83 protein-coding genes (1 of these 83 only partly in view) are annotated in these 49,266 nt (G+C 69.0%); 53 read left to right on the top strand and 30 right to left on the bottom strand.

Going from position 1 to position 49,266, the window contains the following annotated elements:
- The 14 genes from K1T35_RS47790 to K1T35_RS47725 all read left to right on the top strand — a co-directional run.
- A protein-coding gene (locus tag K1T35_RS47790; RefSeq protein ID WP_220263422.1) for a hypothetical protein crosses the window boundary here: on the top strand, positions 1-94 show its 3' end. Its footprint begins 359 nt before the window's first position; only the last 94 of its 453 coding nucleotides appear in the window; its start codon lies off the left edge, out of view; the stop codon is at positions 92-94.
- Between the two features lie 481 nt (positions 95-575).
- Positions 576-1,022, top strand: coding sequence for a hypothetical protein (locus tag K1T35_RS47785; protein ID WP_220263421.1), 447 nt, complete (start codon positions 576-578; stop codon positions 1,020-1,022).
- A gap of 147 nt (positions 1,023-1,169) precedes the next feature.
- Positions 1,170-1,334 (top strand): hypothetical protein, encoded by a 165-nt coding sequence (locus K1T35_RS47780; RefSeq protein WP_220263420.1) that lies wholly within the window; start codon positions 1,170-1,172, stop codon positions 1,332-1,334.
- Between the two features lie 181 nt (positions 1,335-1,515).
- Positions 1,516-1,722: a hypothetical protein gene (locus K1T35_RS47775; protein WP_220263419.1), complete on the top strand. Its 207-nt coding sequence runs from the start codon at positions 1,516-1,518 to the stop codon at positions 1,720-1,722.
- Between the two features lie 68 nt (positions 1,723-1,790).
- Positions 1,791-1,964, top strand: coding sequence for a hypothetical protein (locus tag K1T35_RS47770; protein WP_220263418.1), 174 nt, complete (start codon positions 1,791-1,793; stop codon positions 1,962-1,964).
- Positions 1,964-2,233, top strand: coding sequence for a hypothetical protein (locus K1T35_RS47765; protein WP_220263417.1), 270 nt, complete (start codon positions 1,964-1,966; stop codon positions 2,231-2,233). Before K1T35_RS47770 ends, K1T35_RS47765 begins: the two co-directional genes overlap by 1 nt.
- A complete protein-coding gene (locus K1T35_RS47760; protein WP_220263416.1) occupies positions 2,230-2,541 on the top strand; it encodes a hypothetical protein in 312 nt (103 codons plus the stop codon). The genes K1T35_RS47765 and K1T35_RS47760 overlap by 4 nt, the downstream gene beginning before the upstream one ends.
- Positions 2,541-2,726: a hypothetical protein gene (locus K1T35_RS47755; RefSeq protein WP_220263415.1), complete on the top strand. Its 186-nt coding sequence runs from the start codon at positions 2,541-2,543 to the stop codon at positions 2,724-2,726. Before K1T35_RS47760 ends, K1T35_RS47755 begins: the two co-directional genes overlap by 1 nt.
- Positions 2,727-2,793: 67 nt before the next feature.
- Entirely contained in the window at positions 2,794-2,952 is a 159-nt protein-coding gene (locus K1T35_RS47750) for a hypothetical protein (RefSeq protein WP_220263414.1), read from the top strand.
- Between the two features lie 42 nt (positions 2,953-2,994).
- Entirely contained in the window at positions 2,995-3,228 is a 234-nt protein-coding gene (locus K1T35_RS47745; protein WP_220263413.1) for a hypothetical protein, read from the top strand.
- 31 nt (positions 3,229-3,259) lie between these two features.
- Positions 3,260-3,529, top strand: coding sequence for a hypothetical protein (locus K1T35_RS47740; RefSeq protein ID WP_220263412.1), 270 nt, complete (start codon positions 3,260-3,262; stop codon positions 3,527-3,529).
- An 11-nt stretch (positions 3,530-3,540) separates the two neighbouring features.
- Positions 3,541-3,876, top strand: coding sequence for a hypothetical protein (locus tag K1T35_RS47735; RefSeq protein ID WP_220263411.1), 336 nt, complete (start codon positions 3,541-3,543; stop codon positions 3,874-3,876).
- 329 nt (positions 3,877-4,205) lie between these two features.
- The gene (locus tag K1T35_RS47730) at positions 4,206-4,373 is read left to right on the top strand and encodes a hypothetical protein (RefSeq protein WP_220263410.1); all 168 of its coding nucleotides are present in this window, start codon (positions 4,206-4,208) and stop codon (positions 4,371-4,373) included.
- Between the two features lie 563 nt (positions 4,374-4,936).
- On the top strand, positions 4,937-5,233 hold the full coding sequence (locus K1T35_RS47725; protein ID WP_220263409.1) for a hypothetical protein: 297 nt from the start codon (positions 4,937-4,939) through the stop codon (positions 5,231-5,233).
- Positions 5,234-5,359: 126 nt separating this feature from the next.
- Here the strand turns inward: K1T35_RS47725 and K1T35_RS47720 are convergent, their stop codons facing one another.
- Entirely contained in the window at positions 5,360-5,959 is a 600-nt protein-coding gene (locus K1T35_RS47720; protein ID WP_220263408.1) for a hypothetical protein, read from the bottom strand.
- Positions 5,960-6,505: 546 nt separating this feature from the next.
- Between K1T35_RS47720 and K1T35_RS47715 the strand changes: the two genes are divergently transcribed.
- The 3 genes from K1T35_RS47715 to K1T35_RS47705 all read left to right on the top strand — a co-directional run bounded on the left by K1T35_RS47715 (position 6,506) and on the right by K1T35_RS47705 (position 8,615).
- The gene (locus K1T35_RS47715) at positions 6,506-7,069 is read left to right on the top strand and encodes a helix-turn-helix domain-containing protein (RefSeq protein ID WP_220263407.1); all 564 of its coding nucleotides are present in this window, start codon (positions 6,506-6,508) and stop codon (positions 7,067-7,069) included.
- A 161-nt stretch (positions 7,070-7,230) separates the two neighbouring features.
- On the top strand, positions 7,231-8,001 hold the full coding sequence (locus K1T35_RS47710) for a ParA family protein (protein WP_255622855.1): 771 nt from the start codon (positions 7,231-7,233) through the stop codon (positions 7,999-8,001).
- Positions 8,001-8,615, top strand: a complete 615-nt coding sequence (locus K1T35_RS47705; protein ID WP_220263405.1) for a hypothetical protein — start codon at positions 8,001-8,003, stop codon at positions 8,613-8,615. The genes K1T35_RS47710 and K1T35_RS47705 overlap by 1 nt, the downstream gene beginning before the upstream one ends.
- Before the next feature lie 69 nt (positions 8,616-8,684).
- On the opposite strand, the gene K1T35_RS47700 is transcribed toward K1T35_RS47705, so the two are convergent.
- The 16 genes from K1T35_RS47700 to K1T35_RS47625 all read right to left on the bottom strand — a co-directional run bounded on the left by K1T35_RS47700 (position 8,685) and on the right by K1T35_RS47625 (position 18,869).
- Positions 8,685-9,302, bottom strand: a complete 618-nt coding sequence (locus tag K1T35_RS47700) for a hypothetical protein (protein ID WP_220263404.1) — start codon at positions 9,300-9,302, stop codon at positions 8,685-8,687.
- 59 nt (positions 9,303-9,361) lie between these two features.
- Positions 9,362-9,736, bottom strand: a complete 375-nt coding sequence (locus K1T35_RS47695; RefSeq protein WP_220263403.1) for a hypothetical protein — start codon at positions 9,734-9,736, stop codon at positions 9,362-9,364.
- A 231-nt stretch (positions 9,737-9,967) separates the two neighbouring features.
- Complete coding sequence (locus K1T35_RS47690; RefSeq protein WP_220263402.1) at positions 9,968-10,834, bottom strand: hypothetical protein; 867 nt, start codon at positions 10,832-10,834, stop codon at positions 9,968-9,970.
- A 62-nt stretch (positions 10,835-10,896) separates the two neighbouring features.
- Entirely contained in the window at positions 10,897-11,856 is a 960-nt protein-coding gene (locus K1T35_RS47685; protein WP_220263401.1) for a hypothetical protein, read from the bottom strand.
- A gap of 64 nt (positions 11,857-11,920) precedes the next feature.
- Positions 11,921-12,298 (bottom strand): hypothetical protein, encoded by a 378-nt coding sequence (locus K1T35_RS47680; RefSeq protein ID WP_220263400.1) that lies wholly within the window; start codon positions 12,296-12,298, stop codon positions 11,921-11,923.
- Entirely contained in the window at positions 12,291-12,473 is a 183-nt protein-coding gene (locus K1T35_RS47675; protein WP_220263399.1) for a hypothetical protein, read from the bottom strand. The genes K1T35_RS47680 and K1T35_RS47675 overlap by 8 nt, the downstream gene beginning before the upstream one ends.
- Positions 12,470-12,643, bottom strand: coding sequence for a hypothetical protein (locus K1T35_RS47670; protein WP_220263398.1), 174 nt, complete (start codon positions 12,641-12,643; stop codon positions 12,470-12,472). Before K1T35_RS47670 ends, K1T35_RS47675 begins: the two co-directional genes overlap by 4 nt.
- Positions 12,643-12,984: a hypothetical protein gene (locus tag K1T35_RS47665; RefSeq protein ID WP_220263397.1), complete on the bottom strand. Its 342-nt coding sequence runs from the start codon at positions 12,982-12,984 to the stop codon at positions 12,643-12,645. The genes K1T35_RS47670 and K1T35_RS47665 overlap by 1 nt, the downstream gene beginning before the upstream one ends.
- A 74-nt stretch (positions 12,985-13,058) precedes the next feature.
- On the bottom strand, positions 13,059-13,325 hold the full coding sequence (locus tag K1T35_RS47660) for a hypothetical protein (protein ID WP_220263396.1): 267 nt from the start codon (positions 13,323-13,325) through the stop codon (positions 13,059-13,061).
- On the bottom strand, positions 13,318-13,599 hold the full coding sequence (locus K1T35_RS47655) for a hypothetical protein (protein WP_220263395.1): 282 nt from the start codon (positions 13,597-13,599) through the stop codon (positions 13,318-13,320). Before K1T35_RS47655 ends, K1T35_RS47660 begins: the two co-directional genes overlap by 8 nt.
- On the bottom strand, positions 13,592-14,068 hold the full coding sequence (locus tag K1T35_RS47650) for a hypothetical protein (protein ID WP_220263394.1): 477 nt from the start codon (positions 14,066-14,068) through the stop codon (positions 13,592-13,594). Before K1T35_RS47650 ends, K1T35_RS47655 begins: the two co-directional genes overlap by 8 nt.
- Complete coding sequence (locus K1T35_RS47645) at positions 14,068-14,319, bottom strand: hypothetical protein (RefSeq protein WP_220263393.1); 252 nt, start codon at positions 14,317-14,319, stop codon at positions 14,068-14,070. The genes K1T35_RS47650 and K1T35_RS47645 overlap by 1 nt, the downstream gene beginning before the upstream one ends.
- A 394-nt stretch (positions 14,320-14,713) precedes the next feature.
- Positions 14,714-16,531, bottom strand: coding sequence for a VWA domain-containing protein (locus K1T35_RS47640; RefSeq protein WP_220263392.1), 1,818 nt, complete (start codon positions 16,529-16,531; stop codon positions 14,714-14,716).
- Positions 16,528-17,508: an AAA family ATPase gene (locus K1T35_RS47635; protein WP_220263391.1), complete on the bottom strand. Its 981-nt coding sequence runs from the start codon at positions 17,506-17,508 to the stop codon at positions 16,528-16,530. The genes K1T35_RS47640 and K1T35_RS47635 overlap by 4 nt, the downstream gene beginning before the upstream one ends.
- Positions 17,505-17,873 (bottom strand): WGR domain-containing protein, encoded by a 369-nt coding sequence (locus K1T35_RS47630; RefSeq protein ID WP_220263390.1) that lies wholly within the window; start codon positions 17,871-17,873, stop codon positions 17,505-17,507. Before K1T35_RS47630 ends, K1T35_RS47635 begins: the two co-directional genes overlap by 4 nt.
- Before the next feature lie 654 nt (positions 17,874-18,527).
- Entirely contained in the window at positions 18,528-18,869 is a 342-nt protein-coding gene (locus K1T35_RS47625; protein WP_220263389.1) for a DUF3846 domain-containing protein, read from the bottom strand.
- 286 nt (positions 18,870-19,155) lie between these two features.
- Between K1T35_RS47625 and K1T35_RS47620 the strand changes: the two genes are divergently transcribed.
- The 3 genes from K1T35_RS47620 to K1T35_RS47610 all read left to right on the top strand — a co-directional run bounded on the left by K1T35_RS47620 (position 19,156) and on the right by K1T35_RS47610 (position 20,091).
- On the top strand, positions 19,156-19,431 hold the full coding sequence (locus K1T35_RS47620; protein WP_220263388.1) for a hypothetical protein: 276 nt from the start codon (positions 19,156-19,158) through the stop codon (positions 19,429-19,431).
- 119 nt (positions 19,432-19,550) lie between these two features.
- Positions 19,551-19,766: a hypothetical protein gene (locus K1T35_RS47615; RefSeq protein WP_220263387.1), complete on the top strand. Its 216-nt coding sequence runs from the start codon at positions 19,551-19,553 to the stop codon at positions 19,764-19,766.
- A 13-nt stretch (positions 19,767-19,779) separates the two neighbouring features.
- Positions 19,780-20,091, top strand: coding sequence for a type II toxin-antitoxin system PemK/MazF family toxin (locus K1T35_RS47610; RefSeq protein WP_220263386.1), 312 nt, complete (start codon positions 19,780-19,782; stop codon positions 20,089-20,091).
- Between the two features lie 56 nt (positions 20,092-20,147).
- Here the strand turns inward: K1T35_RS47610 and K1T35_RS49570 are convergent, their stop codons facing one another.
- Entirely contained in the window at positions 20,148-20,276 is a 129-nt protein-coding gene (locus K1T35_RS49570; protein ID WP_255622844.1) for a hypothetical protein, read from the bottom strand.
- Between the two features lie 543 nt (positions 20,277-20,819).
- Between K1T35_RS49570 and K1T35_RS47605 the strand changes: the two genes are divergently transcribed.
- A complete protein-coding gene (locus K1T35_RS47605) occupies positions 20,820-21,260 on the top strand; it encodes a hypothetical protein (protein ID WP_220263385.1) in 441 nt (146 codons plus the stop codon).
- A 107-nt stretch (positions 21,261-21,367) separates the two neighbouring features.
- Here the strand turns inward: K1T35_RS47605 and K1T35_RS47600 are convergent, their stop codons facing one another.
- From K1T35_RS47600 to K1T35_RS47585, 4 genes are all read right to left on the bottom strand, one after another.
- Complete coding sequence (locus tag K1T35_RS47600; protein ID WP_220263384.1) at positions 21,368-21,928, bottom strand: hypothetical protein; 561 nt, start codon at positions 21,926-21,928, stop codon at positions 21,368-21,370.
- Between the two features lie 471 nt (positions 21,929-22,399).
- On the bottom strand, positions 22,400-22,780 hold the full coding sequence (locus K1T35_RS47595; protein ID WP_220263383.1) for a hypothetical protein: 381 nt from the start codon (positions 22,778-22,780) through the stop codon (positions 22,400-22,402).
- 137 nt (positions 22,781-22,917) lie between these two features.
- On the bottom strand, positions 22,918-23,124 hold the full coding sequence (locus K1T35_RS47590) for a hypothetical protein (RefSeq protein WP_220263382.1): 207 nt from the start codon (positions 23,122-23,124) through the stop codon (positions 22,918-22,920).
- A 200-nt stretch (positions 23,125-23,324) separates the two neighbouring features.
- A complete protein-coding gene (locus tag K1T35_RS47585; protein ID WP_220263381.1) occupies positions 23,325-24,254 on the bottom strand; it encodes an ArdC family protein in 930 nt (309 codons plus the stop codon).
- Between the two features lie 296 nt (positions 24,255-24,550).
- On the opposite strand from K1T35_RS47585, the gene K1T35_RS47580 reads away from it, so the two are divergent.
- The 5 genes from K1T35_RS47580 to K1T35_RS47560 all read left to right on the top strand — a co-directional run bounded on the left by K1T35_RS47580 (position 24,551) and on the right by K1T35_RS47560 (position 27,592).
- Positions 24,551-25,420 (top strand): hypothetical protein, encoded by an 870-nt coding sequence (locus K1T35_RS47580; protein WP_220263380.1) that lies wholly within the window; start codon positions 24,551-24,553, stop codon positions 25,418-25,420.
- A 109-nt stretch (positions 25,421-25,529) separates the two neighbouring features.
- Positions 25,530-25,778 carry a hypothetical protein gene (locus K1T35_RS47575; RefSeq protein WP_220263379.1) on the top strand — a complete coding sequence of 83 codons (249 nt, stop codon included), beginning with the start codon at positions 25,530-25,532 and terminating at the stop codon, positions 25,776-25,778.
- 576 nt (positions 25,779-26,354) lie between these two features.
- The gene (locus K1T35_RS47570; protein WP_220263378.1) at positions 26,355-26,588 is read left to right on the top strand and encodes a hypothetical protein; all 234 of its coding nucleotides are present in this window, start codon (positions 26,355-26,357) and stop codon (positions 26,586-26,588) included.
- A 133-nt stretch (positions 26,589-26,721) separates the two neighbouring features.
- The gene (locus K1T35_RS47565; protein WP_220263377.1) at positions 26,722-27,039 is read left to right on the top strand and encodes a hypothetical protein; all 318 of its coding nucleotides are present in this window, start codon (positions 26,722-26,724) and stop codon (positions 27,037-27,039) included.
- Between the two features lie 88 nt (positions 27,040-27,127).
- Positions 27,128-27,592: a hypothetical protein gene (locus K1T35_RS47560; protein ID WP_220263376.1), complete on the top strand. Its 465-nt coding sequence runs from the start codon at positions 27,128-27,130 to the stop codon at positions 27,590-27,592.
- A gap of 237 nt (positions 27,593-27,829) precedes the next feature.
- Here the strand turns inward: K1T35_RS47560 and K1T35_RS47555 are convergent, their stop codons facing one another.
- Both K1T35_RS47555 and K1T35_RS47550 read right to left on the bottom strand, forming a co-directional pair.
- Complete coding sequence (locus K1T35_RS47555) at positions 27,830-28,915, bottom strand: ParB/RepB/Spo0J family partition protein (protein ID WP_220263375.1); 1,086 nt, start codon at positions 28,913-28,915, stop codon at positions 27,830-27,832.
- Positions 28,912-30,183: a ParA family protein gene (locus K1T35_RS47550; RefSeq protein WP_220263374.1), complete on the bottom strand. Its 1,272-nt coding sequence runs from the start codon at positions 30,181-30,183 to the stop codon at positions 28,912-28,914. Before K1T35_RS47550 ends, K1T35_RS47555 begins: the two co-directional genes overlap by 4 nt.
- A gap of 661 nt (positions 30,184-30,844) precedes the next feature.
- Between K1T35_RS47550 and K1T35_RS47545 the strand changes: the two genes are divergently transcribed.
- The 5 genes from K1T35_RS47545 to K1T35_RS47530 all read left to right on the top strand — a co-directional run bounded on the left by K1T35_RS47545 (position 30,845) and on the right by K1T35_RS47530 (position 33,764).
- Complete coding sequence (locus K1T35_RS47545; RefSeq protein WP_220263373.1) at positions 30,845-31,591, top strand: hypothetical protein; 747 nt, start codon at positions 30,845-30,847, stop codon at positions 31,589-31,591.
- 226 nt (positions 31,592-31,817) lie between these two features.
- On the top strand, positions 31,818-32,204 hold the full coding sequence (locus K1T35_RS47540) for a hypothetical protein (RefSeq protein ID WP_220263372.1): 387 nt from the start codon (positions 31,818-31,820) through the stop codon (positions 32,202-32,204).
- 72 nt (positions 32,205-32,276) lie between these two features.
- Positions 32,277-32,717, top strand: a complete 441-nt coding sequence (locus K1T35_RS47535) for a hypothetical protein (protein ID WP_220263371.1) — start codon at positions 32,277-32,279, stop codon at positions 32,715-32,717.
- Between the two features lie 254 nt (positions 32,718-32,971).
- Positions 32,972-33,097 carry a hypothetical protein gene (locus K1T35_RS49565; RefSeq protein WP_255622843.1) on the top strand — a complete coding sequence of 42 codons (126 nt, stop codon included), beginning with the start codon at positions 32,972-32,974 and terminating at the stop codon, positions 33,095-33,097.
- 334 nt (positions 33,098-33,431) lie between these two features.
- Complete coding sequence (locus K1T35_RS47530; RefSeq protein ID WP_220263370.1) at positions 33,432-33,764, top strand: hypothetical protein; 333 nt, start codon at positions 33,432-33,434, stop codon at positions 33,762-33,764.
- Positions 33,765-33,987: 223 nt separating this feature from the next.
- On the opposite strand, the gene K1T35_RS47525 is transcribed toward K1T35_RS47530, so the two are convergent.
- A complete protein-coding gene (locus K1T35_RS47525) occupies positions 33,988-34,281 on the bottom strand; it encodes a hypothetical protein (protein WP_220263369.1) in 294 nt (97 codons plus the stop codon).
- A gap of 154 nt (positions 34,282-34,435) precedes the next feature.
- Positions 34,436-34,675: a hypothetical protein gene (locus tag K1T35_RS47520; RefSeq protein WP_220263368.1), complete on the bottom strand. Its 240-nt coding sequence runs from the start codon at positions 34,673-34,675 to the stop codon at positions 34,436-34,438.
- 143 nt (positions 34,676-34,818) lie between these two features.
- Here K1T35_RS47520 and K1T35_RS47515 point away from each other — a divergent pair, with 143 nt between their 5' ends.
- The 5 genes from K1T35_RS47515 to K1T35_RS47495 all read left to right on the top strand — a co-directional run bounded on the left by K1T35_RS47515 (position 34,819) and on the right by K1T35_RS47495 (position 36,315).
- Complete coding sequence (locus tag K1T35_RS47515) at positions 34,819-35,010, top strand: hypothetical protein (protein ID WP_220263367.1); 192 nt, start codon at positions 34,819-34,821, stop codon at positions 35,008-35,010.
- 103 nt (positions 35,011-35,113) lie between these two features.
- Positions 35,114-35,389, top strand: coding sequence for a hypothetical protein (locus tag K1T35_RS47510; RefSeq protein WP_220263366.1), 276 nt, complete (start codon positions 35,114-35,116; stop codon positions 35,387-35,389).
- Positions 35,386-35,655 carry a hypothetical protein gene (locus K1T35_RS47505; protein ID WP_220263365.1) on the top strand — a complete coding sequence of 90 codons (270 nt, stop codon included), beginning with the start codon at positions 35,386-35,388 and terminating at the stop codon, positions 35,653-35,655. The genes K1T35_RS47510 and K1T35_RS47505 overlap by 4 nt, the downstream gene beginning before the upstream one ends.
- A gap of 76 nt (positions 35,656-35,731) precedes the next feature.
- On the top strand, positions 35,732-36,034 hold the full coding sequence (locus tag K1T35_RS47500; RefSeq protein ID WP_220263364.1) for a hypothetical protein: 303 nt from the start codon (positions 35,732-35,734) through the stop codon (positions 36,032-36,034).
- Between the two features lie 5 nt (positions 36,035-36,039).
- Positions 36,040-36,315 (top strand): hypothetical protein, encoded by a 276-nt coding sequence (locus K1T35_RS47495; RefSeq protein ID WP_220263363.1) that lies wholly within the window; start codon positions 36,040-36,042, stop codon positions 36,313-36,315.
- Between the two features lie 314 nt (positions 36,316-36,629).
- On the opposite strand, the gene K1T35_RS47490 is transcribed toward K1T35_RS47495, so the two are convergent.
- Positions 36,630-37,343: a hypothetical protein gene (locus K1T35_RS47490; protein ID WP_370645553.1), complete on the bottom strand. Its 714-nt coding sequence runs from the start codon at positions 37,341-37,343 to the stop codon at positions 36,630-36,632.
- A 301-nt stretch (positions 37,344-37,644) separates the two neighbouring features.
- Here K1T35_RS47490 and K1T35_RS47485 point away from each other — a divergent pair, with 301 nt between their 5' ends.
- The 3 genes from K1T35_RS47485 to K1T35_RS47475 all read left to right on the top strand — a co-directional run bounded on the left by K1T35_RS47485 (position 37,645) and on the right by K1T35_RS47475 (position 38,386).
- Entirely contained in the window at positions 37,645-37,803 is a 159-nt protein-coding gene (locus K1T35_RS47485; RefSeq protein WP_220263361.1) for a hypothetical protein, read from the top strand.
- Positions 37,804-37,871: 68 nt separating this feature from the next.
- Positions 37,872-38,048 (top strand): hypothetical protein, encoded by a 177-nt coding sequence (locus tag K1T35_RS47480; protein WP_220263360.1) that lies wholly within the window; start codon positions 37,872-37,874, stop codon positions 38,046-38,048.
- 119 nt (positions 38,049-38,167) lie between these two features.
- Positions 38,168-38,386, top strand: a complete 219-nt coding sequence (locus tag K1T35_RS47475) for a hypothetical protein (RefSeq protein ID WP_220263359.1) — start codon at positions 38,168-38,170, stop codon at positions 38,384-38,386.
- Positions 38,387-38,608: 222 nt separating this feature from the next.
- Here the strand turns inward: K1T35_RS47475 and K1T35_RS47470 are convergent, their stop codons facing one another.
- A complete protein-coding gene (locus K1T35_RS47470) occupies positions 38,609-38,827 on the bottom strand; it encodes a hypothetical protein (protein WP_220263358.1) in 219 nt (72 codons plus the stop codon).
- A 411-nt stretch (positions 38,828-39,238) separates the two neighbouring features.
- Here K1T35_RS47470 and K1T35_RS47465 point away from each other — a divergent pair, with 411 nt between their 5' ends.
- The 5 genes from K1T35_RS47465 (at position 39,239) to K1T35_RS47445 (ending at position 41,689) form a co-directional block, all read left to right on the top strand.
- Positions 39,239-39,727: a hypothetical protein gene (locus K1T35_RS47465; RefSeq protein WP_220263357.1), complete on the top strand. Its 489-nt coding sequence runs from the start codon at positions 39,239-39,241 to the stop codon at positions 39,725-39,727.
- Positions 39,728-40,427: 700 nt separating this feature from the next.
- The gene (locus K1T35_RS47460; RefSeq protein WP_220263356.1) at positions 40,428-40,673 is read left to right on the top strand and encodes a hypothetical protein; all 246 of its coding nucleotides are present in this window, start codon (positions 40,428-40,430) and stop codon (positions 40,671-40,673) included.
- 40 nt (positions 40,674-40,713) lie between these two features.
- On the top strand, positions 40,714-40,941 hold the full coding sequence (locus K1T35_RS47455) for a hypothetical protein (RefSeq protein WP_220263355.1): 228 nt from the start codon (positions 40,714-40,716) through the stop codon (positions 40,939-40,941).
- The gene (locus tag K1T35_RS47450) at positions 40,938-41,396 is read left to right on the top strand and encodes a hypothetical protein (RefSeq protein WP_220263354.1); all 459 of its coding nucleotides are present in this window, start codon (positions 40,938-40,940) and stop codon (positions 41,394-41,396) included. Before K1T35_RS47455 ends, K1T35_RS47450 begins: the two co-directional genes overlap by 4 nt.
- The gene (locus K1T35_RS47445) at positions 41,393-41,689 is read left to right on the top strand and encodes a hypothetical protein (RefSeq protein WP_220263353.1); all 297 of its coding nucleotides are present in this window, start codon (positions 41,393-41,395) and stop codon (positions 41,687-41,689) included. The genes K1T35_RS47450 and K1T35_RS47445 overlap by 4 nt, the downstream gene beginning before the upstream one ends.
- Before the next feature lie 431 nt (positions 41,690-42,120).
- On the opposite strand, the gene K1T35_RS47440 is transcribed toward K1T35_RS47445, so the two are convergent.
- Positions 42,121-42,606, bottom strand: coding sequence for a hypothetical protein (locus tag K1T35_RS47440; RefSeq protein WP_220263352.1), 486 nt, complete (start codon positions 42,604-42,606; stop codon positions 42,121-42,123).
- 226 nt (positions 42,607-42,832) lie between these two features.
- Here K1T35_RS47440 and K1T35_RS47435 point away from each other — a divergent pair, with 226 nt between their 5' ends.
- The 8 genes from K1T35_RS47435 (at position 42,833) to K1T35_RS47400 (ending at position 46,477) form a co-directional block, all read left to right on the top strand.
- Positions 42,833-43,213: a hypothetical protein gene (locus tag K1T35_RS47435; RefSeq protein WP_220263351.1), complete on the top strand. Its 381-nt coding sequence runs from the start codon at positions 42,833-42,835 to the stop codon at positions 43,211-43,213.
- A gap of 30 nt (positions 43,214-43,243) precedes the next feature.
- Positions 43,244-43,666 carry a hypothetical protein gene (locus K1T35_RS47430; RefSeq protein WP_220263350.1) on the top strand — a complete coding sequence of 141 codons (423 nt, stop codon included), beginning with the start codon at positions 43,244-43,246 and terminating at the stop codon, positions 43,664-43,666.
- Positions 43,667-44,091: 425 nt separating this feature from the next.
- On the top strand, positions 44,092-44,349 hold the full coding sequence (locus K1T35_RS47425; protein WP_220263349.1) for a hypothetical protein: 258 nt from the start codon (positions 44,092-44,094) through the stop codon (positions 44,347-44,349).
- A gap of 103 nt (positions 44,350-44,452) precedes the next feature.
- Positions 44,453-44,740, top strand: a complete 288-nt coding sequence (locus K1T35_RS47420) for a hypothetical protein (protein ID WP_220263348.1) — start codon at positions 44,453-44,455, stop codon at positions 44,738-44,740.
- Between the two features lie 64 nt (positions 44,741-44,804).
- Positions 44,805-45,080 (top strand): hypothetical protein, encoded by a 276-nt coding sequence (locus K1T35_RS47415; protein ID WP_220263347.1) that lies wholly within the window; start codon positions 44,805-44,807, stop codon positions 45,078-45,080.
- Entirely contained in the window at positions 45,077-45,322 is a 246-nt protein-coding gene (locus tag K1T35_RS47410) for a hypothetical protein (RefSeq protein ID WP_220263346.1), read from the top strand. Before K1T35_RS47415 ends, K1T35_RS47410 begins: the two co-directional genes overlap by 4 nt.
- Before the next feature lie 20 nt (positions 45,323-45,342).
- Positions 45,343-45,582 (top strand): hypothetical protein, encoded by a 240-nt coding sequence (locus K1T35_RS47405; RefSeq protein WP_220263345.1) that lies wholly within the window; start codon positions 45,343-45,345, stop codon positions 45,580-45,582.
- A 592-nt stretch (positions 45,583-46,174) separates the two neighbouring features.
- Positions 46,175-46,477, top strand: a complete 303-nt coding sequence (locus tag K1T35_RS47400) for a hypothetical protein (protein WP_220263344.1) — start codon at positions 46,175-46,177, stop codon at positions 46,475-46,477.
- 749 nt (positions 46,478-47,226) lie between these two features.
- On the opposite strand, the gene K1T35_RS47395 is transcribed toward K1T35_RS47400, so the two are convergent.
- Positions 47,227-47,421 (bottom strand): hypothetical protein, encoded by a 195-nt coding sequence (locus K1T35_RS47395; protein ID WP_220263343.1) that lies wholly within the window; start codon positions 47,419-47,421, stop codon positions 47,227-47,229.
- Between the two features lie 233 nt (positions 47,422-47,654).
- Here K1T35_RS47395 and K1T35_RS47390 point away from each other — a divergent pair, with 233 nt between their 5' ends.
- A complete protein-coding gene (locus K1T35_RS47390) occupies positions 47,655-47,936 on the top strand; it encodes a hypothetical protein (RefSeq protein ID WP_220263342.1) in 282 nt (93 codons plus the stop codon).
- Positions 47,937-49,266: the final 1,330 nt, after the last annotated feature.

Below are 49,266 nucleotides of genomic sequence, written 5' to 3'. Positions count from 1 at the left end.
GCAGCTCGTCCGTCGCTCGACCGCGGCCGCCAACGTCCGCAGCTGGGGCCGAGAGTGGGCCACCATCGGCCCGCGCTGGACCACACAGCAGTAGCGCACGAACCCAAGCCGGAGCCACGCCCACTGCGTGCTGTCGCGGAGCGCGGAGCCGAGGTCGGACTGGTGGCGAGGCGGCAGGAACCAGGTGGACGTCAACCGTGCCCTGAGACGGCCTTGGGATGGCGAACGGGGCCCGCGCTCGGGGAAGTTCTGTTCGAGTCCCGATGCCGCGCTGCACTGATGACGTCGATGACCGCTGCGTCGTCGCTCCTCAGCCGACCGCAGCGCGTCCTCGCCGAGCCTCACGTGGGTGAGGCTGTGTTATGACAGCACGCGCACAGCTTGCGAAGGTTTCGGGAGGCGGCCCGCCGAGCCGCCGTTCGTCGTCATGCGTCCAACTTCAAGGACTCCGCCGGCGTTCGGTCGCCGATGTTCGGCCCGGCGGGCCACGAGCCCGACGACGCGCCGGCTCTTCCCGGCAACGATCCCGAATGGAGGACCGAGCCGTGATGCACCCCCACCGCACCGCCCGACCCGTGCTCGCCATCCCGGTGCTGGCAGCGCTCGTCCTGCTCACAGCGTGTGGCCAGGGTTCGGCGTCCGCCCCGGAGCTGAAGCTCACCAGCGACGACGCTTTCGAAACGGCCGTCGGCTCGGTGTGGGACAACGGCGGCAGCCGCTGTATCGCCGACCTGACGGACTTCGAGTGGGACGGGCTGCGGATCTTCGCCGAGGGCACGCCCGCCGCGATGATCAACAGTTATGTCGGCGGAGAGGTCATCCGCCGCAACTACTACGAGAGCTCGGCCAACCTGCTCGTGTTCACCCACGGTGGCGAGCCGGCGCGGCTGCTCATGATGTCAGGTGACTTCCTCACCCGGGACCGCCCGGACATCACCTACGGCCCCGCGGTTCGACTGACCGTCGATCCCCCAGGGGGAGGACTGGCCCACCTGGAGGATTCCCGTCACTGTATAGCGTGAAAACGCTGCTTGTGGCCTGCGACAATAAGGTGTTAGAGTTCCAAACATGAAGAACCGGGCTGGCGCCCGGACCTCCGACATCTTGCACCGAGCGCGAGGGTGCGTGCCTGCGCTGCGAGAAGGTCAACACGGGAAGGCTGCGCTGACATGAAGATCGCAATGACGATCACGGTCGACGTCGATCCGGCCGAGTGGGACGGCGGGGGCCGCTCGGCCGCCGAGCTGCGCCAGGACGTCAAGGAATACGTGAGCGCCTCGGTGGCGGAACTGGCGCTCGTCACCGAGGCGGGCGCCGCGATCACGGTCCGCTGAGAGCACGCCCAAACAATCCCCGCGAGGAGGAGCGCGCCTACCGAGTGGGCGGCGAGCGGGTCCAGGGCTGATCACCGACGCGCTCGCTCGGGGTGCGGGTCGCTGACGCCCTATCGGCGGATCAGCCGGATCGCGTCCCGCCGGGTGGGCCGATTTCGGTGGCTCGACAGGAGGTAGAAGCATGACGAAGACCGAGGCCGCGGACATCATCGGCACCGACGTGCTCGTGTGGAGCCGCCAGACCGGCGCGCCGATCACGCGGTCGCTGGTCGAGGCCCGGATGTGGGAGATGGGCGGCGGCCACCTCGGCGGCCGGAAGAAGGAAGCCGTCGACACCGGCGTGTCCGGCCGCACCGTCCTCGTCTACGCGAAGCGGAACGCCCTGTGAACACCCCGACTCCGGCGCAGCTCACCGCCGTGAGGTGGGCTCACACACTGCGAGCCGGGCATAGCCACTTGCCGCCCACTCCGCGGCGCGATGTGCTCGCCCGGGTGAAGGCGCTCGGATTGGTCGCCTACGACCTGCGGTGGAGCGTGGACCGGGGCGCCACCGGCAGGGGCTGGCGGCAAGTCTGCGAGCGGATCAACGTCCGCGTCACCGACGCCGGACTTCGAGCGCTGGAGGCGTGATGAGCAAGCGTGGACAGAGCAGCCGTGAGCGGTTCGACGCGGTCGCCGTCGAGCACGGTTGGACCATCAGCCCAGACGACTACGGGCAGGATGTCGTCTACACGAAGGGGCGACGCCGCGTCTCCGTGAGGTTCACTGCGGGCGCTGGTGCCGCCCCGCGCCCGTACGCCGCGGCGTGGAACAACTCCTGCCGGGCGCGGGGCTGGTCGTGTCGCGAGTACTCCGGCCCGCTCGTTGACTGGATCATCGAGCGGTTGGAAACGCTGTGACCGCCACCCCGACGATCACACTGCACCCGGAGGCGCGCGCCGTCGAGGGCAAGCGCTACGCCGTGCACGTCGACGGCGCCCGGGTCGGATCGGTCTATCAGGGCATCGTGTCCCACGACCGCGGCCCCCGGAACGCCCGCTTCGCCACCGTCCGCACCCGCTCGTTGCGCTGGTTCTCCAGCCCTGGCCGCGGCTGGTGCGACACCCGGTACGAGGCCATCGCCGTCGTGCTCGGCCTCCACCTCGGCGGGCCGCCCGCCCAGCACTTCAACTTGGCCCGCACCGCGCACGTCGTCGGGGAGGCGTGATGGAGCTGGAGCAGCGCTGCATACGCCCCGGCCTGTGGGAGATCGAGGGGTGCACCGTCGAGCGGATCGGCCGCACCTGGCGGACCACGACGGTAGACGGCACCGTGCACGTCACCCGCACCTGGCGCGATGCGCGCGAGTGGATCGAGTGGACGTGGTCCGAGCTGCGCCGTGCGTCGTCCTGAGATCCCCCAACAAACTGCTACGCCGGGCGCTGAGCCGATAACACCCATCTACGACAGGAGTCCCGCAATGCCGTACGACCCGAACCGCTCGGAAGACGACAACTACGAGAACCCGACGCCGGACCGGTGGGACCCGTATGCCGACGCCGACCAGCGCGCGGAGGAGCACTTCCAGGACCGCATCCGGAGCGAGGTGCGCCAGAAGGGCGCGTTTCCGCGTCGGTGACCGCTAACGCCTCGAATGACAGCAAATGGAGGGAGGTAAGACATGAGTCAGCCACCCGGACCGCGCCCACGCCGATTCCCGACCCGCGCCGCCGGTATGCAGGACAGCGCTGACCGGTCGGCGCACCAACTGCGCCTCGCCGCCGCCGCGAGGGACGCCGGCTGGGACGACACGATCGTCGAGCGGCACGTCGCGAACGCCCGCACGTACGACCAGGAGGCCGACGGCTTCCTCGCCGGCCGCCACGACGGCCGCGTGGAAGACCCGACCGCCTGACCGAAAGCACCCAGAATGTCAGGAGACGGAGATGTACGCGCGTGACCGTGCTGCAGCCGAGCTGGCCGCCGTGAACCCGGACCTGACCGCCGTCGTCGCGGCGAAGCGGTGGCGCTGCGTGTGTGGGCTCGACGTCACTCCTGGTGAGGTGATGGCGGTGCTCGGCCGGCCACCGAAGCGGCCGCGCGGACGGATGCACATCGACTGCGCGAAAGCAATCGTGCCGTTGCTTCCGTGGCCGAACGACACCGACCGGCCCGCCGATCCGACTCCGATCGACCTCGATGCCCTAACGGAGTGAGGAGTTGCACGATGATCGTCCAGTTCCGCGAACCGTGCTGGGTGCTCGCCGTCCCTGAGTCCTCGTCGGATCCGCACTGCCCGACCCGCGAGGAGGCTGTGGCTGCCTGCGGTGACAGCGGCGGCGCCGTCTACCGCCGTCCGGAGCTGTGCTGGTACGTCGTCTGTGACCGGTGCGGCGAGGTGCGCGCGACGTTCGACGTCGAGGGCTACGAGTGCGAGCACCACGGCTCGCTCGGTGACGCCGAAGCTGCGCAGCGCGAGCTGGGCGCTTTGTGCGAGGACTGCGAGACCGCCGTTGTGCTCGGCTCTGTGTCTACTCGAACCGGCGCGGTGGTTGTCCGCTAACGCCTCAAGGACAGCAGGCCCACCCACACCGCTCCACCAGGAGGGCGTCCAATGCCCAAGCCGATCATCAAGGGCCATGGCGTCGGCTACCACCTCGCCGGCCGCCCCAACGAGTCCATCCCCCTCACCGGCCCAGGCGCCGAGCGGCTGCGCGCCGCCCGAGGCCGAGGGCGCCACCGACATCAAGGCCGTCGAGATCCGCTGACCTCGACAGCACGCCCCCGTCCCCCCACCCAAGCGCCCGATCGTCTCGCCGCCCCCGTGGCGACCGCACTGTGCAACGGCTGCCGCACCCGGACTCGTCGGGATCCACTCCTACCCTGCCGGCCATGGACGCATCGCAGCGCTGCAAGCTATGCCAGGTCAGGCCGGTGGCCGTCTCCGGTGAGTTGAGCATCCGAGGCGCCTTCTGTCAGGACTGCATCAGCCGCTGCCACGACGATGACCATCTCGGGCACTGGTGCGCAATCGATCGCTACGCCGAGGCGGTCGAATGAATGGATGCCCCGGCGTCCCGCGTCCGGGCGCCGTGCACGTTGACGTTTTAGCGTGAAAAGGCTAGCCTGACTGCGGGTTCCTGCCCTGGCTTGTCGCATCAGGCGGCCGGGCGTCTGATTCGCACTGAGGAGGCCGCTGTGCCTAGGAAGAGTCGGCCGGAGCACAACGTTGGCCTGCGTACCAATGACCCGGTGAATCGCGGCGGCCGCAATGGTCGCGTCTCGGCCCCCATCCCAGGGTCGAATCCCGACGCCTGCTGGATCCAGTTCGAGGACGGCGGCTATGAGCGCCACATCTCGGACACCTTGAACGACGGCCACGTCGGCAAGCCATCGACCGGATGGTGCTGAAGCATGTTGACGCCGCAGGAGTTCCTCCAGATCGCGGACGGGTACTAGGCGACGTCCGACTACTCGCACGTTCATCGGCAGGACGGCAACAGGTGCCGCCTGTTCGACGCCGATGGTGAGCGCGCCGAGGCCGACAGACTGGACGGGGCGATCGAGATCGCGGGCTGGGACCACGACGACTGACCCACCAGGCCACCAAGAGGAAGCGCCCGATGAGCACCAACTACTACCTCGACAGCCCGGACAACGACGCCGGACACCTCGGACTGTGGGCGGCCGGCCACTTCATGGCCAAGGCGCCCACCGGCGTGAACAGCTTCGAGGACTGGGCTGCCCAGATGCGAGCTCGGCGGGTGGTCACCGAGAGCGGCTCCGAAATCACGCCCGAGGAGATGATCGCGACGGCGCTGCGGCGCTGGCGCCACGCCTCGGGGCACCGGCGCGCTCGGTACGACGAGGGCGAGTTTGTCGACCGCGGGGTGCTGTTCGTTCGCCGCGAGTTCTGCTGACCTGGCTCCCTCACGGTCCACCGTGTCCCGGAGGCCAGCCACGCACCTTCCGTGCGCAAGCAACGCGGGTGCGCAAGCAACGCGGGTGCGCAGAAAACGCGGGTGCGCAGACAATCGGGGTTGTGGTCACCAGGGCAGCCGCCAGGCCCGATCCTGCTGTGCCGCGTCGTTGATGGCCTTGATCACCTCAGTGGCCAGCGGCAGGGTGAGGTCACGGGCGTCCGGCAGTGGCCTGTCGCGCGTGTCCTGGGCTGCGCTCTGCAGCAGCACCAGCTCCTCGTACTTGGCGTCGCGGCGGGTGGCGACGGCGTCTCGCTGCTCACGCAGCGACCGCAGGGAGGCCTCGTGGGCCGCACTGGGCGGCTGCGGGACTACGCCTGTGAGCTGCTGGTCGAGATCGGCGAGCTGCTGGTCGTAGTCGGCGAGGTCCGCCGCGGCCGGGGCGATCGCCCCCCAGGTCACCATCTCCGACTCCAGGACCGTGCGTTGCTGCATCAGCAGCGTCTTGCGCCCGAGCAGGAGCTCGAGCGCGGCCGGCCGCGGGGTGTCACCATCGCGTCGTGCCGCGAAGGCACCCCAAGCCTGTTCGGTCTGCGCGACGATCTCGAGCTGGCGGCTCAGCGAGGCGATGGTGGCTTGCGCCCGCGCCGGCCAGTCGCTGTTGTCGTCCACCACGGGGGCTGGCGCGGCCGTCAGGGTGACCACCGGCGGCGGCTGGTTCAGCATGGCGGTGCCTGCGATCGCGAGCACGGCGACGGCGGCCGCGGCTGAGACCGCGCGCCGGTGGCGCAGAGGCCGTGCTGATTGTGCTGCCGGCAGATCGTGAGCTGGGACGTGCTGGCCGACCTCGGGCTGCGTCGCCTCCGGCTGCGTCGCCTCGGGCCACGGGTCGGGCGCTGGCGGGCTGGTCGCTGGCGGGTCGGGCACTGGCGGGCCCGGGTGGGACTGAGGGCCGGCGGGCTCGCTGCGCGCGGCGCGACGCAGCTGCATCCGGTGGTGGCGGCGGTGCTCGGCGCTGCAGTACCCGCGTTGCGCGCGCCCTGGCCCTCCGGATGCGAGGCCGATCGAGCAGCCTGGAAGGGCGCAGTGGGCCTGCTCGGCTGCGGATCCTTCGCCAGGAGCCAGCACAGGTACCTCCGACCGAGAAGACTCGCTGTCGTGGCCAGGGTTGCTAGAGTGGATCCCTGACTCAGCCACAGTAGAGGATGAGTTTGATCACCTCATCAACTCGCCTGCGTCTGTCGGCGAGCTACCGAGAGGGAGCGGATGGCCATGGCGGCGGCCTCAACCCGTGACGACGACGTTCCGGGCGGCGACACACGCGAACCGAGCGCACCGGTCTACCGCACCCTGCAGGAGAAGCTGAACCACCTGTTCGCGAGCGTCTGCCCACCCGGCGAGGAGCGCGAGTACACCCACCAAGAGATCGCCGAGCTCGCGAAGGCGGCCGGGCACTCGATCTCCGCCTCCTACGTGAACGCGCTGCGGATCCATCCCAACAAGAAGCCCACGATCGAGCCGCTCAAGGCCATCGCGGCTGCCTTCCGGATCCCCGTCGCCTACTTCTTCGACGATGCCGTCGCCGCGGACATCGAGGAGAACCTGGCCCTCGTCGCAGCCATGGACCGACCCGAGGTCCGCACGTTCGTCACCGCCGTGGCCGAGTTGTCCCCGGAGACCCTCCACGAGATCGGCCGGATGATCCGACAGGCCAGGGAGTCCGAGATCCGGGCCTTCGCCTCCGCCATGGCGGAACTCTCCCCCGAGTCCCTCGACGCGATCGGTCAGATGATGGAGCAGGCCCGCAAGCTCCAACGCCTGCCCCACGACACCTGACCGGGCCAACTCGGGCGGTTCATCGACCGTGCGAACGACCTGCTGGCGAGCCGCTCGCCGACCGTCTTCGCTGGTCACCGGGTGCCGATCCTGACTAGCTGTGATCACTCTTCAGGGGATTGACGTTTTCGCGTGACAGCGTGCGATGTACGCTGCCCGGCATGACGCGCACCCGCCGGACGAGAGGCCGGCCCCGAGTGCTCGGGGTCGGCTCTCCGAAGGGTGGCGTCGGGAAGACGACGTGCGCGGTCACTCTGGCCCAAATGGCCGCCGAGGCCGGCTACCACGTTCTGCTCTACGACGCGGACGAGAACCGCTCCGCCTTCGACTGGGTGACCCGGTCCGGTGACCTGATGTCATTCGACGTCCGGGTGGACAAAGGCGATGGCAGGCTCGCGCGGCTGCACGAACTGACCGAGTACGACGTCATCATCGTCGATCTCCCCGGAGAGAGGGCTTCGGCCGCCTGGTCATTGCTGATCTACGGCACGGTGAAGCCGCCGCGCGATCGAAGCCAGGCCGAGCCCGCCGTGGACGCACTGCTGGTGCCCTCCGCAGTGCGGGTGATGGACCTGCGCGTCGTGGTGAGGATGCTGCGTGAGGTCGTGCAGCCCTCCGGCATCCCCTACCTATTGGTCGGCAACCTGGTGAAGACGCCGAGCGTGCCGATCGCGCTAAGCGACCTCACCGAGCTCGCGGGCGCCGGGGTCGATGTCGCACGCACCATCCTGCGTGACCTGTCGGTCCACGCCGAGGCCGTGACCACAGACCGACCGATTACTCGCATGCCGGGAGGCAAGCGATCCACTGCCCGGGCCGCCGAGCGGGAGTTCCGCTCGCTGGCCCGCGAGACGTTCGCGGGGCTACTCGGAATGAAGTGGTCCAAGACCGACCCGCTGAGCGACAGCGCCACCACGGAAGGAATGAACTGATGGCACCACGAACGCGACGGCGGTCGATCCTCAACTCAGTCAGCGATGCGCCGGAGCAGGCCGCCGACGACGAGGCTGCTCCCGCGCAGGCGGCCGAGGATGCGCCTGCCGAGTCGCCCGCCCCGGAGGAGGCCGCGGCCTCGTCGTCGACTCGCAAGACCGGCACGCGTGCATCCCGGAGCAGCCGTTCGAGCACCAGCGGCAAGACCAGCGGGAAGACCACCAGCGGCAGGGCAGGCGCCAAGCAGCGCGACGAGAAGAGCGAGGAGAAGGGCGAAGAGAAGGGCGAAGAGAAGGGCACCGCCTCTCGGTCCGGAAGCACGAGTACCCGCTCAAGCGCCACCGAGGAGCAGGAGAGCAGCGGGGACGTGCCCTTGAGCCAGATTCGGCCACTCTGGACCGGCACAAAAGACGCGCAGCGGATGAGCCTCTACCTCCACCCCGACGACGCGTACGCGCTCGGGCTGGAGAAGCTCCGTGACCACGTCGACTACAACGCCCGAATCCGCGCCATGATCGCAGTCTGGCGTCGCAACGCTCGCTATCGCAACGCCGTCAACCGGATCGCCCGCACCACCCCGCGGGGCCCCCAGCGGGGTCCGAGCCCGCAATAGGCGGCGGGTGGCGAACGACGAGGGCCGAGCGGCAATCCCGCTCGGCCCTCGTCGCGTTTCACGAGCCGGTCAGGCGGCCACGGCCGTCCACAGATGCGCCGTTTCCCCTCGCCAGGCGAGGTACGCCTCCCGGGCAGCCACCTGCTGCTGCGGCCCGCAGCAGAGGAACGGCTGAAGCTGTGCTTCGGTCATCTCCCCCCGGTCGGCCAGCGCATAGGCCAGGGAGAGCACCGCTCGCCAGCGGCGGCTGAGGATCGCGTACGCCCCCGGGACCGTGTGCTGCTGCATCGGTGACCGGCCCATGACGGTGCGGGAGAAGTCGGTGCACCAGTTGAGGTCGCCGGCCGCGAGGGTGTTGAGCGCCTGGAGGTACGGCTCCCTGTTGCCGTCGATCCCTCGCCCGTCGAGCCACATGAACGACGCCTGGAACCCGGCGGCACGCATCGCCAGAATGTCGGGTGCGGGCACGAACTGACCAGCAGCGATGCTGATGCTGATGTGGTCACCGCCCAGCCCGATCGTGTCGAAGCTGGCCACCGCGGCGGCGGTGACCTTCAGATCGACGGTGTGCGCCACGATCGCGTGGCCTGCCTCATGCACGGCGCTGAGCAGGCGCAGCAGCCGCGGTGGCAGGCCCAGCCACTCGGTGACCGATTGGGCCAGCACCTGCTTCTCTTCGACGTCCATCTCCCCCGCTTCCTCAAGTCGCGGCATGGCCGAGTCGGCGTGCGGTCACGAGCCGGTGGTCACTCGCCCCTGGCGCTGACGTAGGCGACACCCTCGTCGAGGGCGATGAACACGTCGCTCACCCAGCCGGAGGGCCCGAATCCCGCCTCGAGCTCGGTGCTGGTCCACCAGCGGCCGCGTTCCTCAAGGCCACGGCCCTCGAGGAACGAGGTCAGCGAGGCAGGAGATCGCGGAGGGCTGGCTGCGGGGGTGAGCTCGAAGCTGCTTGCCAGCCGTGCGACGTCGTCCGGGCTGAGCGTGACCACGGCCTCGATGAAGTAGGTCGACGGGCCCGGCACTCGCTCGTCGCCGGCGCGGCCGCCCACCCATCGCACCTCGACGAACGAGCCGAGCCGCGGGAAGCGCTCGGCGATCGGCGTGCGATCGGTGCGCACATCAGCGGTCTCGATCGCGCTAGTTAACTCGGATCCCGTCATGCCGCTGGCTTGGCACCCGGCCGCCGTCGCAGCGACTGCCAGCGCGGTCCCGAGCCTGATGAGCTTCTGCCATGCCCTCACCGATGCGCTTTCCTTCCCGGCAACCCGAGGCTCGCCTGCCAACTCGGAGCGCCTCACCGAGAGATGACCGAGGACGGATCGCGCGGGCGCCGTCGCATCACTCATCACTCACCCGTGCGGCGTGGATCCCTGCGCGGGCCCGGCGCTCGTTGACCTCGAGCCGGCGCTCTCGACGGTCTCGGCGTCGGGTTCCGGGGCAGGGTCATCCGCGTTCGGCGCGGCCGCATCGGTGCTCGACAGCAGTGACGCCCGGATCTTGGTGGCCTTCATCGGTGAGACCTCGAGCAGGCGGCCGAGCTCGCGAATCCCCAGGGTGCGCCCCTGTCGGACGGCCTCCTCGTGGAACTTCACCGCTCGCTCCATCAGCTCGGTGTCCGACAGTCCGTTCGCGTTGGGGCGGCCACCGCCGGCACCGGGTCCGGGACGGTTGGGCAGCCACTCCTCGATGGTTTGCCGACGCCAGTGCGGCTGCCCATGGATCGTCGTGTCCGGCGCAGGGATGATCGTCCCGAGCGGGATGTACCGCAGCACCGTCTTCGTGGCGATGCCAGCCCGCTCGCCCACCTCGTCCGCGTCGAGGAGATCGTCCGGGGCGTCCTCATCCGGGAGTGGTGGGATCGGCTCGCCGGCGACGTGCGCGCGCACCTGCGCGGCGTCCCACAAGGCGCCCTTGCGCCCGCCCGGCTGGTTGACCGGGGCAGGATGCCCTGGCTCTGCCCATGGGCGCTGGCGGGTTGCCTGTGCAGGGGTCAGGCCGTGCACCTGACCGACTTCGAACCGGTCGAGCACCGGTCGCCCGTTCCTGATCATCGATTGCCTCACTTCCGACGGCCGGAGCTGTCCGCTGCTGCTATCACGCAAACGTGTTATCACGTGATCTTGTAATCGGCGACGGGCTCGGTCCACCCGCCGCGGCGCCGCCCAATCCGCCCCAAGATCCGATGCGCCGCCGTGCGGTATCGCCGGGCCGATCATCGGCCCGCCCGGCTGCCTCGAGGGACATCGTTCCTCCCCACCCCGCACACGCGTACACAACACTAGCGCGTTCGCCTCGCATGGCCGTGGGTTCGGCGCGTGGGCGCGCCTTGCGGCAGGTTGTCGACCCGCACCGCGTCGGGCCCGCACAGCGCGCCCACCTCGGCGCACTGCATCCCGCAGCGCCGCTCCCAGGGGCTGCCGTGCGCGAGATCGTGCAGCAGGGACCCGGCGGTGACCTCCGGCGGGTAGCCGAGCGTCAGGCCGTTGACCGGGAACGGGTTGCTGTTGAGCTCCTCGAGCAGCTGCGAAAGCGGCACATCCTGGTGCTCAAGGATCGGATCGACCAAGCCGGCTACCCAAGCCGGCGAGGCACCATGATCCGCCAGCACACGCCGGTATTCGCCGACCAGGTCCTCGAGCGCAGCCTGGCCGTAGACCTGAGCGAGCGTCCCGGCGCGGGCGGCTCGGGCTCGTATACGCCGGAAGCCGGTCCGGCTCAACCGCACCTCGATCCCCGCATCCTCGGCCCGGGCAGCCCACGTTGCGTCAACCCCGGCGAAGTATCCGGCCGGCTTCCGCCCGGCGACGATCGCCTCACCGATCCAGGCGTCCTCGTCCGGCCAGACCCAGTGGCCGACCAGGTGATCGAACGTGAGGTGCTGAGCGAGGATCGGGTTCCACGGACTGATCAGCGGGTGCGACCAGCCCAGGCGCGGGCCGGCCCAGCGGAACGCGGCGCGGCCGTCGGCGACGGCCACCCACTCGCACAAGGCTGTCACCTCCGCCGCGGTGCCAGGGATGCGGTAGCCGGCCCGCCGGTAGATCCCATGCGCCAGCTGCGGCGGCATCTGCTCGTCGCGGGCTGGCTCGCGCGGGTCACCGCGCTCCTGCACCCAACCCTGCTCGAGGTAAGCCTCGTGGCTGGCCCGGTCACGGCCGAGGAGCCGGTCCCATCTCGCACGGAGCGCACCGTGCAGGGCGCCGGCCCGCCAGGGCGGCACGGCGGTTGGGGCAGCCATCGCGCTCCTCGAGCCGGTCGTAGGCGCCTGCAGCGCCGTGTGGTTCTCCCCGAAGACGGCCATCTCAGCGGCTCCCCTGCTCGTCGAGCGGCGCGACGGCGGACGGGCCGTACTCGGACTGGCGCGCGGTCCAGCGCTCGAGCTCGGCGGCGAGCCTGGCCCGCCGGCGCCGGCCGCCGTAGTGCCGCTCGCTGCGCAGCCATGTACGGATCGCGACCGTCCCGACGTAGGCGCGCGCCCAGTCGCCGGCGGCGACCAGCTTGTCCACCTGACGGCAGGCGTCCCGGTAGTCCCGGTACCCGCCGATGGCTACCGGGCGGCGGATGTCACGGTGCGGGGCGCGCAGCCGATCCCAGACGACCACGACCGCGAAGATCAGCCCCATCCCGGCCGGACCGGCCAGGGCGTAGACCAGCATGCTCACGAAGTCGGGCTCACCCATCTTGACTCATCCTCCGTCGCAGTGCGTCACCAATGAGCGAGGCCAGCAAGTCCGCCTGATCGTGGAAGCTGAGCAGCTCGCTGGTCAGGAGGTCGTCGAGCAGGTTCGCTGCCCGATCGATCTCCCCGCCCATCACGGCGACGAGCACTGCGGTCGCTGCGTAGGTTTCGCTCATCGGAGGTGCCGCCGTTCGATCTCGCGGCGCGCCTCCGACGAGAACGCCGCGTCGAGCTCGACGAGTCGGTTGGTGCTCGCGCGATCGAGCTTCCCGACCCGCTGCTGGCGGCGCAGGCTTACGTACTCCCGAATGGCGCCCGGGTTGTACCTGTCCAGCACGTCGGCCATCACGACCGCCCCTTCCAGCAGTCGCATTTGTCGGCGGGCTGGCCGTTCCCGCAGGTGCAGTTGCCGAACTCGATATCGAAGGCGCGCCGCCGCTCCTGCCGCTTCTCGTAGTTGGGGGTGACCTCGGCGGCCAGGTTGCGCAGGGCGCGGTGCAGCTTCGTCCCGGTCAGATCGACCTGCAACCGAACCCAGATGTTCTCGAGCGGGTCTACGCGGTTCTCGGCCTCGGCCACACGGCGGTTCTGCTCGTGGAACTCGTCGGTCTCCTCGCGGTCACGCTTGCCGATCTCGACGAGCTTCGTCAGCTCGGCCTTGAACTCCTGTCGTTCGCGCCTGCCCATCACTTGCCTCCTGTGGTGTTGATGGCCGCCGCGAAACTCGGCGGCCAGATGCTGTGCTCGGGCGCGGTTGAGCGTCAGATCCTCGCTCTCCGAGGGCGGCTGCGCGATGTGCTGGTGCCGCGGATGACGGCCGCGGCCGCGCGAGGCCGGTCCGCGGCGTCGCGCCGGTCGAGACCGGCGGGTAGCTGCATGGCGGCCGCGGCGTCGCGGCCATCACCGGGGGCGAGCGTGGCGCCGCCGAGGGCCGCGTCGACCAGGTCACCGAGCGCGGCCAGCAGATCCACGGGGATGCCGGGCGGGATCAGCGCGAGTCGCTCCACCCGGGCGATCGGCTCAGCCACGGTGGGCCTCCTCGAGGTCGGCGATCTGAAGCTGGGGCGCCGACAACCGGTAGAGCGGGTTGCCGAGCGCGGAGAACGCATCGACCGCCTCGCCCTCGGTGGCGTACACGGCGCCGCGGGCTGGATCGGTGGACCAGGCCGCGGCGTTTGGGTGGCGCGGATCCGGGCCGGTCCACCACATGGTGTGCCAGCCGCCGCCGTGCTTCGGGCTGAGCGCCTGGTGAGTGATGGCGACGCCGTCGGGGCGCTGATGCAGGGCGACATCCTCAGGCACGGCGTTCCGCCTCGGTCTCGGCGTCGCGTCGTCCTGCCGGCGGGACATCCGTGTCGCTGCCCAGCGCGCCGGGCGGCACGAGATGGATGTTGTGGTGGGTTTGCAGGTGCTCGACGGCCGCGTCGACGAGCTGCTCCCAGGAGCCGACGGTCCGGTCGTACCTGCAGTGCTCGTCGCGGGTGGAGGCGGACACGCCGCACCGCCACGACCAACGCCGGCCGAACTGGTGGATGTTGTGGATCAGCTGGCGGAACGGGGCGAGGAACGGGCCCGGGTCGGCGGCGGGCCGAGCCGGCTCGTCGGTGCGGGCGATCGGGTTGACTGCCGTCCGGTAGTCGTACCCAGTGACCTGCCGGTCGTGGGCCATGCCGCGCGGGCAGGTGGCCATGTGCCCAGACCATGTGCCATCGGGGAGGTCGCGGTAGACGAAGCAGCGCTGGTCGCAGTAGGCGCAGTACCCGCCGGCCATCAGGCTTCCCCGAGGATGACCAGGGCGCTGAGCGCGACGTCGCTCGAGCTGGAGCTCGCCTGCTCGCGGGCCCGCTTGTCCAGCTCAAACACGCGCGTTGCGAACGCGGTCGCGACTTCGACCCACTCTGCGACATCGTCGCTCACGTCCTCGCCGGGTCCCTCAGCCAGCCGTTGGATCGCCTCGGGCAGATCCAACGTGCAGCCGGCCTCCACGACCCGCTCCAGGTCGCGCAGATCGTCGATCTCCATGTCGATCACTCCTCGCAATTCCCACCGGCAGGTGCGCGCTGATCCGCGTCCGACAGCAGCCCTGGGCTCGAGCTCGATGTCCTGCGGAGGCGAGCGGGTCACAAGCTGCGACGTCGCCACGTCTGAAACCGTAGCGCGTTCCTAGTTCACTGTAAAGCTGTATCACGTTTTCGCGTGATGCTACGACTACACGTCCCTGGAGTCGTCCGCCTGGACCGTGCATCGTCGGGGACGCGGCCCGGGGGTGACGCGCACCCGGTTCTCGTTGCGGACCTGCTGGCGATGTCCCGAGCCGTGCCCGGACACCCGCGGAAGGCCTTCGCGACCGGGCGGGCCCTGGTCGTTACGTGGTCGCGCTGGTGGTGCTGGTGCGCTGGTGCTGCGAAGGCTGGGTCTATCGCGCCTGCCGAAGGGCGCTGACGGCGGCCTTCCCGATGGCGGCGGCTGCCTCCGATCCGGAGTCCAGCTGGACAGCGGCGCAGTCGGCCATAACGCTGGACCGGCCGTGCAAGTCGAGCCAGATGACGCCGACACCGCTGGCGGCGAGCCGCGACACGAGACGCTGCCCTGCCTCCAGCTCGCCAGGTTTCACCAGGTCCCCGTCCGACACCACGACGAGCAGCCGTGCGCCCTTCCCGCTGGCCAGCCGCAACTGGCCATCGAGAGCCTGTACTGCGGTCACGAATTCCTCCGTGCTTCCCTCCGCGGAGAACTCGGTGACCTTGTCGGGAGCCATTCGCGGCCGGGTGATCGGAGTGACCGCATCTCCGAAGGTGACAGTTGCCGACGTGCCGCTGACCTGGTGCACGGCCCAGGCCACGATCCAAGCGGCTGATGCGAGCGACGATTCGGCCCACCCCATCGAACCGGACACATCCACGGCGATGCCGACCGTGATCGGTGGCTGCGGCACACGGTGCCGCTCCACGCGCCGGAACGGCCGCGCCGTTACCGGGATACCCGCTGCCAGCTGTGCGCGTCCCAGCGCGATCTCGCGCCCATCCACACGGCCGGGAGGCGTGTCGGAGCGCAGTCTGCGCTTAGCGCGGGCACGGTATTGCGCGCTGCGGAGCGCAGCCGCGAGCCGGTTGGCCTCGCGGCGTTCCTGGCTGGTCGGCGCGCGAGTGCCCCTGACCGGTGAGGCGAAACTGCCCCGACCAGCAAACACGTGCGCGGCGGCTGCTTCGGCATCGTCGCGGTCGCTCGCCTCGACGTCATGCTCAGCTACCGCCTTGTCGCCGGCGCTGCTGTCCGGGGGCGGTGTGATCTCACCGGCAGCGTCCTTGATCGCTGCGTCCGTGACGGCAGCCAGCGCAGCGGCCGCAGCATCCGCCAGAAGGTCGGGCGCGTCGTCCCTGCCGTCCTCGCGGTGCCTGCCGTGGTCGCCGTGGTGACCCGAGCACGCCGAACCCGGCATCCGGGTGCCGTCGTGATCGGGGTCGGTGTTCTCATCCGCACCGACGGCGCCGATCCAGCGCCGGGCGGCCGCGAGCAGCGCGGTCGTGTCGCCGTCGGCCACAGTCAGCACGTCGCACCAGATGTCCCGCAGCGTCTCGAATGTGCTGACGCCGAGCGCGGCGTGCAGCATCGGGAGCAGTTCGAGCACGTCACCGGCCTCGAGGATTCCCGCATCGACGCGGCCGAACACCAGCGCCGCGAATTGCGCTGCCCGCCACCGGTTCTCCAACGTCGTCGTGGCCGCACCACGGGGAGGCAGGATCAGATGCTCAGACGTGGCGCGCAGGTACACACGGTCGCTGGGGCGGCGGCCGAGCTGGCGGTGTTCGATGCGAATGTCCTCCAGCAGGCTGGCCGCGTTCAGCACCAGCGGCGGCGTGCCGTCCGGAACGTCGTACTGCCATCGCGTGGAGTGTGCGTGGCTGGCTTCGTGGCAGCACAGCCCGATCAGCACAGGATGCCTCAGGCGCCCATCGGTGGTGATCGGGTCCACGTCGTCCGGGTGCACGTCGTCCCCGAGCGCGATGTGCGCGTTGATCGACACTTCCGCACGTCCCGGGTCGAACCATGCGGGCACCGCAACGTCGGGTCGGTCCCACACCATGTTCAACAGCACATCGCGACGACCCGCGAGCGTGTTGATGATCAGATTCAAGTCACGGGTCAACGCATCGCGGGCGTCCTGCAAGTCCGCGTCGACCTCCCGGCTCGCAGCGTGGGCGGCCAGTTCGCGAGCCGTGGGGATTGTGCTCATCGGCCGTACCGCCCGCCCATACGCAGGGGCTCGACACGCGGGAACCGAGCCCTCAATGCAGCCGCCACCTCGGCGCGGTCCAGGTCGTTGACCTTCGCCAGCAACCCCGACAGCGCGTACTCCTGGCCGTAGCGCTCGATCTGCTGCTGAACCTTCAACAGGGTTCGCAGCTGGATGCCCTCGACCACGGAGCCGTCGCGGCGTTTGCGGTCGAGGTTTTCCGCGACGGTGACCAGATCGTCGTTGACGCCCATTTCGCGAGCGAGAGTCCAGTCGGACGGGACCTCAATGACGTGGTCGAAGCGGTCACGGAGCGCGGGCGACAGCACGGCGCCGGGGACGCCCGGATTGTAGGCACCGAGGATCGAGAAGCCGTCGCCAACCGGGATGGGCGGAAGTTTTGCGTAGCCGGTGATGTTGAGGACTCTGCGGCCGTCCATCAGCGGGTAGAGAATCGACAGCACGTTGGGGTCGGCGAGGGCGATTTCGTCGACGAACAGCGGAACGTCGTTGACGACGGCCCGGTGCAGTGGTCCGGGGACCCACTCTTCCTCGCCGGTCTTCGTGTTGACGTGCAGGCTGCCAACGAAATCAGAGACATTGGTGTCGTCGCCGACGACGATGGATTCGAAACCGGGAGTGCCAGCGCTGGCGTCCATTACGAACGCGGCCTCAAGCACGGCCGTCTTGCCGGTTCCGGGCGGGCCGTACAGCAGCACGGACTCGTGGTGCTGGCGTGCCGTGCGGATCAGCGCAAGGTCCTCATGTACGCCGATGGTGCGCGGCTGGTAAATCTCGCCATTGGGGCGGGTCTGCGGGCCTACTGGTGTGATGCGTGGCCGGTGCCGACGTGGCCGCGACGGAGTGGTTGTGGTGGCGCGGGCCCGTCGTGGTGTCGCTCCCGGCGCGGTGTGCCCAGTGGCGGTCGCGTCGACCAATGCGCCCAGTTCGCCGATGAGGCGTTCCGCCTCGCTCATCGGGTCACCCCCGCACTGGCCGCGCGGAGGAAGCAGTCCACGAGCTGAATGCGCGCCAAATCACGCACGGCCCCGGGCTCATCCAGTTCGGCGATGAGCGTTTCTGGGACGATAAAGGTGATCGGCCCATGGTGTGTGGTGTAGCCCTTTTCGTTGATCTTCTCGCGGATCTTGGCCTCGATCGTAAGTCTGGCTTTTAGGGGTGTCTGGCAGTTCTTGGAGCCGCGGAAGGAGCCGGGGTCGCCGATGGAGCCGTAGTGGACCACGTAGTATTGACCGGCGATGAATGCGCGCCAGAACTTGTTGTGCGGTGGTGTCGTGCAACGGAGTTCAAAGCCGTGTACGGCTCGGGGGACGCTGCTCATGCGGTCGGCCTCATTTCGGCCCCGGCGAGGTCGCCGCGCTTCGGCTGGATCGGCTCACCCATGATCAGAACTCCCCCCTGGTCGTCTCGATACTGTCCACAATCCTAGCGAGCTAACGTGTAAGCGTCAATACGTGAACCCGCTAATTCGAGCTATCTACCTGCGGCGATCCGGGTCCTTCCACGGCTGCGGAGGTCGTCGACGCGGCCTGGTCGCCGGGGCGTCGCCGTCGTCGGCGGCGCGTTCATCTCCGGTGACTCGTGGGCGGCGAGATCTCGCGCCCAGCGAGGGTCCGCGCGTCCGGCTTCGCGCGCCCGTGGTCGTCTGCGTCGTCGGGGCAGTCGATGTCGAGAGGGCCCGCTGCAGCGTGGGTCATCACGGCCTCGTGGGACCGTGGCCGCATCCGGCGAGGTGGCCGACCTGAAATTTCGTCGACGGTGCACATGCCGCCGTCGTCGAGTTCTAGTTCGACGTTCCCTGTTCTCCGGCAGGAGCCACGGGTCCTCGTATCGGACCTTGTCGTCTCGGTGACTGCTCCGTGTCATCACGACCTCTGTGTTATGACAGCGATCTCGTGTTCGGGAGGGTTGAAGGGACACCCGGGGGCCGGGCCGCCTCACCGACCCCCGGGGCCGCCTGCAGGGAATGCGGCGATCAGCCGCCTAGGATTTCCAGCACGCGCGCGCGGGCTCCGGCGCTCAGTGACGTGGTCTTGCCCTCGTCGTCGAACTCGGTGATCACGACCGTGCCGTGGTAGCTCTGCCAGACCCAGCCGAAGGCCTGAGCGACCGCAGTAGCGGGCTGATTCGCCGGCGCTGTGTCGAGGCCTTCCTCGTCGATCCACATGTCCACCCGTGTGGTCAGCCGCACCACGTCTACGCGCTGGCAGCCGATGGCCCGGTGCAGGCCCTTGGTGGTGTTGGCGGCGGGAAGTTCGACATCGTCCACCTCGCCGTCCGGCGTGATCTTCAGGCCCTTCACGACCGCATCGCTCATGTCTGTAACCATAGCGGCTTGACGTAGCTATGTCTATATCTGTACCGCGTTGAGTGGACAGGGTGTGTTGGTGACCTCGCAGGTGCCGACCCGCGAGCCCCTCCTTTAACTCTGGTCTGCCGGCTGCCAGGCGAGAGCTGGTGCGCCTCACCGCCACGTCCGCACCCCCAGGCCGTCACGGCGACCAGCACCGCGCCCAGGATCAGGCCGATGATGGCGCCGCCGCGGAGCTCGACGAGCGGGGTGACACCGGCGCCGGCCCCCGGCAGTCGGGCCGGAGGGCACGTTGATCGCCCCCGAGGACGAGCTCGCCGTCGAATGGCTCGCCGCCAACGACGTCGTGTTAGGCCCGGCCCAGGTCTGTGACCTGCAGCAGGCGGAGTTCTACCGGGCGCTCATGGCTGACGGCGGCGCAGGCGCGCACGTCGCCCCGCCGATCGTCGGCCCTGACCCCGACGTCCCGGGCCGCTTCTTCATCCGCGACGGCAAGCACCGGTACCTCGCGCAGCTGGCGCTCGGCCGCGACCGGATCCGCTGCCTCGTCGTCCGGCCAGCAGGGTAGAGACGCGGCGGCGCCGGACCGGCCGGGAGCGGGTCCCGACTTCCGAGTGCGGCGCGGGGCGCCCGGCGCCGCCGCCCCATAGCCCCCGCGGCGGGGCGTGAATGTCGTACGCTCATGACATGGAGCGAGTCGAGGTCCAGGTCGACCCCGCCACCGCGCGGTACCTGCGGGCCTGTGCCCGGCTGCGCGGCGGGTCGATGGCCGAGGCTGCGGCGCGCCAGCTGCACGAGCTCGCGATCGCCGACGGCGTGGCCAAGCTGGCCGTGTGGGCCCAGGAGAACCCCTCATTCTTCGAGGACGCCGAGGCCGAACGGGAAGCCGCGCTGGGCGCCTGACACGATCGTCGCCGTGCGGCGCGGCGAGATCTGGACCTACCGACCAGTCATCGAACGTCGGGGCCAGTCCCGGCTCCGTCTGATCGTCAGCGCGGATGCGCTGAACGACGACGAGAACCTGCCCGCGGTCCGCGGGATCCAGATCATCGACCGCGACCCCGGCGGCCTGCTGATCGTCCGGATCGAGCCTCACGGGTGGGCCAACGTCATGACCTCCGAGGCTGTGATGCGGCGCCGGCTCGGTGAGCAGGTGGGCACCGCGACGGTCGACGAGATGGAGGCGGTCGAGGTCGCGATCGCCGCCATGTACGGCTTGCCCAGCTAGACCGCCGGGCTGACCGCCCCGCCGCGCCACACCGGCACGACGGGCCGGACCGCTGGCTACGGCAGCACCGGGAGCACCGCATCCCACGGGAACTTGGCCACCAGGACCAGGACGATCATCAGGATGATGATCCATGCCAGCCTGCGCACCGCCTCCGGGGAGGCGATCAGGCCGCAAGCGGCCACGATCGCGGCAGGCCAGTGGCCTCCGCTATCCCCCGTTGTCAGGTGCCCGTTACAATCGCCCACGTCTAGTGCCCTTCTAACTCGGTGTGTATCCCGCATTCCAAACGGAAGGCACGAGGCTCGACGGCACCCCTCGCTACAGGGGTGCCGTTCCTCGTTCGGCGCCGGTGGCTCCGACGTCGGCCGGCGCAGGGTGCGCTTCCCGGCCCGCCAACGCGTTCCGTTCGCGCACATCTATGCACGGCCTTCCTGACGGAAGAGTATCGGGGGCGTCAGACCTGCGTGTTCGTCGGGGACGGCGAGCCAGCTGGTGTGCGCGATACCTCGCTGAGCTGGCGCTGGTGAACCGCACGCGTGGCAGGTGGACGCGTTGTGAGCATGTCGTCGTACGACTTGTCGAGCGCACGGCGACGCCAGAACTTCGCCAGGCAGGTGTACGCATGCCAGGCGGCGAACACCTGCTCGAGCGGCCACCGCGTTGTGCGGGCATGACCACGATGCCCGGCCCGGCCTAGGAGATCCCGCGTCAGCCCAGAACTTCTGGTGCGCCCCCTCGTGCACAACGCGATGCCCCTCGGCGCGCCTCCCCCGACCACTGAGTTCTGCCCCCTGGCACTTACGGTCTCCGACATCACGGAGGACGAGAACGGTCTGCTCGTGCACGTCTGCTTCTCCAAGACCAAGCCGCGGCGGCCCGCCGTGCTCCGCGGCCAGGTCGAGGCCACGTGCCCGGTGCGCACGTGGAAGCGGTGGCAGGAGGCGTCCGCGAGATCGTTACCGGCCCAGCGTTCCGGCGCGTCGACCGGCCCGGCCGCGTGCTCGGCGGCCTCTCGGGCGAGGCTGTCGGCGAGGTCATCGGTCGCGCCGGGCAGCGTGGCGGGCTTGGACCTGAAGCTCACCGGCCATTCGGTGCGCGCCGGCCTCGCCACCGAGGCCCGCCGTGCTGGCCACGACTTCGTGACCATCGCCCGCCAGGGCGGCTGAGACGAGCGCTTCGCGGCGCTGCACGGCTACCTGCGGATCGTCGTCGGAAGGATGGGTCTCGACGGTCCGTTCCTAGGGTGCTCGAGCGGTTGCGGCCTGCTGTCGGCTCAGGTCTGGCTTCCCTGCAGCCGAGGCCGGACGCGTTGCCAGTGCTCGGCGCAGTCGGGCGTTGAGTTCGACTTAGGCGCAGCCGGGGCGCCGGGGAGCTCGAGCAGCGCCCCGGGCGCCTCCACGTACCCAAGGCCGAACTCCTGCACGTGGGCCGTCACTAACGGGCTCATGCGGTAGTGGATCTCGGCGGGCACCTTGCCTGCGCCCCCGCAGTCCCGCCGGCGCCGTCCGGGAGTCCTGTGCGGCATCAGCGCCGGGATGAGTCCGAGGAGGCCGCCTTGGTAACCCTGCGCCCGCCGGCGTTCCTGGCCGGGGAGGTGGCCGCGGATCTCGACTCGCTTGACCCGCACGCCGCGGCGGCCGCAGTCGGGGCAGGTGCCCGTGGCGGTCCTCGCCTGGTGCGTCGCAGCAATGCCGTGGCCGCTCACCACGGACCCGGTCGTCGACCGCCGGTAGGCGCCCGCCTTGACCACGGTCGGGCAGTCGAGGGTGCCGGGCGCGTGCCCGATCGGATCGACGTCGCAGTGGCACAGGAGCCCGTCAGGCGTGGCGTTCATCGTCCACACTCCCGCGCGGGCCTCTCCTGGCCGGACCCCCCGAGCACTCCTGCCCGACGGTATGGACGCGATCGCGCAGCATGTCCGCTCGTCGCCGGCCAGGTGGGTTGCGCGGACCGTTCACAGGGGGCCAGCAGTGGATGAGATTGCTCATCTCGATGTTCCCCCTACCGCGCCAAACGCAAGCTCCGTTGTCCGTAAGAGTAGCGGACTAACGCGGCAACAGCAACACGTTTTAATGTGGGTACGACCTGTGTACGTGCTAGGACATCGTGAGTACGACGCAGTCAAGACTCTGGGCAGCGGGCCGGACGGCACCGCCGCAGTTTGCTGACCGGGTGCGCCGGCCGCCCAGCTCGCCGACCAGTAGCTCCGCAGCGTCGACAGCGGCTTCCGCCTGGATTCGCGAGCTCGAGTCGTGCTGGCCCCTGAAACGCCGAACGCCCCGGGCAGGAGCCGGGGGGCGTTCAGTCAGCGGACCGGGAACAGGTCCGAATCGGGGCGGTCGCCCACGATGGCCTGCAAGTTGAGCGCGATCGCGACGAGCCGATCCCCGTCCCGGTGGCCGCCGGAGCGAGTCTGGATCACACGCGCGCGGCGAGGGCCGTAGGCGCGAGTGCCGTTGATCCGGTCACCCGCCCGCCTGACGTCTGCCGAGGCCTCCAGGATGGCATCGGCCGCCTGGTACGCGAAGTCGCAAGCGACCGCCGCGTCGAGGATGGCGCGCACGTGCTGGGTGACCGTGACGCCGTAGCGACCGAGGAGCTCGGCGTGGCCGCCCAGCTGGCGGGCGGCGCGACGGGCCCGTGTGGCGGCGACGGCGGCGTGTTCGGCGGCCGTGGTCATGGTCATGATCTCGCCTCCTGTCCAGCTCGGGGTTCGAAGGTCTCGTTGGCCGTCTCCATGCGGGCCGAGGAAGGTCAGAGCCGGGCCTCGAATGACGAGCGCCCCCCGATTCCGGGGGGCGCTCGTCGGGCGCCGAGCGCCGGCTACCAGCCGCGCTGGGCCTCGGCCAGGATCGCCTTCTCGTCGACCGGGGTGACGTTCCACTCGCAGTCGCACGCGGTGCACCTGGCGATCTGGTTCCCGAAGTTGAGCGACTCCGTGCGCTCATGCTCGGTGACGTTCTGACACTCCGGGCAGCGGGCGGTGATCGTGTCGAAGTCCTCATCGACGAATGGGCCGACAACAGCCATGGTGGCCTCCCTGTGGAGTTGTGAACGTCCTGCTTGCTGTCTGCAACTCTAGCGGATTGCAGAGGTAACGTCAAGACGTGAAAACGTGGATTCTGTCGACGTTGCCGGCGCCTCGGTCGGGCCCGACACCCCCCACGGACGAGCTCGATCGGTCCGCAACGGCGGGTCCCCCCGGGTAGGGCCGGGGGTGACCGGCCGCGTCACGCCGCAGAGCGGGCGTGCTCCACGTCGCTATCGGGCTCTGCGACGACTGCGGCGGCGTCGAGGATCAGATCCGCGGCCTTCTGCGCGGCTGCGGCCGCCTTCATCACGAGCCGGGTGTCTCCCCTCAGCACGTTGATCCACGACTGCAGGTAGGCGGCCGACTCAGGGAGCGTCACGGCCGCGACTCCCGTGATCCCGGCCAGCATCGCCGCTCCCATCTCGGCGATCAGCTCTTCCCGGGAGTAGTCGGGGTCGCCGAAGTGGTGGCCCTCGGTGATGCCTTCGCGGGCAAGGCGGGAAGCGTGACCGGTCGAGTGGGTCAGCTCGTGAAACAGGGCCCCGTAGTAGTGCTCGGAGGTGTCGAACGCGCTCCGCGGCGGCAGGGCGAGCTCGTCGCGCACCGAGTTGTAGTAGGCGCGATCGCCGCCGATGCGCAGCCGAGGCCCCCGGGCGAGGTACCCGGCAACGGCCTCGTCGCACGCGGCGATCCGCTCGTTGTCGCGCGGCATCGGCGGCTCGGGCAGCGCGAGGCCGTCCGCCTGCTCGGCGTTGAACACCCTCGAGGTCCGCAGGATGACCCGGCGCCGCTCCTGCCCGGTCCTCTCGTCCGTCTCGACGTCGGTCCTCCAGAACGTGATGAGGGTCGACTTCTCACCACCGCGGACCTGGCCGCCCCGTTCGGCGATCTGCCGGTAGGTCCCCCACCACGGCGAGGTGTAGTCGTTCACGCGCGCGCTGATCGCCAGCAGCATCACGTTGCCGCCTCGGTACAGCTTGCCGGTGCTCATGGAGCGCGGCATGCCGAGGCCGTTGGCCCATGGCTGGTGCCACGGTGCGACCCCGGCCTCGAGCTGCGTGATCACCTGGTCGGTGATGGTCGCGTAGATGTCGCTCCGCTTGGTTGAGCCGCGCCGCTTGGCCGCCATGTCGTAAGCCCTCCCCCGTGTCCGATCTACTGTCTGTAAGACTAGCGGGTTGATGGCGCAGAAGCAAGTCGTGGACGCGATAGCAGCTGGCAGCGAGCGCGGGTTCACGTTTTCCTGTGTTGACGCTAGCGGCATAACGCGCTACGGTTAGAGACAGCGAGGACGCGACAACCCTGAGGAGCGATCATGGAAACCGCCGCCGCCGCAAGCATCGCCCGCGCCGCCATCCACGACGGTCTCGACGAGGCCGCCGAGCTCGGGATCGTCACCCGCGGCGTGCGGTTCTGAAGGATCCAATGGAGCGCTTCTACCTGGGATCCCCCGAACCGTCGTGGCTCTGGCGCTCCGCCTACCTGCCCTTGTTCGTCTCGCATCGGCGGCTGGCCCGCCTCGTCAAGCTGCGTCGCGCGAACGTGCCGTGGGCCCTGGACTCCGGCGGGTTCAGCGAGATCGGCATGTACGGCGAGTGGCGCACCACGCCCCGCGAGTACGTCGCGGCGGTGGCCCGCTACGACCGCGAGATCGGCGTCATGGGATGGGCGGCCCTGCAGGACTGGATGTGCGAACCGCAGATGCTGGCCAAGACCGGGCTGACCGTGGCCGAGCACCAGGCGCGCACCGTCGACAACTTCCTGCAGCTTCGGACGCTGTGGCCCGAGTACTCCGACGACTCCTGCCCGTTCGAGCCGTCGCTGCAGGGGGATCCCGAGTCACCAGAGGACTACCTGCGCTGCATCGAGCGCTACACCGCGGCCGGGGTCGACCTGCGCGACCCGGAGCAGGTCGACATGGTCGCGATCGGCAGCGTGTGCCGTCAGGAGAACACCGACCTGATCGAGCGGATCGTGTCGGCGATCGTTGATGCGTTGCCCGACGTGCCCCTGCACGGGTTCGGCGTCAAGTCCGGCGGGCTGCGCCGTGTCGGGCACCTGCTGACGTCGGCCGACTCCCAGGCCTGGTCCCGGGCGGCCCGCCACGAGCCGGAGCGACGCACTCAACGGTGCACCCATCCCGGCGCCTGCTCATGGTGCCCGCACTTCGCGCTGGAGTGGTACCAGCGCGCGCTGCACGCGGCCGACCTGTCGCACGTGCAGTGGCAGGGGCACTTCCCCGAGCACGGCGAACCCGACTGGCGGACCCGCTGGCGGACCCGTGCCGCCTCCTGACCCACGGAATCTCGCCGGCGCGCCGCAAGCGGCACGTCCGTCAACCCGCTCAACCGCCCTGTCCAAGCGCTGTCAGCCCACGTCGGAGCACACCATCAGGAGGACGCCCATGCCCGCCCCGATCGATGATCTGACGTTCGTCGCCCAGGCCGACGGCGTGTATGCAGTGCAGCTGGGCGACCTGGTGATCGGCTACACAGCCCGTGCCCCGCTCAACCCGGCGGTGTGGAACGCCTGCATCGACGCGGGGCGGGCGCACGTGGTCGCTCAGCGCTCGACCCGTCAGCTGGCAGGCAAGGCCTTGGCGTCCCGGCTCCGACGTGCACAGCCCATCACCCGGAAATCGAACACGGCCTGATACCGCCCAGCGATCTCGATCGCGCAAGGAGCGGCCCGCCCTGGGCACCCGAACGCGCCCACACCTGCGGCGCCAGCTCGAGGCGACCCAGCGGCCCGAACGACGCAGATCAGCTGGACGGACCATGACCAACCTGGAAAGCGCGCTCATCGTGCTGGAGCAGCGCGAGCGGGCTGCGCACGCGGCCTATGCGGCGGGGACCAGCCGGTGGCTGGAGCTGCACAAGGACGCGAGCTCCAGCGGCCGGACCTGTCCCCACCGTGGTTGTCCGGCCCGCGCTCCGCGCCGGGGATAGCCGAGGGTGCAGATCGTGTGCGCTGGTGGCGGTTGAGTCGCCGACGGCGGGCCTCCGGGACGTGCGCCTGCGACCGGTGTGGACGAGGGGCGGAACCGGAACCCCGCTCTAGCGCTAGCACGTTTTGGCGTTAAGACGTTGAGATGGGCCTGCACTGATGCTACGTTTGCTGCGTGCGGCGACCTGGCTGTCACCCGGATTGTCGGGCGGCTCGTCGCCGCGGCGGAGCAGATCGTTCGCCTCGCGATGCAGAGCCGACCCGTTCGGAGAGGACACTCGCCATGATCGCCGTCGAATCGACTGATCCACGTCACACCAACGCCGAGCGCGCCGCCGCGCTACTCGCGGTCATCGACTACTGGTACAGCCAGGAGCGGTACGGGATCACTCCAGCTGGCCGCGCCGTACTGGCCCAGCATCCGTCCACCGGACTCCCCCGCGATCCGCGGCGCGGTGAACCAACCAGCGACGCAGGCCGCAACGTGCTCACCGGCCCCTGGAAGGCATTCCACTGATGGTGTGCGACAGCTGCCTACGGCTACTCGCACCCGGTGACCGGTGCGTATGCGGCGCGCCGCCGAGGAAGCCGTGCACCCACCAGCCGCCGCGTTCCACCGTGGGCACACTCGGGATGATCGAGTTCTGCGCGTGTCGCGCACGCCGATACATCCTGCGGTACACCGGCAACGACGGGTCGAAGCGGCCCGGGAAGCGGTGGGATCGATGGTGATGAGGCGCTTCGACAAGTACGGCTGGCTCATCGACGAACTCGGCCGTGAGGCGCTCGCGGACATGACCTCGCCCGTGCGATGCACGCACTGCTGGCGGATCTACGACCTCGGCACGGTCACCATCACCGGCCGCTACCTGGACTGCACGATGTGGACGTCACCCTGCTGTCGGCGCAAGGTCGATGACCGTGGCGCGGGCTGGAAGTCACGACCGGACATCGAGCCGATTCGGTGAGCCCCCCGGCGAGGGACGCGTCTCGCTCGGGCGACGTCCTGCAGGATGGTTCGCACGAGGTCGCCCGCTGCTCACCTAGGGAGGCGTGATGGCCGAACGGCGGCTGCTCAACTACACGACGACCGTCCCGACCTCGCGCACGGTCGCGCAGATGCAGGAGGAGCTGGCCCGGCATGGTGCGAGCGCCGTGGTCGTGCAGTATGCGGACGGCAGGCCGACCGGGTTGAGCTTCCAGATCGCCGGCCCGCACGGGCTGCGCGCCTTCACCCTTCCCGTGGATGTCGTGCCGGTGCAGAAGATCCTCGACCGCCAGTGGTCGGCAGGCCAGGTGAAGCGCGCGCACGCCACTCCCGAGCACGCGGAGCGAGTCGCGTGGCGAGTGGCCAAGGACTGGCTCGAGGTACAACTCGCGATCGTGCAGACCGCGATGGTGACGTTGGAGCAGGTGATGCTGCCGTTCATGGTCGTCGACCCGGCGGGCACGACGCTCTACCAGCGGTACGTCGACGAGGATCTCAAGGCTCTCCAGGCGGGAAGCCGTGATTGCCGGTGACGCCGAGGAGGTGAGCACGACGCTTGGTGGCCCGTGGTTGAGCGTCCGCCGGCGAGTGCCCGCCGAAGCGCGGTGCCATTACGGCGTAATCAATCGGGATCCCTCGGCGCCCGTCGCCGGCACTCGCTGATCTGGCTCGGCCGATGCCCGGAGCGGGTCATTACGTCGTAATCACCCCTCCCCTGCCGCCAGCGTCACTAACCGCGAAGACGGCGCCCTTCGTCCCGCTGACGACTGTCAGCGCGCCTCCTCTGTGGCCTCGCGCAGCACCTGTGCGAACCTCTGCGGATCACGGTCTTCGGCCAGGCGGTACAACAGGCCGACGAGCTCGAAGAACACCTCATCGGTCAGCTCGCCCGCCAGCTGGCGGGCGATCGTCGGGGCATCGGTGTCCGGACGGCGGGGCGCCGCGCTGCGTCCGTTAGACCGTGTCCCGGACGGCGCTGGTTCCTCTCCACTCCCCTGGCCTTGCGGCCGCTTCGCCGCCCGCCGTTCCGCTGTCGGCCCGCTCGCCGGCTCGACCGGATCGGGCGGGTCCTTCATTACGTCGTAATCGCTCCCCTGTCCGTCGCCGGCCTCAGCGGCCCGCCGGTCCTGCTTTGCGGCGGCCTTCGCGGTCTCGTCCTCGGCGCGTTGCCGCTTCAGCTCTTCCAGCAGTTGCACCTGCTGATCGGGCGGCTTGTTCCCGACGGCGCGCAGGAGGTCGATCGGCTCGTGGCCGATCCGCTGCTGCAGCTCAGGAGTGAGGTTCAGCAGGGCCAGCCGTTGCGAAACCCAGCCTTGGGACCGATGCAGGCGCTCGGCGAGCGCGGCCTGGGTCCTGTGAATGGTCAGCAGGCGGCCGAGCGCCCGCGCCTCGTCGAGCTCGGACAGGTCCCGGCGGTGGATGTTCGCGACGAGCGCGGACTCGAGGATCTCCTCCGCGGTGGACCCCTGCTCGTCGTCGACCATCACCCGCAGCTCTTCCAGCCCGGCCTCGCGGGCGGCGGCGACCCGGCTGCTTCCGTCGATCGCGACATGGGTGGTGTCCGGCTCGAGCTCGGCCTCGCGGGTCGGGTTCGCGGCAACGTACGCGTCCCGGTTCATCACCGTGACCGCGGCCTTCTGCCCGTGGTCCCTCAGACTCCCGGCCATCTCGGTGAGGTCGCCCATGCTCGAGCGGGGGTTGTCCGGATTCAGGCTGATCCGGTTGACCGGGAGCTTGGTGGGCGGTGCGACACCGTCGGTCGGCACCGTCGTGATAGCGGCCATCGCGGCGCGTCGAGCGCTCACGCCCTGTGTGCCGCCGAACCGTCCGGATCCGAGTAGATCACGCTTGGTCATCGCAGCTCCCGGGCAAGGGCGCGCATCGCGACCGACTGCTCGCTGCGCGGGGCGTACGACAGAAGGGGACGCTTCATCCGCACTGCCTCCTTCTGCTCCTTCAGATCGCCGACCAACCCCACCACCCTCGGATCCTCGATCGCGATCCACCCCTTGAGCGAGGACGTCGCGATGAAGCCCCGCCGCGCGTCGTACAGGTTGACCACGATGCCGAGGTAGTCGAGCTCCAGATTCAGGTCGCCGCGCAGATCCTCGATCTGCTGGGTGAGCAACTCGTACGCGTCGGCGGAGCTGTCCTCGGCCTGGACGACGATCAGCATGCCCGACCGGCCAGGTTCCTCTCCCTCGCGCCGGCGCCCGTAGTAGGCCGCTGCGTCCATGCTCATCCCGAGGCTGGGCGGGCAGTCGACAAGGATTACGTCGTAATCGTCCTCCAGCGGGGCGAGCGCCCGCTCGAGCGCGGCCTCGCGCGCACGAACTGACGCGAGCTTGACGTCGAGAAGAAAGGCGTCGTGGCACGCTGGCAGCAGGTGCAGGCGGTCTCCGAACGTCTCCTCGTCGATCGCGACGATCAGGTCGCTGAGCTTGCCCTCGGGAGTGCCGCCCATGTGCTTGGTGAGGCTGTCGCCGCCGATCGGTAGGGGAGTGGCGCCCAGCTGCTGGGTCATGTGGCATTGCGGGTCGAAGTCGACCAGCAAGACCCGCCTGCCGAGGCCGGGCAGCTTCTCCACTCCCAACAGGTCGTCGTCCTGGCCGCCATCCGCCCCGTCCGAGTCACTGTCCGAGGCGCGCAGCGCCTGGATGAGTTGCTTCGCCATCCGCACTGGGAACAGCCGTTCCGGATCCTCGGCCAGCGCTTCGCCAGTGCCCGCGGCGATGGAGGTTTTGCCCACCCCGCCCTTCTGATTACAGACGACGACCCGCCGGGGGAACGCCGGCCGCTCAGCCTCGGAAACCGGGTGGGTGTCCAGCCAGAGCTGCACGGACTGGGCGAGGCCTTGGATCAACGACACGCCACGTTGGCTCGCGACCGCCCGGAAGTGGTCCCACTGGCCGGCGGGGAGGAACGTCGAGAACGGGTCGGCCCCGGACGTGTCGACCGGTGCGCGGGTGGAGGCAAGGGCACACCAGGCCTCGACTCCGTGCTCAACCGCGGTTTGTATCTCGATGCCATGTTGGGCGGCTCGGATCTTCAGGTTCTGCCGGAGCCACCCCGGCAGCTTCGAGACGACCTTCTCGCGGTCGCCGGGCGATGCAGGCACGCTCATGGGGCAACCTTACTAACGTCCATGATCGAAACCAGGCATTGGCGCGTTAGCTTTGGATGACCCGTGCCTGCCCATTACGCCGTAATGACGTCCGCTCGCGCGGCCACTGACCGGCCACAGGAGTGGCTGTTGGACCGGGTTGCGGCTTGCCGTGCTGGTCGGCGATGCGTCTTCACGTCTTAACGTCTTGCCGGTGCCACGCTATCTCGCTAAGGTGAGAGACGGTAGGTGGGCGAGACGACGGAGAGTGATCGAGATGGCGACGACGAAGCACACCTGCGGCGGGCCAAAGTGGGGACGCAAGACCCCCGGCTGTCCGCGCTGCGACGCGCTACTCGCCGGCGCCGAGCCGGTGACCTGGGCTCCCTCGCGCCGCCAGCGAGCGGCTCAGGAGGACGCCCAGCGGTCAGCGGAGATCCGGGAGCACTTCGCCAGCGCCAGCCACCTCTCCGGCGGATGTGGGCCGGTATGCACCTTCGGGGATTGGTGAGCTCGTGGGCCGATACCTGATCGTCATGAACGACGGATGCACCCACCCGCAGACCACCGAAAGCCGTTCAGACCTGAACGCTCGACAGGAAGAGATCGAAGTGGTGTGCGCCAATCCCCGCTGTGGCGCCAGCGTCAGCTACGACGTCCGAGACAAGCCGGGGGAGACCCGATGACGACGAGGTGGATCCGCGCCGATGCTGGTCCGTCGGTGCTCGCGAAGAGGTCGGGCACCTGCCCGACCTGTCATGGCATTTCTGTCCGGCAGCGGACGTTCACCGCGGCGTTCTCGCCGCTGGGGGAGACCCGTACCTGGGACGAGCTTCGACGGGAAACGGCGGCCCGCGCCGAAGCGTGGGCTCCCGACCCGGACGACTTCGAGCACGACAGCTGCCGCGCCGACCGACTGGCCCCGCCGCGCGCCACGCCACAGCCGGTCTCGGCCACCGCGACGCTGCAGGCCGAGCAGATCCGGAACGCGACGGCCAACGTTCTCGCACGGCTCACCAAGCTCGGCCTGCCAGCTCACCGGATCGACGTCGGATGGCGGGATATCCCGGGACGGCTGCTCGAGGCCCGATTCGTCGTCAGCTCAGCCGAGCCGGGGCTGTTGCTGCTGTGGGCGCGCAGCCTGGGCGTCGAGCGGATCACCGTCGACGCCCGGCCGCACGCCACCATCCTGCTGATCCGGCACGTGATCGACGACGTCCACTGGACGATCACCGGCCAGGTACCCCACAACGCCGGGCGTGATCGCCGCCTGGGCGGCGCCGCGGTCAACTGGGGGAGGAGCCGACGCACCCGCGACGGACGCAAGAGCAGCATCGGCACGATCGACCCAGACGAGTTGGCCGCCGGCCTCGCCCGCCTCGGCATCCCAGAGATCGTCTCCGCGCGCCCGGGTGCCAGCGCAGAGTAGGGCTGCGGACTCGGCGCCGGCGGGGACGCAAGGGGCGCCGCGGCGCGAACGGCAGAGCGCCGCCCGAGTCGAGCTGCCGCCCGGCCAACATGGGGCAGCGGCAACCACTCTCCGGTGGACCCTCCCTGCCTGTGTCAAGGATTATCCGACGTCACATCGCACGTTTTGACGTGAAAACGTCTACGCGCTAGCGTGCTGGGCACCAGGTGCGATCTCCGGAGGCCTCATGGAACTCCCAACACGGACATACGCCGTGCTCCTCACGCACGCCGTGAGTGCGACCCTCGCCGTTGACGCCACAGGGCTCACCCAGGCGCAGCAGGTAGCGCTCGAGCAGGCGCCCCCGCTGACCAACGCCGGCCATCTCCGGATCGAGCCGGACGGCGAATGGGAGGTGTCCGCGGTCGCGCTGGACGGGGAGGAGATCTGGACCCGCTGCGACGAGCACGACGAGATCACGATCGAGGACTTCGGCGAGCTGTCCGACCAGTTCGACGGGGCGCAGGGCGCCATCGACCGGGTGTACGAGTACCTGAGCTCCCACCAGGGCAGCCCTGATGTGCAGGTCCAGGCGGTGCTCGCCGACATCCGCGCGCTCCTGGACGACGCGTGATCGCCGACCTGCTCGCCGCCCTGGCCATCGGCAGGCCTGGGCGGAGCATCCGAACGACCCACGGCGGTCGCGATGCTCTTCGATGACCCGGTCAACACCTCGTCCGAGCTGTGGAAGACCTGCATCCACGAGGCCGCCCATGCGGTCGTTCGGCGCAAGCTGGGCTTCACGATCACCCTGGTCTGGGTCGAGGGCCCCGGCCGCGGCTGGGTGAACTTTGACCTGTCCCGGCGGCTCGACAAGCGGTGGACACCACGCGAGAGGGACCTCTACTGGGCGGTTGGCACGCTAGCTGGCCCGGACGCGCACGAACGCTTGCAGTGGTTCTTTGCCCCGAAGGGCTGTGAAGGCGACCGGGCGAGGGTTGATCAGATCGTCTCCCGCGGGCTTGTGACCTACGCCGAGGTCGAGGCGAACACGAAGCGGGAGGTCTCCCGCGGGTGGGGAACGATCAAGCGCGAGGCGCGCAGCCTCTATCTCGACGCGATCCGGCGCGGCATCGAGCCGAACTGATCGTGTGTCGGCCCTGTGAGCCGACGCGGGCGTCGAGGACAACGAACGAGCTCCCCGGGGGCGAGCCGACCGGTAGTGGGGCGCTTGCCAGCTTCACCCACCAGGCCCGCTCTGCTGCTCGGCAGCCGGTCGAGCAGCCGCAACGCCGTGGCCCTTGTCGGTGGGCTCCGAGCAGTCCAGGAGCTGCCCGCAACGCTCGAAGTTGTTACGGCAATACCGGTAATTCACGCTAAAACACTGAAGAGGAGTCGAATGTGATCACGAAACGAACCGTCATCGGGGGCATCCTGCTGGCGCTGGCGCTGCTGTACGGCACGCAGGACAAGGACGAGACCCACGCGCCGCCGCCACCTGAGCCGACTAGTCAGGCCGTGGGCTGAACCCGCCGCTTGCTCGCAGTGCGGCTCCGCGTGCTGCCGGGGTCTCGCTCAGGGCGAGCGGTGTCCAGACATACGGTCGGCCCGATCCAGCGTTGCGTGCGCGGCGGAGCTCCTGCGCCCTGCCGGTCGAACCCCGGGCCGCCGCGGCTGCTGCCCGCTCGAGCGGCCCGGACGGATTCGCTGCATCGCAGTGATGCCCCTGCCTGTGTCCTCCTGCGCTCCAAGGGCGCGGGCCCGCCCGGCGACTTGTGGACTCTGGGCAACCAGCGTCTGGGCAACCCAGCCAGGTTGGCGACGCGTCTTCACGCTAAGTGCAACGCAGGGCTGGTTGCGCGTGCGACGACAGGCCGCTATGGTTAGAGACAGTGTTCGGGGTGGTGACGGGAGGCGCGAGATGGTGCAGATCGTGAAGGTTGCCGGCACGAAGATCGTGGACGCGGCCAACGCAGAGCGCTTCGCACGCGTCTCCACGATCTGGGCGGTCGATGACCACGTCGACGGCGCCGGGACGGCGAGCTTCGAGACGATGACGTTTACGGCGTCGGGCGAGGAGTTCGACATCCAGCGATACACGACGGAGGCCGAGGCACGTGAGGGCCACGCGATCGCCTGCAGGAACATCGCGGCGATGATGACGGATCCGGTCCAGCTGGACGTCGACGGGTGATCCGCCCGGGCTTGGCTCTCCGATGTGCCCGGGAGTCAAGCCCAGGCCGGTCGTAGGGCCCGAGGTTACGAGGCGTCGCGCCTACTCTCGGGTGCGTCGCCGTCCCGTCGGGCGAGTCCTGGGCGCCACAGCCGCCAGGCCGGCAACGAACAGAAGAGAGAGCGATCGGGGCCGGCGCGGTGCGGCGTGGCTCGATCCTCGAGGCCGGGCGGCTCCTCAGTCCTCACTCACGGTCGCGGTCTCGCTCGGCAATCATCACGAAGTCGATCAGGTCGGCCAGTTCGCTCGTGACGACCTGCAAGCACAGGTCCGCGCAGGTCGTGACGGCGTATCCAGACACGTCATGGATGGTGACCATCTCGTCGCCGTTGATCTCGACATGCGCAACATTGATGACCTGTGGATCAGCGTCTGACCGGTACATGCTGTTCAACACCGTGGTACCTGGCCGCAGGCGCGCAGCGAACTCGCAGCCGTCCAGCGGGCGGTCGTCCTGCCAGCGATACGGCTTCGTCATCCGACGCTCCCATCCGGCGAACTGAAGGTTTGAATCCAGCGGGCCCGGCCAGATGCGTCTGTCGCTAGCGCGCGGACCTGCGGGGGCCGCGGCGCCCGCACACGACACGGCTGACGGTTGGCAGCTCGCGCAGTGTTCATGTGCCCTCTCGGCGTCAGCGGTCCTCGGTGTCGTACTGGTGCTCGGTTTCGTCGGCGACGGCGAGCAGCGCCTGAGCGAACGCACGGATAGTCCCGGGGTCCTCGTGGTTGAGTCGCACGATCGGCGCCCAATTCCCGGCCACGCCGGGCTTCGGTGCAAGCAGATCGGCCTGGTACTCGGCCGCCTCGCCGGAACCCCAGACGCGGGTCACGATGCGCAGGTCGCCGAGGGCTGCGCGCTCCTGGCCGAACATGGCTGCCCCCTCCGATCGTTCCGTCTCTAACAATAGCGACTTGCCATGCCACCGTCAAGGAGATGACGTTATAACACGGCTCTGACTAGGGCAAACACGAGAAATGCTAGACATAGCCACAGCAAGCCGCTAAGCTTACAGACATGCTGGTGACGCGGGAGCAGCGAAACGCGGAGTTCGAGGCCGAGGAGCAGGCAGCGGCGGAGTCGCTGCTGCTCATCGAGGTGCTGGCCGAGGCCGGTTCCTGGGACGCGATCACCGCCCGCCGGGAGCGGTGCCCGCACACCGCCAGCGTCGGTGATCTGTGCAGCTACTGCACCGCGTACGTGGCCTGAGGGGCGGGCGCACGCGTGTACCGCACCCGCTCGCGCGGCCGCGGACCTGGAGCGGATCAGCAGGCACCTGCGCGCCGTGGGTCAGATCAATTTGGAGGGACCGATGAAGATCACGCTGGAGTGGGGCATCGCGGCGACCGAGAGCTACCGCGCGGACGTCGAGCTGGAGGACGAGCACGCGGCCCGGCTCACCGACCTGCTGGCCCAGGGCGTGGAGCTGAAGGCCGCGCTCGACCTGATCGCGGACGAGACCGACGGAGTCTTCGATCTTGAAGACCTGGCGGCCGAGAACGAGACCACCGAGAACCAGACCAGCGCCGACGTGCTGGAGCGGTGCGTCCAGCGGGTGCGCCTGGCGGACGAGGTGACGACGTCATGAGCGCCCTGGACACCGGGTGGGAGACCACCCGCGAGTGCGAGCTCGGCGTGGCCGACGCGGCCACGGTGAACGACGACTACGACCTGGACGGCGACGCCACCGGCCCGCTGGTGCTGATGATCGGCGGCGAGTCCGGGATCTGCGTCGCGGTCGAAGGCACGCGGGAGCAGCTGATCAGGTTCGCCGACCGGGTCACCCGGCTGGTGAACAAGATCCCCGAGAAGTTCCGCGAGGACCAGGCGCCCTGCATCGACCTGAACGGATGAGCCGAAACGCCGCCATGTCCCGACGTCCGCCGGGATTGATCCCCGACGCTGAGAAAGCAGATCAACCGGAGAGACCATGAACGAGTTCTTCGCGTACGAGCAGGAGTCGGACGCCCCGCCCGCCGAGCGCGTGGTGCTTGTCGGAGTGATCGAGTGGTCCAGCGACTCGGGCGAGGAGCCCCGCGTCACGCTGGCCAGCACGCCCGAACCGATCTACCGCTGGTTCCGCGACCAGGTGTCCGAGCTGGAGCTGGACGACGTCGAGCCAGCCCCGCCGCAGCCCGACTGCTCCGATCAGGAGCTGTTCGACTGGATGCAGCACTGGCGCGAGGCGACCACGGAGGCCTGGCTGACGATCTTTCCGAGGCCGCTGCCGTGAGTGACGTGATCGAGGAGCTGCGGGACGCTCTGATCCTCTTCCGCGAGGCCGAGCAGGCCCTCACCGACGCGAACGAGGAGGAGAACCGGACCGGGCTCGCACCGTCTAACGAGACCTTCTGGCACCGCGACGACGCGGGCGTGTCGGTCGCGAACGTGGCTGACCGGCTCATGCAGGAGCTTGACTCCGGCCAGCTGATGATCGTCCCGGTGGCGTCCGCAGCTGAGGTCGCCCGCGCGGTCGCCGCGCACGTTCGAGCTACGGAGCGTAAGAAGTCATGAAGGTCAGCATCAACGCTGTCGAACGACGTCGATCCCGAGAGCTGGGGACCTGACATACGGCACCGGTGGTGACGTCCGGGTGTACGTCGAGACGCTGGTTCGCGGGCGTGCGACAGCGGACGAGGGCGGCATCTCCGACGTGACGCCCCGATGCTCACCTGCCTCGTGGCGTAAGCGGAGAAACGTCGCGTGCACCGCGCTGCTCGGCTTCCGTGGGCTCTACGTGATCAGCAACCCGCGCGAGCTGAAGCGTTAGGGGATCTGATCAAGTTCGCTGCCCGGCGACCCAGCTGGTGAAGTGGCATAGCCCCGGCTCAGGACTGTGTCAGGCGCTCGCGATCCGAGGCGGCGGCACTCGCATCCAGCGCAGCGAACCGGCTACGAAGTCTGTCGGCGCGGCTCAGGGCCATGTGCACGGCGTGCGGGCGCTTGCTGTCCAACGCGAGCACGGCGGGCGCCGTGCGCAGCTCCGCGACCGCCAGGCCGAGGATCGCCATCCTCGCGGCGGCGGTGAGCTCGTCATCGTCGGCGTCCAGCGCAAGCTGGTCGACCCACACCCGGTCCTCGCGCTCGAGCTTGTATCGGTCGGCCTGAGCGGAAAGGCCTGCGCTGACGGCGACCAGCTCGTCCCGGTGGGCATCGAGCCAGGCGTCCTCGGCCGGCCGCCGCTGCCGCGCCTCGCGGGCCAAGCGTCGCGACGAGCGCGTGATCTGCTCGTCCGGTCGGTCGTAGCGCAGCAGGGCCTCCAGGCGGTCGATCCGGTCCAACAAGCCCTGCTTGCCGACGCCGACCTGGGCGCCGAGCTGGGTGAGGAACAAGCCGCGGCTGCGGCCGGCCTTGAGGAAGTGCAGCTCCCGCCGCCGGTCTTCCCACCACAGCCAGTTGAGCAGTGTCAGCGCGTCGCTGACGTCGGCCTGTAAGACCCACCGCGGGATGTCCGGCCCACTGTGTTTCCGCAGGTAGTCGAGGACTTCGCGGGGATCGGAGTCTGGAGAATCCGGCAACATCTCCGCGTTGCGGTCCTCCACCTTCGCCCGCCGCGCCGCGATCCTCGCGATGGCTCGCGACAGCTCGGACCGATGCACCTTCGGACGGGTGGCCACCCCGTCAGTATTTCACTGACAGATAGACCGCAGGGAGGAGGAAGCCTTGGTGCTCGGCAGCGGAGGGGGCGGCCGAAGCCAGCGCGATGAGTGAACACCGTTGCCTAATTAGCGTGAAAACGCTAGACTCTACCTGAAGATTCACAGGCAGAGCAATACGGCAGTCGCCCTGGCTGAGCTGTGGAAGGGGACGTGAATGGGACCGGTTAGTGCAACTGTCGAGGCGGTGACGGTCAGGCTCACGCCGTCGCAGGTCGACGGCTACTGGCTCGAAGAGTGGTTCGAGGACGGTTCCCCCTTCGGTGACCCCATGCTCACCCCGCTTCATGCGCCGACTCCGCACGAGCACGCCCACGCCGCTGCGCGGCGCCTCGCGACGGCCTGACGCGAGGGCGCTGGGGGCCACCGCGGCGCTCGTCCACTTCAACCCACAGACCTGGGAGGACGGATCGGATGCGGAAGAAGGAACGTCGAACAACGAAGAGCGATCGCCGAGAGCTGAGCATCGCCGCCGGCATTTTCGTGGCGAGCGTGCTGGCGCTTCTCGCAGCGCTGCTGTTCACCGACCTCGCCGCGCAGTACGAGGCCCGCAACTGCGTCACCGTTGGCAAGTCCACGCACTGCGACTGACTGAGCTGACATGGCAACAGGCCACGGCGGGATGCCCGCCCCCGCGGCCGTCCCGCGAGGGCGTCGACTTCGACCCGTTTGGCCAGATCACCGTGCCGGAGAAGCCGCGGTCGTGGTCGATGCGTCGCTACCGCGCGACATACGACGAGGACCCGCTGACAGTGTGGGTCCTGTACGCAGACGGCGGCCGGGCCCAGTACGTCGCCCGTGGTCCGCTGTCCGCGCGAGCGCTGATCGCCGGCCTCGGGGCGGGCGCAGTGCACATGCTCCACTGGGGCAGGCCACCCGAGGGGATGCGACTGTTCCCGGCCGCGCTGGTCGAACGCGCAGAGCGTTGATGGGGCGACGCTCGATCCGCTCAACTCCGCATGCCCACGGGAATCCGGGCGGGCCGGCGAGCCGGCCCCGTCCGACGCGGATCACTCGCCGCCGATGCCCCGGTCCAGCCGGCCCCCGCTGGGCGTCGTCCACGACCGACGGACGCGCACTCGGCGAAGCCGAGTACCCGGGCGCTCCGCTGGATCGAGCCCGGATGCGACCTGCGGCAGGGCTTGACGTGTTCACGCTATAACGCTAGAGTTGTGGACATCAACTTCAAACCTCCTCTCATCGGGAGGCACTACCTCAAGCCGGGTCGGCCGGTAGAGGTAACGCAGGACGACGATGAGAAGCTCCTGGCCCGCCGGGAGTATCCCGATCGAAGCCTCGTTGGCGATGGGGTCGGGTGTCCTGAGGGACGGCGGGCAGCTCCTCCTGCCGGGAGCATCCAGCGCGGTCATGGGCGCTGGTGTCCTGAGGGACGGCAGGTGAGGGCCCCCGGGGACGCCCGGGGGGCCTCTTAATGCCCGGGGCAAGCACGGCGACGTCGTGGGTCGAGAGTCATCCGCGACCACTGGTGACAGCTCGCCGGTGCGGCGCCCATCTGGGAGACAGGCGGGGGAGCGCCGCTGGGTCCTGATCGCCGATCGTCGCGGCGATGGACATGGACCCCGAGCGGGGGAGCGCGAGCTGACGGCTGCGAGTTCGCAGAGCTCTGGCCCTCTCCGCTGGATGCTCCGGCCAGCACCGTCCGTGCGGAACCTGCTCCAGGGCACGAGGGGTAGGTGGCCACGACGCAATGGGATGTCTGCAAGCAGGCGTCCGCCGGAGGGATCTCCCGGCGAGATGACGCAGATCGACCGGAGGGAACCATGAGTTCTGACCTGCAGCTCTTCATCCTGCGCTGCCCCGATGGCCAAGCCTGGGCCCTGTCCAAGGTGCTGGTGAACTGGGAGCTGTCCTATGAGTGGGATGGGGATCTTGCCGAGCCCGGCGAGGTCGTGACCGGAGATGGTCCGTATACCCACCGCGAATGCGCACACCTGGACGCCGCGTACTCGCTGGCCGACGAGATCATCGAAGCGGCGCCCGGCGCCTGGTTCATGGTGTGGACCGACCCGGGCAGCACTTCCGACTGCCAGATGGCACCCGGATCACTCGCGCGATACACGCCGCAGCTGGGCAAGCACGAGGCCTACTGCGACGGCGAGGGGCAACCGCTCTTCCATGACCGCGGGATACGCGATGCCGCACGTAAGGGCACAGCGGAGCTGGACAAGGAGTTGGGCTGGGCCTGGAGCAACGCCATGGAGGGCGCAGCCGAGCAGCGTGTGATCAAGGTGAGCGACCCGGAAGATTAGGTCGACTCCTCGTTCGGCGAACACAGCGACGCGGTGCGTGCAGCGCTGGCCCGCGATCGCTGGCGTTCACTCGACGCCGCCGCGCTCCGTTCGGGGGAGGGTCGACGCGAGCAGCCTTCCTCCCCGCGGCGTTTGACGTCGGCCCGGTCGGGCGGAAGCCCGGGGCGTGATCGACTGACAGGCCCGGGCGGTCATGGTGCGGCCGGATGACATCGGCCGGCAGCCACCGGCGAGAGCGGAGAGCGTGCGGCACGGCTTGGGCAATAGCGTGATTTCGATCCACTGGCCTGCGATGTCCCGGAACCCCTAGGCCGTGCGATGAAAAAGCGCTATGATTAGAGACATGATGAGAGGGTGTGCAGAGGTCGAGGTGATCCCGGGTGAAGACGGTCCGGTCGTGTTTGCGTGCACCTGCCCGATCTGCACGGGGCGTACCAACACTGCGCGGCGCATCGCTCGTACCGGTGACCCGTTCCTGGGTGCCGCGACTGCTGAACTGGCCGACGAGGAGTGGTGATCATTGAGTGCTACTGCAGCTACGAGCACCGCCCCACCTGTAGCCCCGAAGGCTGGGAGTAGTTCGCCGCCGTCGAACTGATCGCCTGGGCGGCACCGGCCACAACGCACCGAAGAACGTTGAGCGGCGCCCCGCGCTGCGATGCTCGTTCTGATCCAATCCCCACCGAGGAGAACACCTCGCATGAGCCCCACCGCCGACCTAACCGCCATCTTCAGTTACGCGCCGGGCCTCGCGCCCATGATCGCGATCACCCCCGCCAACGACAGTGGGAAAGCCGTGGCCACGTCCCGGCCCGCCGCCGACGCCCGGCCGCTCGACGCGCTCGCCGCGATGGGCTACCGGCTCGCGTACCCGACGCAGGACTACAACCTCGGCCCGACGATGGCGGACACCAGCTACGCCCGGCTCTACGTCGTCCGGGCCTGACCGCCCGAGCTCACCCCACTCCCCTAGGAAGGCACCCCAGATGGCGAACGGCAAGCACGGACCCTGCGAAACCAAGGGCTGCGGGCGCGACGCCGAGATCGGCGTTCGACTGCTCAACGCGAGCCCGCACGCCGATCCGTTCCGAGAGTTCCGGCTCTGCACCGACGACGCCACCCGGTCGTACAGAAACCTGGCTAAGAGCAGCCGTGGCAGCACGGTCGAGATGTTCGACCTCGACACAGGCCACGCCCGGAAGGCGAAGTCATGATCGTCGGCATCACCGGCACCACCCGCGGGCTCACGGCCGCGCAGCGCGAGACCCTGCGCCAGGTGCTCGCCGACCTAGCCATCTCCGCCCGCCCCGAGCTGCACCACGGAGACTGCGTCGGCGTCGACGAGCAGGCCGCCACGATCGCCTGGCGGCTCGGCTACTGGATCGTCGGCCACCCTGCCGACGACCCGGACGGCCGCGCTCACTCCACCTGCAACCTGCTTCTCGCGCCCCGGGACTCGGCCGCCCGCAACCGGGACATCGTCGACGTTGCTGACCTCCTGATCGGCTGCCCCGGCGGCGAAGAGGAGTGGCCAGGCTCGGGCACCTGGTACACGATCAACTATGCCCGCACCTCAGGTGTGCCGCTGCTGGTCGTGTCCCCGTCCGGCCGGATCCTCGAAGACACCCGGCAGCCCGCGACCCCCGCGCCCCAGGAAGGCACCCGATGAGCACCAACTACTACCTCGACGCCCCGGACAACGAGACCGGACACCTCGGCAAGTGGGGTGGCGGCTACTTCACCGCGAAGGCCCCCGAGGGCATCAACAGCTTCGACGCCTGGTTCGCCCAGCTCGACGGACACAAGATCTTCGCCGAGTCTGGCTACGAGGTTACCGCGGACGAGATGCTGAAGATCGTCGAGCCGGTCAGGCGCAACCGCAACGCCACCCACATCCGTCGGCCGCGGAGTGGTGAGTGGGTCGAACGCGGCGTCCTGTTCGTCCGCCACGACTTCTGCTGACTCCAGGAAGGCATCCGATGAGCGACACCAGCACCGTCACAGACCTGGTCGCCCGCGCGACCGCCACGATCAAGCGGAAGGAGTTCGCCCGCACCGTGTCGGCCGTTGTCTCGCAGGTGGCCCGCCCGTCGCTCCGGCTCCGCCAGCGCGCGAACGCGCTCCCCAGGACCCCCGCTGCCGCGGGGCAGGGGTTAGCGCGTGAGCCGTCTTCCACGGCCCACGCGCCCATGGTTCGGGATCCGACGGGAGCGATACTCCTCGGCTGACCACCGCAGCGGCTCTCCCGGTCGTACTGCTCGGCGGCGTCGAGCAGCCAGCACTCCGGCTCGTACTCGCCGGGGAAGGGGATGCTCACGTCCCTCAGCGCCGGCGCGCTCGGCTTCGGTGCGCAGCCGGCGCACGCGAGTCGTCCCGAGCGCCTCCGACTCGGGTCATGACTCGGTCACGCCCTCGAGGTCTTCGGGGATCTGCACGTGGGTGCCGTAGCGCCGCTCGCCGTTCACGGACACGGCCGGGGTGAACGTGATCCGCGGCAGCGGCGTGAACGTCCCGCCGAGCCACTTCACGGGCCGAGGCCCGTTGTCGGCGAGCTCGGCCGGGAACTGGTAGGCGTAGAGCTGCACGCTGTGCGTGTCGCGCTCGCCGACGCCGTCCTTGCGGGTCGGGCCGATGGGCACGCCCGCGAACAGGGGCGTGAAGTCCTCATCGGCGATGATCGTGTCGTAGGTGACGTGCACCCAGTACGGGTTTAGGCGCCCGGTTTGGTAGTTGACATCGCCGCTGACGTAAACCGGGTACGTGCCGGGCTGGATCTTGTGCTCGCGCGACCAGGCCGCGACCTCGTAGTACTGCCGGTCGGCGAATTCCTCGGCCACGTTGACGTGGCCAACGAGGGTCCTGAGGGCGAAACCTGCCATGGCTGGATCTCCTGTTTCACCTGGCGAACTGGTCGGTAGCGATGTCAGTAACCGTAGCGTGATGAGAGGGCAGCGTCAAGACGCTAAGACGTGTTCTCGTGGCTGTCTAGCTGCTCATACGGCAGGACTAGTAGACAGTGCGACAGTAACCCGCTATGGTTAGAGACGCGCTCGGGCCTGGTGGCAGGTCCATCAGGCGGGGGTCTCGGAGCAGGGGAGGCGCGGGATGGGGATCCAGTTCTACGCGCTCGACCGCGCCGCCACCGGTGACGCCGTCCTCCCTGAGGCCGGCTTCGACCGGCAGGTCGACGTGTCCGTCGGGCGGATCCGGCTCGTGTTTGGGGCGCTGGACATCGACTCGGCGGACCCGTACAACGACGACCCCAACTGGGTCTCCGCGTTCGACATGATCTGCCGCGTCGACCGCTACTTGGCCGCGCACCCAGAGAAGGACCCCGGCAGCGACGACCAGGTCGACTGGCATCCGCGCCGGGCCACCTGGATCCAGGGCGGCCGCCGGCCGGGCTACCTCGACGAGAAGCTCGAGGAGCTACGCACCCTCGCGGAGCGCTGCGCCCAGCACGGCTGGGACGTCGCCTGGGCCTGACGCCCGACTCCCCCAACGGAAGGACCGGCAATGCCGAAGATCTACACCGTGCGCGAGCTGCGCGACTCGTTCGCGCCGCACCCGATCGGCAAGCTCGCGAACTGGGGCAGCCACTCACAGGGCGCCTACTACGTCGCGGCCGCCACGAAGGCCGACGCGGCACGGCGACTCACCAACCTCGGGTTCCCGATCTCCGCGTCCAAGCTGCGCCTCGCTGGCTCCGCAGAGAACCTGCCGCTCCTGCGGGAGCGGGCGGTGTTCGAGCGCCTGCGCAATGTTGGCGACGTCGTCACTGCAGACCGGCACGCCGGCCGTCGCCTCGTGCACATCCCCGCCGGTTCTACCGAGCCCATCGTCGTCGGCACGTGGGGCGTCGACGACTCCGACCCGACCGCGCCGGTTCACTGCCGGGCCTACGTCCTGGACACCTCGCCGGAAGGAACGAAGCGATGACCGCCACCGCGACCCGCACGCGCCACAGCGTCGACCGCTGGCACGCCCTCTGCCGCTGCGACGTCGGGGAGGACCTCTTCAACCCGGCCGACACGTTCAACCGGCGGTGAGGGCGGTGCGCGGGCTGTGGGCTGTGTCCACGTCGCTCGGGTGCATGTGTGTTGTCCTCTCCAGGGCGGCGGATGTGCCGGGCTGGGTGGGGCTGGCCGGCGTCGTCTTGACTGCGCTCGGTGTCCTCGTGCTGGTCTTCGCACCTCGCCCCGGATGACAGCGCCCGCGACGGCGCGCACGGCCAGGTCCCAGCCCTCTCGACACGAGAGGGGCGCAGTCGCGAGGCCGTCTCGGGTGACCCGTTCCCGCGAGCATGGATGTGGGCCGTGCTCTGCCGGTGGGCCACCCGGCCCTCTCAAGGAATGGAGAAGAAGATGAAGATCGAGCTCACGTGGTCGATCGAGGTGACCGAGACCTACCGCGCTGTGGTCGAGATCGACGAGGAGTACGGCGCCCGGCTCCGCGAGCTACTCGCCGAGGGCATGGACCTTCTGGGGGCGCTCAGCCGGATCGAGGACGAGACGGACTCCGCCTTCGATCTTGAATCGATCGCTGCCGCGAGCGAGACCGACGAGCACGAGATCCGCGCAGACGTGCATGAACGTCAGATCCAGCGCGTCCGGCCGCTGTGACGGCCAGGCACTAGTCGTCTGGCGGCTTAGCGTTTTCACGTCTTGACGCTGCCGCGCAATAGCGTTAGTGTTGCAGACAGGCGCTCGACGCGGGAGGACGACGATGGTTACCAACAAGGCCACGCCGGATCTCTTCGATGCGATCAGGGTGGGCGATCGCATCGAGACCTGGGACGGCGTGTGGGGATCCGTTGAGGACGTCGAGTTTCACGGCCGGACCGTGTTCGACGGCAGCTACGTGATCTTCGAGGCCACGCTGCGGATCGCGAGCGACAACCTGCGCACGTTCGACAAGTTCGGCACCCCGAAGAGCTACTCCGGAGTGATCACCCGCCGTATCCGGAAGCACTCCAGCGATCTTCGCTGGGCGTACACCCCGGAGGGCAACTGAGAAGACACAGACGTCACCGAGCCGAAGCACCGCGCCAAACGCCAGCAGATCATCCGGAGGGATCATGAACAGTGACCTGCGCATGGAGCGCGAGGCAGCTCCCGAGGGGGTCCTCGCCGAGCTGGAGCGGCTGCGCGAGGAGAACGCCGAGCACCGGCGTGCGCGCAAGCAGCGGGCAGAGAACGAGTTGGCCGAGGGTGAGCGCCGTGACGCCGAGCTGGACTGGCTTCGCGAGGTCGAGCAGGCGGCACGTTCAGCGATGTTCGACCGGCCGAGTGCGCCGGGACGGGACCGGCTGCGCGAACTCCTCGCGGATCGTCAGGGGGAGCAGAAGGCGTGAACGAGGCGCGTGAGTTGACCACCGACCTGAGCGAGGCCCACAGGATCGCGCGCTGGATCAATGAAAACGGGGGGCACGCATCGATCCCCTTCCTCCAGAACTACCACCACCTGATGAGTATTCGTATGCGGCGCGGCGTGGTGGTCGCTGGCGTCGGAGACCGGATCGTCCGGGGCTCTGACGGCGAGTTCCGGGTCACGCCCGGTGGTTGTCCGATAGCGCCTCTTGATGACGGCAGCTGACAACACGAGAGGAGATCGAGATGAAGGAGAAGGGGATGCCCGGCAGGAAGGCCGTCGCGACGATCGTGCCGGTGGAGCGGCGCGGCTACCGCTACGAGGCGCGGACCGAGATCGAGGGGATGCGCACGGGCAAGCTGATCAAGGCCACGGTTCCGCTCGTGGATCGGGAGCAGGTGGAGGAGTGGAAGCGCCACTTCGTCACTACGGCTCAGCAGGTCGGTCACCAGGTCGAGGTGAACGACACCACTCGTGGCCGGTAGCGCGACCCCACCTCTTCCAGCCCACACCCCCTCAGGAAACCGCGAGGCGGGGCACGTTGCCGTGGGCGGGCACCACCGATAGGAGGCCGCACCCTAGCCGGCGCAAGACGGCCTGGGAGAAGCACGAGACACGCGAGGCACGCCGCGAGGCGTGGGCCGAGGTCAAGCGTGCATGGACGCGGCGGTCGTGAGCCGGAGCAGCTGGTCTTGTGCGCGCGCTGTGGCGCTGGCTCGCCGCTCTTCGGTACCGCGCTCGTCAGTGCTGGCTGATCGTCTGACGAGGGGCCGGTCCCTCGCACAGGTAGAGCACGACCGAGCGAGTTTGAGGGCGTGGCCTGGCGGTGCGGCCACTGGTCCGGGATGCGGGAGGTTGATCATCTCCCGCTGATCAACCTGGCCGGTGGTCAACGGGTGTTCGAGTCCCCGTACGTCCTCACGCTCGCTCGGCTGTGAGCCGGCCGCCAGATCCGGTGGAGCGGTCCGGTCCTTGACCGAGATCCGGATCGCGGTGCGTGGCCTTGTTCGCGGTGGGCGCGGGCTCGTGAGGCCGTCACGTGCGCCTGGATGGAGGCGCACGAAGAGGAGATCGATCATGGGTTGGTTCTTCAGTAGCAAGCCGAACCAGGAACTCGATGCACACGAGAGGGCGCACGAGCGCGCCTACAAGGCGCTCGGCATCCCGTATCGCATCGTGGACCGCAGGGGAGTGCCCGTCCTGGAAGGACGGATCTCGCATAGCAAGTCCGGATCCCGCAAGGGGGCGATCGCCCTCTACGCCGGGTACCTGGCCGGCGGTGGCGACGACGAGGGGGACCGGGCGGCGGCGCTTGGTCTGGCTCGCGAGGCAGGTATGTCCGAAGACGAGGTTCGCCGAGAGGCTCAGAAGTACGTGTGAAGCGGTGCCTGGCCCCTCGGAAGTCGACCACTTCCTGCCTTCCCCTGGGTTGTGCTCGCCTGTGCAGCAGTGGCCCCGGGTGTTGGGCCGCGCCTGGTCGAGTTGGTGGTGGGCATCCGCTCGTGACGCCGACGCGGGCTGCCTTCGTCTGGTCGATTTGCCGCGAGTGTGCGCGATCGCTGTTGACGTTTTAACGTCTTGACGCCGCCATGCTATGGCGCTAGGGTTGGGGACATTCTGAACTTCAGAGAGATGAGGTACCGATGAGCGAGTCCGCCAGCTCTGCGGCCGGCACTGCGATGGTGTGGCACCCCGGGACCGACGTGACTCATCTGTTGGAGGTCGACCAGATCCGTTACGGGGACAACGGGAGGGTGCTGTGCGGTCGGTCGACCCGGTTCATGGATGTGGAGAGAATCTCCGTCTGCGGCCTGAACCTGGCCCTCGGCCACCCGGTGGGGCATTGCCCGGAGTGCTGGTATCACGTGGTGCACGGCCTCCGTTGAACCCCGGCGAGAAGAACGCCCCCGGCTCCGGCCGGGGGCGTTCGTTTTGAGGAATGAGGCGGAACTGCGGGGCTGACATCCGTGAGCATTCCTGCCGTGGGGTGCGCCGAGCTCGAGAGCCTGCCCGTCGTCGCAGTGACGACGGGCAGGCTGGTTGGCGTCGCGTCCGGCAACCAGCCTGGTAGGCCCAGGCCGGTGTGCTTGTCGAGGTGCTTCGAGGCCGTGCGGTCTCGAGCATCTCGTTCAGTCGTTGGGCAGTATTCCGCCGGGCGCGTTGTACCGGGCTTCCGTTTCTGCCGCGAGGTCGGGAAAGGCGGTGCGCAGCCGGGCTGCGTTCTCGGTGTCGGCGCCCATCATTGCTGCCATGATGAGTGCGTCGAGTGGTGGCCGTGAGTGGTGGATCTGCTCGGCGATCCGGTAGTCGTAGCTCCCGCTCATTTGGTCGGTCCTTCCGTGTCGTTGTGGGCGGGTGGCTTTCGTGTCGGTTGGGTTTCTTCGCCCGCCCCTGTCTTCTGTCTGTAACGTTAGCGGTTTAGCGTAGTCCTGTCAATGGGTGTTCACGCTAATTCGCGGTGTCTGCCTGGAGTTTTGCTGGTTTGGGTGTTGACCACGGACAGGCAAGACGTTAGGGTTAGAGACAGATGGAGCGGGGTGGATGGGGGAGGTTCGGGGTGTCGGTCGCGGTTGAGGTTCCGGCGGTTGAGGTTCCGGCGGATGGTGTGGGCGCGGCGGGTGATCCGTTGGGGGAGTTGCGGGCGCGTCTGTATCGGATTGCGGTGGAGGAGGCGGATTCGGATCCGGTGGCTGCGTTCTTTGATGCGGCGCCGTTGGATCCGGGTTTCGGTCGTCGGGTGGTGGCGTTGCGTGAGCGTCGTCGGCGGGAGGCTGCGCATGATGAGACGGGTGGTTTGGGGGAGGACGAGGAGCGTGCGCGGTCGGAGTTCCCCCGGTGACCTGGGGGTGACGACCTGGGGAGAGGTGACCGGGGGGAGGCGTGGGCCGGTTGGCGCGCGCTCTCCCTCGTGTGACCGGTGGCTGGTTTCGGTCACACGAGGTTTCGGTCACGCGGGGCTGCGGTCTCGGCGGTTCTGGTTTTCGGTCACAGCTGGTGGTGGTGCCGGTTTGCTGGGTGGGGGCCGGCCGCTGCGGGCGCCGGCTGTCTCATTGTCAATGATTGGTTGACTGGCCGGGTGTCGGGCGGCATGGGGGCGGGGGTAGCTGCTGCTCGAGCTGCTGTGTGGCCGCAAGCGGCGACACCCAGCTCTCCGACGCGGAAGGCCCCACCGGCCGTTGTGCGGCTGCCCCGGCGCCGCACAACACAACTCCCGGGCGGGTGGTGGGCGCCGTGTCTGGGGCTGTCGGGGAGGGCGTGAGGTGCTCTGTGGGTGAGCGCTGGTGGGGTGGCCGCGTCCGGGGTCCAGAGGCGAAGGGTCCGAGCTCGCTGGCTGCCTCGCGGAGCGCGTGGGTGGCTGTGGGGCGTGCGTGGTGCGGCGCGGTCGCGGGCTGCCGGCGGGTGGCTGGTCGGTTGTGGTCTTGCTGGCGCTGGTTTTCGGTCACACGGGGGTGTGTGTGCCCGGGTTTCGGTCACAGGCCCCTGGGTGGTCGTGGCGGTTTGTGGGTGCGTGGGGTGTGTGGTGAGGCCCCTGTGTGGGCTGGAGTGGGGGGTCGGCGGGGCACGGGGTGGCCGGCTGTCTTGTTGTCAATGATTGGTTGACCTGGCGGGTGTCTGATGCGGGCGGTGGGGTGTCGTGTGGGGTTCCTCGAGCTCGGTGTGGCCCCGCCGGGCCGGGGTGTGGGCCCCCGCCGCTCCGAGCTGGCGGGTGAGGATGCTGGGCGCGGGCCGGCGGCCTGGCGGTTGGGTGGGGGAGAGGGCTGTCGGGGAGGAGGGGCCCGCGGCGAGGCGGTGGCGTGGAGGCCCGCCGGCTGGTTCGGTCGTGCGACCGGTGGGGTTTCGGTCACAGCGGGTGATTGCCGGAGCCATATGCTAGAGTTTTGACGTGAAAACGGCTAGACTTGAGGTGAAACGGTAGCGTAGTATTGTGAAGAAGCTAAGACGCGGAAGCGTCTTAGCGTGAAAACGTCGCATTTGACCAGGTAAAATCGCTTGAAATGCCTCAAACGGTGTTCAGCTAAACGCGCGTAAGCGCGTTTTTGTCTTGTTGTCTTCGTTCTAAAACGTAGAGACGCTAAAACGTCCCAATTGACCTGGGAATGTCGCGCTTTAGCGCGACGCAATTCGGTTTCTTCCTGGGGCGCGTCAGCGCCCCAGAGGCCCCGGCCTCG

It is taken from the genome of Pseudonocardia sp. DSM 110487 (genome assembly GCF_019468565.1).
Classification (GTDB): Bacteria; Actinomycetota; Actinomycetes; order Mycobacteriales; family Pseudonocardiaceae; genus Pseudonocardia.
The sequence above is the reverse complement of the archived record's forward strand: the minus strand, read 5'-3'. Positions and strand labels throughout refer to the sequence as shown.

Bases quoted from the DNA above. Each gene is read 5' to 3' on its own strand.
- K1T35_RS47665 (WP_220263397.1), bottom strand. From the start codon at position 12,984: ATGGGCAGGCGCGAACGACAGGAGTTCAAGGCCGAGCTGACGAAGCTC.
- K1T35_RS47510 (WP_220263366.1), top strand. From the start codon at position 35,114: ATGAAGATCACGCTGGAGTGGGGCATCGCGGCGACCGAGAGCTACCGC.
- K1T35_RS47625 (WP_220263389.1), bottom strand. From the start codon at position 18,869: ATGAGCGATGCGGTCGTGAAGGGCCTGAAGATCACGCCGGACGGCGAG.
- K1T35_RS47715 (WP_220263407.1), top strand. From the start codon at position 6,506: ATGGCGGCGGCCTCAACCCGTGACGACGACGTTCCGGGCGGCGACACA.
- K1T35_RS47740 (WP_220263412.1), top strand. From the start codon at position 3,260: ATGTACGCGCGTGACCGTGCTGCAGCCGAGCTGGCCGCCGTGAACCCG.
- K1T35_RS47720 (WP_220263408.1), bottom strand. From the start codon at position 5,959: ATGCTGAACCAGCCGCCGCCGGTGGTCACCCTGACGGCCGCGCCAGCC.
- K1T35_RS47570 (WP_220263378.1), top strand. From the start codon at position 26,355: ATGATCGCCGTCGAATCGACTGATCCACGTCACACCAACGCCGAGCGC.
- K1T35_RS47415 (WP_220263347.1), top strand. From the start codon at position 44,805: ATGAACAGTGACCTGCGCATGGAGCGCGAGGCAGCTCCCGAGGGGGTC.
- K1T35_RS47670 (WP_220263398.1), bottom strand. From the start codon at position 12,643: ATGGCCGACGTGCTGGACAGGTACAACCCGGGCGCCATTCGGGAGTAC.
- K1T35_RS47735 (WP_220263411.1), top strand. From the start codon at position 3,541: ATGATCGTCCAGTTCCGCGAACCGTGCTGGGTGCTCGCCGTCCCTGAG.
- K1T35_RS47705 (WP_220263405.1), top strand. From the start codon at position 8,001: ATGGCACCACGAACGCGACGGCGGTCGATCCTCAACTCAGTCAGCGAT.
- K1T35_RS47480 (WP_220263360.1), top strand. From the start codon at position 37,872: ATGCGGAAGAAGGAACGTCGAACAACGAAGAGCGATCGCCGAGAGCTG.
- K1T35_RS47675 (WP_220263399.1), bottom strand. From the start codon at position 12,473: ATGAGCGAAACCTACGCAGCGACCGCAGTGCTCGTCGCCGTGATGGGC.
- K1T35_RS47685 (WP_220263401.1), bottom strand. From the start codon at position 11,856: ATGGCTGCCCCAACCGCCGTGCCGCCCTGGCGGGCCGGCGCCCTGCAC.
- K1T35_RS47775 (WP_220263419.1), top strand. From the start codon at position 1,516: ATGACGAAGACCGAGGCCGCGGACATCATCGGCACCGACGTGCTCGTG.
- K1T35_RS47500 (WP_220263364.1), top strand. From the start codon at position 35,732: ATGAACGAGTTCTTCGCGTACGAGCAGGAGTCGGACGCCCCGCCCGCC.
- K1T35_RS47725 (WP_220263409.1), top strand. From the start codon at position 4,937: ATGAGCACCAACTACTACCTCGACAGCCCGGACAACGACGCCGGACAC.
- K1T35_RS47640 (WP_220263392.1), bottom strand. From the start codon at position 16,531: ATGAGCACAATCCCCACGGCTCGCGAACTGGCCGCCCACGCTGCGAGC.
- K1T35_RS47535 (WP_220263371.1), top strand. From the start codon at position 32,277: ATGCTCTTCGATGACCCGGTCAACACCTCGTCCGAGCTGTGGAAGACC.
- K1T35_RS47590 (WP_220263382.1), bottom strand. From the start codon at position 23,124: ATGGCTGTTGTCGGCCCATTCGTCGATGAGGACTTCGACACGATCACC.
- K1T35_RS47465 (WP_220263357.1), top strand. From the start codon at position 39,239: ATGAGTTCTGACCTGCAGCTCTTCATCCTGCGCTGCCCCGATGGCCAA.
- K1T35_RS47710 (WP_255622855.1), top strand. From the start codon at position 7,231: ATGACGCGCACCCGCCGGACGAGAGGCCGGCCCCGAGTGCTCGGGGTC.
- K1T35_RS47750 (WP_220263414.1), top strand. From the start codon at position 2,794: ATGCCGTACGACCCGAACCGCTCGGAAGACGACAACTACGAGAACCCG.
- K1T35_RS47575 (WP_220263379.1), top strand. From the start codon at position 25,530: ATGCCCGCCCCGATCGATGATCTGACGTTCGTCGCCCAGGCCGACGGC.
- K1T35_RS47505 (WP_220263365.1), top strand. From the start codon at position 35,386: ATGAGCGCCCTGGACACCGGGTGGGAGACCACCCGCGAGTGCGAGCTC.
- K1T35_RS47435 (WP_220263351.1), top strand. From the start codon at position 42,833: ATGGGGATCCAGTTCTACGCGCTCGACCGCGCCGCCACCGGTGACGCC.
- K1T35_RS47700 (WP_220263404.1), bottom strand. From the start codon at position 9,302: ATGGACGTCGAAGAGAAGCAGGTGCTGGCCCAATCGGTCACCGAGTGG.
- K1T35_RS47560 (WP_220263376.1), top strand. From the start codon at position 27,128: ATGGCCGAACGGCGGCTGCTCAACTACACGACGACCGTCCCGACCTCG.
- K1T35_RS47460 (WP_220263356.1), top strand. From the start codon at position 40,428: ATGAGCCCCACCGCCGACCTAACCGCCATCTTCAGTTACGCGCCGGGC.
- K1T35_RS47730 (WP_220263410.1), top strand. From the start codon at position 4,206: ATGGACGCATCGCAGCGCTGCAAGCTATGCCAGGTCAGGCCGGTGGCC.
- K1T35_RS47520 (WP_220263368.1), bottom strand. From the start codon at position 34,675: ATGTTCGGCCAGGAGCGCGCAGCCCTCGGCGACCTGCGCATCGTGACC.
- K1T35_RS47405 (WP_220263345.1), top strand. From the start codon at position 45,343: ATGAAGGAGAAGGGGATGCCCGGCAGGAAGGCCGTCGCGACGATCGTG.
- K1T35_RS47400 (WP_220263344.1), top strand. From the start codon at position 46,175: ATGGGTTGGTTCTTCAGTAGCAAGCCGAACCAGGAACTCGATGCACAC.
- K1T35_RS47455 (WP_220263355.1), top strand. From the start codon at position 40,714: ATGGCGAACGGCAAGCACGGACCCTGCGAAACCAAGGGCTGCGGGCGC.
- K1T35_RS47475 (WP_220263359.1), top strand. From the start codon at position 38,168: ATGCGTCGCTACCGCGCGACATACGACGAGGACCCGCTGACAGTGTGG.
- K1T35_RS47690 (WP_220263402.1), bottom strand. From the start codon at position 10,834: ATGATCGGCCCGGCGATACCGCACGGCGGCGCATCGGATCTTGGGGCG.
- K1T35_RS47635 (WP_220263391.1), bottom strand. From the start codon at position 17,508: ATGAGCGAGGCGGAACGCCTCATCGGCGAACTGGGCGCATTGGTCGAC.
- K1T35_RS47470 (WP_220263358.1), bottom strand. From the start codon at position 38,827: ATGACCGCGCTGGATGCTCCCGGCAGGAGGAGCTGCCCGCCGTCCCTC.
- K1T35_RS47680 (WP_220263400.1), bottom strand. From the start codon at position 12,298: ATGGGTGAGCCCGACTTCGTGAGCATGCTGGTCTACGCCCTGGCCGGT.
- K1T35_RS47555 (WP_220263375.1), bottom strand. From the start codon at position 28,915: ATGACCAAGCGTGATCTACTCGGATCCGGACGGTTCGGCGGCACACAG.
- K1T35_RS47395 (WP_220263343.1), bottom strand. From the start codon at position 47,421: ATGAGCGGGAGCTACGACTACCGGATCGCCGAGCAGATCCACCACTCA.
- K1T35_RS47745 (WP_220263413.1), top strand. From the start codon at position 2,995: ATGAGTCAGCCACCCGGACCGCGCCCACGCCGATTCCCGACCCGCGCC.
- K1T35_RS47440 (WP_220263352.1), bottom strand. From the start codon at position 42,606: ATGGCAGGTTTCGCCCTCAGGACCCTCGTTGGCCACGTCAACGTGGCC.
- K1T35_RS47420 (WP_220263348.1), top strand. From the start codon at position 44,453: ATGGTTACCAACAAGGCCACGCCGGATCTCTTCGATGCGATCAGGGTG.
- K1T35_RS47595 (WP_220263383.1), bottom strand. From the start codon at position 22,780: ATGACCATGACCACGGCCGCCGAACACGCCGCCGTCGCCGCCACACGG.
- K1T35_RS47550 (WP_220263374.1), bottom strand. From the start codon at position 30,183: ATGAGCGTGCCTGCATCGCCCGGCGACCGCGAGAAGGTCGTCTCGAAG.
- K1T35_RS47540 (WP_220263372.1), top strand. From the start codon at position 31,818: ATGGAACTCCCAACACGGACATACGCCGTGCTCCTCACGCACGCCGTG.
- K1T35_RS47430 (WP_220263350.1), top strand. From the start codon at position 43,244: ATGCCGAAGATCTACACCGTGCGCGAGCTGCGCGACTCGTTCGCGCCG.
- K1T35_RS47580 (WP_220263380.1), top strand. From the start codon at position 24,551: ATGGAGCGCTTCTACCTGGGATCCCCCGAACCGTCGTGGCTCTGGCGC.
- K1T35_RS47425 (WP_220263349.1), top strand. From the start codon at position 44,092: ATGAAGATCGAGCTCACGTGGTCGATCGAGGTGACCGAGACCTACCGC.
- K1T35_RS47755 (WP_220263415.1), top strand. From the start codon at position 2,541: ATGGAGCTGGAGCAGCGCTGCATACGCCCCGGCCTGTGGGAGATCGAG.
- K1T35_RS47630 (WP_220263390.1), bottom strand. From the start codon at position 17,873: ATGAGCAGCGTCCCCCGAGCCGTACACGGCTTTGAACTCCGTTGCACG.
- K1T35_RS47545 (WP_220263373.1), top strand. From the start codon at position 30,845: ATGACGACGAGGTGGATCCGCGCCGATGCTGGTCCGTCGGTGCTCGCG.
- K1T35_RS47525 (WP_220263369.1), bottom strand. From the start codon at position 34,281: ATGACGAAGCCGTATCGCTGGCAGGACGACCGCCCGCTGGACGGCTGC.
- K1T35_RS47515 (WP_220263367.1), top strand. From the start codon at position 34,819: ATGCTGGTGACGCGGGAGCAGCGAAACGCGGAGTTCGAGGCCGAGGAG.
- K1T35_RS47615 (WP_220263387.1), top strand. From the start codon at position 19,551: ATGGAGCGAGTCGAGGTCCAGGTCGACCCCGCCACCGCGCGGTACCTG.
- K1T35_RS47585 (WP_220263381.1), bottom strand. From the start codon at position 24,254: ATGGCGGCCAAGCGGCGCGGCTCAACCAAGCGGAGCGACATCTACGCG.
- K1T35_RS47780 (WP_220263420.1), top strand. From the start codon at position 1,170: ATGAAGATCGCAATGACGATCACGGTCGACGTCGATCCGGCCGAGTGG.
- K1T35_RS47645 (WP_220263393.1), bottom strand. From the start codon at position 14,319: ATGGAGATCGACGATCTGCGCGACCTGGAGCGGGTCGTGGAGGCCGGC.
- K1T35_RS47600 (WP_220263384.1), bottom strand. From the start codon at position 21,928: ATGAACGCCACGCCTGACGGGCTCCTGTGCCACTGCGACGTCGATCCG.
- K1T35_RS47765 (WP_220263417.1), top strand. From the start codon at position 1,964: ATGAGCAAGCGTGGACAGAGCAGCCGTGAGCGGTTCGACGCGGTCGCC.
- K1T35_RS47445 (WP_220263353.1), top strand. From the start codon at position 41,393: ATGAGCACCAACTACTACCTCGACGCCCCGGACAACGAGACCGGACAC.
- K1T35_RS47450 (WP_220263354.1), top strand. From the start codon at position 40,938: ATGATCGTCGGCATCACCGGCACCACCCGCGGGCTCACGGCCGCGCAG.
- K1T35_RS47650 (WP_220263394.1), bottom strand. From the start codon at position 14,068: ATGGCCGGCGGGTACTGCGCCTACTGCGACCAGCGCTGCTTCGTCTAC.